The organism is Luteibacter sp., from assembly GCF_009912395.1.
Lineage (GTDB): Bacteria > Pseudomonadota > Gammaproteobacteria > Xanthomonadales > Rhodanobacteraceae > Luteibacter.
Window position 1 is genome coordinate 1 of record NZ_WNDO01000033.1, and the last position, 47,783, is coordinate 47,783.

Annotated in this window: 84 protein-coding genes and 1 pseudogene (1 of these 85 running past the window's edge); 46 read left to right on the forward strand and 39 right to left on the reverse strand. The window is 63.9% G+C overall.

Annotated features, from left to right (window positions below):
* Nucleotides 1-177: 177 nt before the first annotated feature.
* The 3 genes from GAK28_RS21555 to GAK28_RS21565 are packed head-to-tail and all read right to left on the reverse strand — an operon-like array spanning nt 178 to nt 1,870.
* Nucleotides 178-399, reverse strand: a complete 222-nt coding sequence (locus tag GAK28_RS21555) for a hypothetical protein (protein ID WP_291784281.1) — start codon at nt 397-399, stop codon at nt 178-180.
* Nucleotides 400-410: 11 nt separating this feature from the next.
* Nucleotides 411-629, reverse strand: coding sequence for a hypothetical protein (locus GAK28_RS21560; RefSeq protein WP_291784284.1), 219 nt, complete (start codon nt 627-629; stop codon nt 411-413).
* On the reverse strand, nt 626-1,870 hold the full coding sequence (locus GAK28_RS21565; protein WP_291784286.1) for a DNA-binding protein: 1,245 nt from the start codon (nt 1,868-1,870) through the stop codon (nt 626-628). Before GAK28_RS21565 ends, GAK28_RS21560 begins: the two co-directional genes overlap by 4 nt.
* A 344-nt stretch (nt 1,871-2,214) precedes the next feature.
* Here GAK28_RS21565 and GAK28_RS21570 point away from each other — a divergent pair, with 344 nt between their 5' ends.
* The 12 genes from GAK28_RS21570 (at nt 2,215) to GAK28_RS21625 (ending at nt 9,751) form a co-directional block, all read left to right on the forward strand.
* Entirely contained in the window at nt 2,215-2,565 is a 351-nt protein-coding gene (locus GAK28_RS21570) for a hypothetical protein (RefSeq protein ID WP_291784287.1), read from the forward strand.
* A gap of 22 nt (nt 2,566-2,587) precedes the next feature.
* Nucleotides 2,588-3,262 carry a DUF6283 family protein gene (locus tag GAK28_RS21575; protein WP_291784289.1) on the forward strand — a complete coding sequence of 225 codons (675 nt, stop codon included), beginning with the start codon at nt 2,588-2,590 and terminating at the stop codon, nt 3,260-3,262.
* Between the two features lies 1 nt (nt 3,263).
* Nucleotides 3,264-3,539, forward strand: a complete 276-nt coding sequence (locus GAK28_RS21580) for a hypothetical protein (protein WP_291784291.1) — start codon at nt 3,264-3,266, stop codon at nt 3,537-3,539.
* Nucleotides 3,533-4,168, forward strand: coding sequence for a hypothetical protein (locus GAK28_RS21585; RefSeq protein ID WP_291784293.1), 636 nt, complete (start codon nt 3,533-3,535; stop codon nt 4,166-4,168). The genes GAK28_RS21580 and GAK28_RS21585 overlap by 7 nt, the downstream gene beginning before the upstream one ends.
* Nucleotides 4,165-4,584 carry a hypothetical protein gene (locus tag GAK28_RS21590; protein WP_291784295.1) on the forward strand — a complete coding sequence of 140 codons (420 nt, stop codon included), beginning with the start codon at nt 4,165-4,167 and terminating at the stop codon, nt 4,582-4,584. The genes GAK28_RS21585 and GAK28_RS21590 overlap by 4 nt, the downstream gene beginning before the upstream one ends.
* A 2-nt stretch (nt 4,585-4,586) precedes the next feature.
* Nucleotides 4,587-4,829: a hypothetical protein gene (locus GAK28_RS21595; protein WP_291784298.1), complete on the forward strand. Its 243-nt coding sequence runs from the start codon at nt 4,587-4,589 to the stop codon at nt 4,827-4,829.
* Nucleotides 4,829-5,338 carry a DUF1643 domain-containing protein gene (locus tag GAK28_RS21600; protein ID WP_291784300.1) on the forward strand — a complete coding sequence of 170 codons (510 nt, stop codon included), beginning with the start codon at nt 4,829-4,831 and terminating at the stop codon, nt 5,336-5,338. Before GAK28_RS21595 ends, GAK28_RS21600 begins: the two co-directional genes overlap by 1 nt.
* 15 nt (nt 5,339-5,353) lie before the next feature.
* Entirely contained in the window at nt 5,354-6,985 is a 1,632-nt protein-coding gene (locus tag GAK28_RS21605) for an ATP-binding protein (protein ID WP_291784302.1), read from the forward strand.
* Nucleotides 6,986-7,041: 56 nt separating this feature from the next.
* A complete protein-coding gene (locus GAK28_RS21610) occupies nt 7,042-7,383 on the forward strand; it encodes a hypothetical protein (RefSeq protein WP_291784305.1) in 342 nt (113 codons plus the stop codon).
* Nucleotides 7,376-8,500 carry a site-specific integrase gene (locus GAK28_RS21615; RefSeq protein WP_291784307.1) on the forward strand — a complete coding sequence of 375 codons (1,125 nt, stop codon included), beginning with the start codon at nt 7,376-7,378 and terminating at the stop codon, nt 8,498-8,500. The genes GAK28_RS21610 and GAK28_RS21615 overlap by 8 nt, the downstream gene beginning before the upstream one ends.
* Nucleotides 8,500-8,913, forward strand: coding sequence for a hypothetical protein (locus GAK28_RS21620; protein ID WP_291784309.1), 414 nt, complete (start codon nt 8,500-8,502; stop codon nt 8,911-8,913). The genes GAK28_RS21615 and GAK28_RS21620 overlap by 1 nt, the downstream gene beginning before the upstream one ends.
* A 121-nt stretch (nt 8,914-9,034) precedes the next feature.
* The gene (locus GAK28_RS21625) at nt 9,035-9,751 is read left to right on the forward strand and encodes a hypothetical protein (RefSeq protein ID WP_291784311.1); all 717 of its coding nucleotides are present in this window, start codon (nt 9,035-9,037) and stop codon (nt 9,749-9,751) included.
* A 60-nt stretch (nt 9,752-9,811) separates the two neighbouring features.
* Here GAK28_RS21625 and GAK28_RS21630 read toward each other — a convergent pair whose 3' ends face one another.
* The 27 genes and pseudogenes from GAK28_RS21630 to GAK28_RS21760 form a co-directional block, all read right to left on the reverse strand.
* Nucleotides 9,812-9,940 (reverse strand): hypothetical protein, encoded by a 129-nt coding sequence (locus GAK28_RS21630; RefSeq protein ID WP_291784313.1) that lies wholly within the window; start codon nt 9,938-9,940, stop codon nt 9,812-9,814.
* Nucleotides 9,941-10,111: 171 nt separating this feature from the next.
* Nucleotides 10,112-10,468 (reverse strand): hypothetical protein, encoded by a 357-nt coding sequence (locus GAK28_RS21635; RefSeq protein ID WP_291784315.1) that lies wholly within the window; start codon nt 10,466-10,468, stop codon nt 10,112-10,114.
* A gap of 15 nt (nt 10,469-10,483) precedes the next feature.
* Nucleotides 10,484-10,660: a hypothetical protein gene (locus GAK28_RS21640; protein WP_291784317.1), complete on the reverse strand. Its 177-nt coding sequence runs from the start codon at nt 10,658-10,660 to the stop codon at nt 10,484-10,486.
* 18 nt (nt 10,661-10,678) lie between these two features.
* Nucleotides 10,679-10,933, reverse strand: a complete 255-nt coding sequence (locus GAK28_RS21645; RefSeq protein ID WP_291784320.1) for a hypothetical protein — start codon at nt 10,931-10,933, stop codon at nt 10,679-10,681.
* 154 nt (nt 10,934-11,087) lie between these two features.
* Nucleotides 11,088-11,426, reverse strand: coding sequence for a hypothetical protein (locus tag GAK28_RS21650; RefSeq protein WP_291784322.1), 339 nt, complete (start codon nt 11,424-11,426; stop codon nt 11,088-11,090).
* Nucleotides 11,423-11,632, reverse strand: a complete 210-nt coding sequence (locus tag GAK28_RS21655; protein WP_291784325.1) for a hypothetical protein — start codon at nt 11,630-11,632, stop codon at nt 11,423-11,425. The genes GAK28_RS21650 and GAK28_RS21655 overlap by 4 nt, the downstream gene beginning before the upstream one ends.
* A gap of 35 nt (nt 11,633-11,667) precedes the next feature.
* Nucleotides 11,668-12,396, reverse strand: coding sequence for a hypothetical protein (locus GAK28_RS21660; RefSeq protein WP_291784327.1), 729 nt, complete (start codon nt 12,394-12,396; stop codon nt 11,668-11,670).
* A gap of 21 nt (nt 12,397-12,417) precedes the next feature.
* Nucleotides 12,418-12,753 carry a hypothetical protein gene (locus GAK28_RS21665; RefSeq protein ID WP_291784329.1) on the reverse strand — a complete coding sequence of 112 codons (336 nt, stop codon included), beginning with the start codon at nt 12,751-12,753 and terminating at the stop codon, nt 12,418-12,420.
* A 9-nt stretch (nt 12,754-12,762) separates the two neighbouring features.
* Nucleotides 12,763-13,296, reverse strand: coding sequence for a hypothetical protein (locus GAK28_RS21670; RefSeq protein WP_291784331.1), 534 nt, complete (start codon nt 13,294-13,296; stop codon nt 12,763-12,765).
* A 22-nt stretch (nt 13,297-13,318) separates the two neighbouring features.
* Nucleotides 13,319-13,798 carry a hypothetical protein gene (locus GAK28_RS21675; RefSeq protein WP_291784333.1) on the reverse strand — a complete coding sequence of 160 codons (480 nt, stop codon included), beginning with the start codon at nt 13,796-13,798 and terminating at the stop codon, nt 13,319-13,321.
* Nucleotides 13,799-13,807: 9 nt separating this feature from the next.
* A complete protein-coding gene (locus GAK28_RS21680) occupies nt 13,808-14,404 on the reverse strand; it encodes a hypothetical protein (protein ID WP_291784335.1) in 597 nt (198 codons plus the stop codon).
* Nucleotides 14,401-14,703, reverse strand: coding sequence for a hypothetical protein (locus GAK28_RS21685; protein WP_291784338.1), 303 nt, complete (start codon nt 14,701-14,703; stop codon nt 14,401-14,403). Before GAK28_RS21685 ends, GAK28_RS21680 begins: the two co-directional genes overlap by 4 nt.
* Complete coding sequence (locus GAK28_RS21690) at nt 14,700-15,050, reverse strand: hypothetical protein (protein ID WP_291784340.1); 351 nt, start codon at nt 15,048-15,050, stop codon at nt 14,700-14,702. Before GAK28_RS21690 ends, GAK28_RS21685 begins: the two co-directional genes overlap by 4 nt.
* A 13-nt stretch (nt 15,051-15,063) precedes the next feature.
* On the reverse strand, nt 15,064-15,456 hold the full coding sequence (locus GAK28_RS21695; RefSeq protein WP_291784341.1) for a hypothetical protein: 393 nt from the start codon (nt 15,454-15,456) through the stop codon (nt 15,064-15,066).
* A gap of 86 nt (nt 15,457-15,542) precedes the next feature.
* Nucleotides 15,543-16,271 (reverse strand): hypothetical protein, encoded by a 729-nt coding sequence (locus GAK28_RS21700; protein WP_291784343.1) that lies wholly within the window; start codon nt 16,269-16,271, stop codon nt 15,543-15,545.
* A 5-nt stretch (nt 16,272-16,276) separates the two neighbouring features.
* Entirely contained in the window at nt 16,277-16,564 is a 288-nt protein-coding gene (locus GAK28_RS21705; protein ID WP_291784345.1) for a hypothetical protein, read from the reverse strand.
* Entirely contained in the window at nt 16,557-17,222 is a 666-nt protein-coding gene (locus GAK28_RS21710; protein WP_291784347.1) for an AAA family ATPase, read from the reverse strand. The genes GAK28_RS21705 and GAK28_RS21710 overlap by 8 nt, the downstream gene beginning before the upstream one ends.
* Before the next feature lie 243 nt (nt 17,223-17,465).
* A pseudogene (locus GAK28_RS24895) lies at nt 17,466-17,719 on the reverse strand (hypothetical protein).
* Between the two features lie 274 nt (nt 17,720-17,993).
* Nucleotides 17,994-18,251, reverse strand: a complete 258-nt coding sequence (locus GAK28_RS21720; protein WP_291784351.1) for a hypothetical protein — start codon at nt 18,249-18,251, stop codon at nt 17,994-17,996.
* A 215-nt stretch (nt 18,252-18,466) separates the two neighbouring features.
* The gene (locus GAK28_RS21725; protein WP_291784353.1) at nt 18,467-18,991 is read right to left on the reverse strand and encodes a hypothetical protein; all 525 of its coding nucleotides are present in this window, start codon (nt 18,989-18,991) and stop codon (nt 18,467-18,469) included.
* A gap of 1 nt (nt 18,992) precedes the next feature.
* Nucleotides 18,993-19,361: a hypothetical protein gene (locus tag GAK28_RS21730; protein WP_291784355.1), complete on the reverse strand. Its 369-nt coding sequence runs from the start codon at nt 19,359-19,361 to the stop codon at nt 18,993-18,995.
* Complete coding sequence (locus tag GAK28_RS21735; RefSeq protein ID WP_291784357.1) at nt 19,339-19,668, reverse strand: hypothetical protein; 330 nt, start codon at nt 19,666-19,668, stop codon at nt 19,339-19,341. The genes GAK28_RS21730 and GAK28_RS21735 overlap by 23 nt, the downstream gene beginning before the upstream one ends.
* 68 nt (nt 19,669-19,736) lie before the next feature.
* The gene (locus tag GAK28_RS21740) at nt 19,737-19,952 is read right to left on the reverse strand and encodes a hypothetical protein (RefSeq protein WP_291784359.1); all 216 of its coding nucleotides are present in this window, start codon (nt 19,950-19,952) and stop codon (nt 19,737-19,739) included.
* Between the two features lie 94 nt (nt 19,953-20,046).
* Nucleotides 20,047-21,075 carry a S49 family peptidase gene (locus GAK28_RS21745; protein WP_291784361.1) on the reverse strand — a complete coding sequence of 343 codons (1,029 nt, stop codon included), beginning with the start codon at nt 21,073-21,075 and terminating at the stop codon, nt 20,047-20,049.
* A gap of 30 nt (nt 21,076-21,105) precedes the next feature.
* Complete coding sequence (locus GAK28_RS21750) at nt 21,106-22,014, reverse strand: hypothetical protein (RefSeq protein WP_291784363.1); 909 nt, start codon at nt 22,012-22,014, stop codon at nt 21,106-21,108.
* A 45-nt stretch (nt 22,015-22,059) separates the two neighbouring features.
* Complete coding sequence (locus GAK28_RS21755; protein WP_291784365.1) at nt 22,060-22,416, reverse strand: hypothetical protein; 357 nt, start codon at nt 22,414-22,416, stop codon at nt 22,060-22,062.
* Nucleotides 22,417-22,418: 2 nt separating this feature from the next.
* Nucleotides 22,419-23,423, reverse strand: coding sequence for a ParM/StbA family protein (locus GAK28_RS21760; RefSeq protein WP_291784367.1), 1,005 nt, complete (start codon nt 23,421-23,423; stop codon nt 22,419-22,421).
* Between the two features lie 237 nt (nt 23,424-23,660).
* Here GAK28_RS21760 and GAK28_RS21765 point away from each other — a divergent pair, with 237 nt between their 5' ends.
* From GAK28_RS21765 to GAK28_RS21780, 4 genes are all read left to right on the forward strand, one after another.
* Nucleotides 23,661-24,266 (forward strand): hypothetical protein, encoded by a 606-nt coding sequence (locus GAK28_RS21765; RefSeq protein ID WP_291784369.1) that lies wholly within the window; start codon nt 23,661-23,663, stop codon nt 24,264-24,266.
* Nucleotides 24,267-25,106: 840 nt separating this feature from the next.
* The gene (locus tag GAK28_RS21770; RefSeq protein ID WP_291784371.1) at nt 25,107-25,514 is read left to right on the forward strand and encodes a hypothetical protein; all 408 of its coding nucleotides are present in this window, start codon (nt 25,107-25,109) and stop codon (nt 25,512-25,514) included.
* A gap of 47 nt (nt 25,515-25,561) precedes the next feature.
* On the forward strand, nt 25,562-25,858 hold the full coding sequence (locus GAK28_RS21775; RefSeq protein WP_291784373.1) for a hypothetical protein: 297 nt from the start codon (nt 25,562-25,564) through the stop codon (nt 25,856-25,858).
* A 180-nt stretch (nt 25,859-26,038) separates the two neighbouring features.
* Nucleotides 26,039-26,272 carry a hypothetical protein gene (locus GAK28_RS21780; RefSeq protein ID WP_291784374.1) on the forward strand — a complete coding sequence of 78 codons (234 nt, stop codon included), beginning with the start codon at nt 26,039-26,041 and terminating at the stop codon, nt 26,270-26,272.
* Nucleotides 26,273-26,334: 62 nt separating this feature from the next.
* Here the strand turns inward: GAK28_RS21780 and GAK28_RS21785 are convergent, their stop codons facing one another.
* Both GAK28_RS21785 and GAK28_RS21790 read right to left on the reverse strand, forming a co-directional pair.
* A complete protein-coding gene (locus tag GAK28_RS21785; RefSeq protein ID WP_291784376.1) occupies nt 26,335-26,502 on the reverse strand; it encodes a hypothetical protein in 168 nt (55 codons plus the stop codon).
* 11 nt (nt 26,503-26,513) lie between these two features.
* Nucleotides 26,514-26,789: a hypothetical protein gene (locus GAK28_RS21790; RefSeq protein ID WP_291784378.1), complete on the reverse strand. Its 276-nt coding sequence runs from the start codon at nt 26,787-26,789 to the stop codon at nt 26,514-26,516.
* 132 nt (nt 26,790-26,921) lie between these two features.
* Between GAK28_RS21790 and GAK28_RS21795 the strand changes: the two genes are divergently transcribed.
* Nucleotides 26,922-27,554: a hypothetical protein gene (locus GAK28_RS21795; protein WP_291784379.1), complete on the forward strand. Its 633-nt coding sequence runs from the start codon at nt 26,922-26,924 to the stop codon at nt 27,552-27,554.
* Between the two features lie 24 nt (nt 27,555-27,578).
* On the opposite strand, the gene GAK28_RS21800 is transcribed toward GAK28_RS21795, so the two are convergent.
* From GAK28_RS21800 to GAK28_RS21825, 6 genes are all read right to left on the reverse strand, one after another.
* Complete coding sequence (locus tag GAK28_RS21800) at nt 27,579-27,869, reverse strand: hypothetical protein (RefSeq protein ID WP_291784381.1); 291 nt, start codon at nt 27,867-27,869, stop codon at nt 27,579-27,581.
* A gap of 14 nt (nt 27,870-27,883) precedes the next feature.
* Nucleotides 27,884-28,642, reverse strand: coding sequence for a hypothetical protein (locus GAK28_RS21805; protein ID WP_291784382.1), 759 nt, complete (start codon nt 28,640-28,642; stop codon nt 27,884-27,886).
* Nucleotides 28,643-28,815: 173 nt separating this feature from the next.
* Complete coding sequence (locus tag GAK28_RS21810; protein ID WP_291784385.1) at nt 28,816-29,076, reverse strand: hypothetical protein; 261 nt, start codon at nt 29,074-29,076, stop codon at nt 28,816-28,818.
* Between the two features lie 44 nt (nt 29,077-29,120).
* Complete coding sequence (locus GAK28_RS21815; protein WP_291784386.1) at nt 29,121-29,273, reverse strand: hypothetical protein; 153 nt, start codon at nt 29,271-29,273, stop codon at nt 29,121-29,123.
* Complete coding sequence (locus GAK28_RS21820; RefSeq protein WP_291784388.1) at nt 29,270-29,584, reverse strand: hypothetical protein; 315 nt, start codon at nt 29,582-29,584, stop codon at nt 29,270-29,272. The genes GAK28_RS21815 and GAK28_RS21820 overlap by 4 nt, the downstream gene beginning before the upstream one ends.
* Before the next feature lie 16 nt (nt 29,585-29,600).
* Nucleotides 29,601-30,035 carry a hypothetical protein gene (locus GAK28_RS21825; RefSeq protein WP_291784390.1) on the reverse strand — a complete coding sequence of 145 codons (435 nt, stop codon included), beginning with the start codon at nt 30,033-30,035 and terminating at the stop codon, nt 29,601-29,603.
* A 278-nt stretch (nt 30,036-30,313) separates the two neighbouring features.
* Between GAK28_RS21825 and GAK28_RS21830 the strand changes: the two genes are divergently transcribed.
* The 19 genes from GAK28_RS21830 to GAK28_RS21920 all read left to right on the forward strand — a co-directional run bounded on the left by GAK28_RS21830 (nt 30,314) and on the right by GAK28_RS21920 (nt 40,119).
* Nucleotides 30,314-30,448 (forward strand): hypothetical protein, encoded by a 135-nt coding sequence (locus GAK28_RS21830; protein ID WP_291784392.1) that lies wholly within the window; start codon nt 30,314-30,316, stop codon nt 30,446-30,448.
* Between the two features lie 193 nt (nt 30,449-30,641).
* Nucleotides 30,642-30,992: a hypothetical protein gene (locus GAK28_RS21835; RefSeq protein WP_291784394.1), complete on the forward strand. Its 351-nt coding sequence runs from the start codon at nt 30,642-30,644 to the stop codon at nt 30,990-30,992.
* 185 nt (nt 30,993-31,177) lie between these two features.
* The gene (locus tag GAK28_RS21840) at nt 31,178-33,130 is read left to right on the forward strand and encodes a hypothetical protein (protein WP_291784396.1); all 1,953 of its coding nucleotides are present in this window, start codon (nt 31,178-31,180) and stop codon (nt 33,128-33,130) included.
* Between the two features lie 96 nt (nt 33,131-33,226).
* Entirely contained in the window at nt 33,227-34,012 is a 786-nt protein-coding gene (locus GAK28_RS21845; protein WP_291784398.1) for a PspA/IM30 family protein, read from the forward strand.
* Nucleotides 34,002-35,249: a hypothetical protein gene (locus GAK28_RS21850; RefSeq protein ID WP_291784400.1), complete on the forward strand. Its 1,248-nt coding sequence runs from the start codon at nt 34,002-34,004 to the stop codon at nt 35,247-35,249. Before GAK28_RS21845 ends, GAK28_RS21850 begins: the two co-directional genes overlap by 11 nt.
* 7 nt (nt 35,250-35,256) lie before the next feature.
* On the forward strand, nt 35,257-35,502 hold the full coding sequence (locus GAK28_RS21855) for a hypothetical protein (RefSeq protein ID WP_291784402.1): 246 nt from the start codon (nt 35,257-35,259) through the stop codon (nt 35,500-35,502).
* The gene (locus GAK28_RS21860) at nt 35,489-35,923 is read left to right on the forward strand and encodes a hypothetical protein (protein ID WP_291784403.1); all 435 of its coding nucleotides are present in this window, start codon (nt 35,489-35,491) and stop codon (nt 35,921-35,923) included. Before GAK28_RS21855 ends, GAK28_RS21860 begins: the two co-directional genes overlap by 14 nt.
* Entirely contained in the window at nt 35,923-36,624 is a 702-nt protein-coding gene (locus GAK28_RS21865) for a hypothetical protein (protein WP_291784404.1), read from the forward strand. The genes GAK28_RS21860 and GAK28_RS21865 overlap by 1 nt, the downstream gene beginning before the upstream one ends.
* Nucleotides 36,625-36,974: 350 nt before the next feature.
* Nucleotides 36,975-37,127, forward strand: a complete 153-nt coding sequence (locus GAK28_RS21870; protein ID WP_291784406.1) for a hypothetical protein — start codon at nt 36,975-36,977, stop codon at nt 37,125-37,127.
* A 16-nt stretch (nt 37,128-37,143) separates the two neighbouring features.
* Nucleotides 37,144-37,395: a hypothetical protein gene (locus tag GAK28_RS21875; protein WP_291784407.1), complete on the forward strand. Its 252-nt coding sequence runs from the start codon at nt 37,144-37,146 to the stop codon at nt 37,393-37,395.
* A 21-nt stretch (nt 37,396-37,416) separates the two neighbouring features.
* On the forward strand, nt 37,417-37,614 hold the full coding sequence (locus GAK28_RS21880) for a hypothetical protein (RefSeq protein ID WP_291784409.1): 198 nt from the start codon (nt 37,417-37,419) through the stop codon (nt 37,612-37,614).
* A 51-nt stretch (nt 37,615-37,665) separates the two neighbouring features.
* Nucleotides 37,666-37,902, forward strand: a complete 237-nt coding sequence (locus GAK28_RS21885; protein ID WP_291784411.1) for a hypothetical protein — start codon at nt 37,666-37,668, stop codon at nt 37,900-37,902.
* A gap of 78 nt (nt 37,903-37,980) precedes the next feature.
* Nucleotides 37,981-38,316 (forward strand): hypothetical protein, encoded by a 336-nt coding sequence (locus GAK28_RS21890; protein ID WP_291784417.1) that lies wholly within the window; start codon nt 37,981-37,983, stop codon nt 38,314-38,316.
* A gap of 29 nt (nt 38,317-38,345) precedes the next feature.
* The gene (locus tag GAK28_RS21895; protein WP_291784418.1) at nt 38,346-38,591 is read left to right on the forward strand and encodes a hypothetical protein; all 246 of its coding nucleotides are present in this window, start codon (nt 38,346-38,348) and stop codon (nt 38,589-38,591) included.
* Between the two features lie 21 nt (nt 38,592-38,612).
* Entirely contained in the window at nt 38,613-38,864 is a 252-nt protein-coding gene (locus GAK28_RS21900; RefSeq protein ID WP_291784419.1) for a hypothetical protein, read from the forward strand.
* Nucleotides 38,861-39,076 carry a hypothetical protein gene (locus GAK28_RS21905; RefSeq protein WP_291784420.1) on the forward strand — a complete coding sequence of 72 codons (216 nt, stop codon included), beginning with the start codon at nt 38,861-38,863 and terminating at the stop codon, nt 39,074-39,076. The genes GAK28_RS21900 and GAK28_RS21905 overlap by 4 nt, the downstream gene beginning before the upstream one ends.
* A gap of 21 nt (nt 39,077-39,097) precedes the next feature.
* The gene (locus tag GAK28_RS21910; RefSeq protein WP_291784421.1) at nt 39,098-39,454 is read left to right on the forward strand and encodes a hypothetical protein; all 357 of its coding nucleotides are present in this window, start codon (nt 39,098-39,100) and stop codon (nt 39,452-39,454) included.
* A gap of 26 nt (nt 39,455-39,480) precedes the next feature.
* Nucleotides 39,481-39,783: a hypothetical protein gene (locus tag GAK28_RS21915; RefSeq protein ID WP_291784422.1), complete on the forward strand. Its 303-nt coding sequence runs from the start codon at nt 39,481-39,483 to the stop codon at nt 39,781-39,783.
* A gap of 18 nt (nt 39,784-39,801) precedes the next feature.
* Nucleotides 39,802-40,119, forward strand: a complete 318-nt coding sequence (locus GAK28_RS21920; RefSeq protein WP_291784423.1) for a hypothetical protein — start codon at nt 39,802-39,804, stop codon at nt 40,117-40,119.
* Between the two features lie 14 nt (nt 40,120-40,133).
* Here GAK28_RS21920 and GAK28_RS21925 read toward each other — a convergent pair whose 3' ends face one another.
* The gene (locus tag GAK28_RS21925) at nt 40,134-40,874 is read right to left on the reverse strand and encodes a M48 family metalloprotease (protein ID WP_291784424.1); all 741 of its coding nucleotides are present in this window, start codon (nt 40,872-40,874) and stop codon (nt 40,134-40,136) included.
* Nucleotides 40,875-41,144: 270 nt separating this feature from the next.
* Between GAK28_RS21925 and GAK28_RS21930 the strand changes: the two genes are divergently transcribed.
* The 10 genes from GAK28_RS21930 to GAK28_RS21975 form a co-directional block, all read left to right on the forward strand.
* Nucleotides 41,145-41,798 carry a hypothetical protein gene (locus GAK28_RS21930; RefSeq protein WP_291784425.1) on the forward strand — a complete coding sequence of 218 codons (654 nt, stop codon included), beginning with the start codon at nt 41,145-41,147 and terminating at the stop codon, nt 41,796-41,798.
* A gap of 134 nt (nt 41,799-41,932) precedes the next feature.
* Nucleotides 41,933-42,544 (forward strand): hypothetical protein, encoded by a 612-nt coding sequence (locus GAK28_RS21935; protein WP_291784426.1) that lies wholly within the window; start codon nt 41,933-41,935, stop codon nt 42,542-42,544.
* Entirely contained in the window at nt 42,534-43,181 is a 648-nt protein-coding gene (locus GAK28_RS21940; protein ID WP_291784427.1) for a hypothetical protein, read from the forward strand. Before GAK28_RS21935 ends, GAK28_RS21940 begins: the two co-directional genes overlap by 11 nt.
* Before the next feature lie 132 nt (nt 43,182-43,313).
* Nucleotides 43,314-44,396 (forward strand): phosphoadenosine phosphosulfate reductase family protein, encoded by a 1,083-nt coding sequence (locus tag GAK28_RS21945; RefSeq protein ID WP_291784428.1) that lies wholly within the window; start codon nt 43,314-43,316, stop codon nt 44,394-44,396.
* A gap of 111 nt (nt 44,397-44,507) precedes the next feature.
* Nucleotides 44,508-44,852: an H-NS histone family protein gene (locus GAK28_RS21950; RefSeq protein WP_291784429.1), complete on the forward strand. Its 345-nt coding sequence runs from the start codon at nt 44,508-44,510 to the stop codon at nt 44,850-44,852.
* A 98-nt stretch (nt 44,853-44,950) separates the two neighbouring features.
* Nucleotides 44,951-45,328, forward strand: a complete 378-nt coding sequence (locus tag GAK28_RS21955) for a hypothetical protein (protein WP_291784430.1) — start codon at nt 44,951-44,953, stop codon at nt 45,326-45,328.
* Nucleotides 45,329-45,460: 132 nt separating this feature from the next.
* Nucleotides 45,461-45,904: a hypothetical protein gene (locus GAK28_RS21960; RefSeq protein WP_291784439.1), complete on the forward strand. Its 444-nt coding sequence runs from the start codon at nt 45,461-45,463 to the stop codon at nt 45,902-45,904.
* Between the two features lie 150 nt (nt 45,905-46,054).
* Nucleotides 46,055-46,573: a hypothetical protein gene (locus tag GAK28_RS21965; protein WP_291784440.1), complete on the forward strand. Its 519-nt coding sequence runs from the start codon at nt 46,055-46,057 to the stop codon at nt 46,571-46,573.
* Between the two features lie 375 nt (nt 46,574-46,948).
* The gene (locus GAK28_RS21970; RefSeq protein ID WP_291784441.1) at nt 46,949-47,296 is read left to right on the forward strand and encodes a hypothetical protein; all 348 of its coding nucleotides are present in this window, start codon (nt 46,949-46,951) and stop codon (nt 47,294-47,296) included.
* A protein-coding gene (locus GAK28_RS21975; RefSeq protein ID WP_291784442.1) for a DUF2786 domain-containing protein crosses the window boundary here: on the forward strand, nt 47,254-47,783 show its 5' portion. It continues 238 nt past the right edge of the window; the window shows 530 of its 768 coding nt (coding positions 1-530); it begins with the start codon at nt 47,254-47,256; the stop codon falls past the right edge of the window. Before GAK28_RS21970 ends, GAK28_RS21975 begins: the two co-directional genes overlap by 43 nt.

Here is a 47,783-nt window from a genome sequence, read left to right on the forward strand (position 1 = left end):
TGACCGACATCGCCAGCGGTGCAGACGACCGGCACTGCTTCTCAGAGAGCGATGCGCGCATGGAGGGCACTGACCGTCACTGGTGAGGGCTTAACTGACTTCCCTGTTCCATTGCTCCCCGAACCCCTAAACCGGGCCGATGGGGCGGTCAATACGCCACGCAACAACCGTTTTGTGTCAGACCTCGCTGTATCCGTTCCTGCGCCGCTCAGCCTCGACGCGCTTGAGTCCTTCGTTGACGTTCTTCTCACCGACCGCCGTCGTGCGGCTCCCGCCGAGGCGGCTGAACTTGCCGCCCCAGCGCGTGACCAGCACGCGGTCTCCAAACAGGTCCGTCATCACGATCGTCTCGTAGTAACGGGCCTCGGTCTCCCATCGCCGGTGAATGACATGGGACACCTGGTGTTGCTCTAGCTCGGGGCCTGTTGGCCCGTCCACGTCTGGACCGCCTCGATGCACTCGGGGCGCACCTGGTCGGCGCGGAGTTCATCGCACCGCTGGCAAGCCATGATCCCGAGCAGCTCGACCAGAGGGCCACTTTCCTTGGGAAGCACCTGATCGACGATCGGATGCTTGGCGATGCAGGCCGTCAGCGCCTGCTGCACTTGGTGCCAGGTCACGCTCGTCATGTCTTCTTCTCCCAGAACCAGGTTTCGGGAAGGCCGCCATCAGCCACATCGAGCCCCTCATACCGCTCCTGGTGCTGGGCGCAGAACGCCTCCAGCTCCTCCAGCGTGCGGAATGAGGGGGTGATGGGGCGGCTGCCGGTCGGCGAGGGGACGCCCAGGTACAGCAGCTCCGGCTCGTCGTCGCCGCCAGAGCCGTCGAATGACAGTGCCACTTCAAGCAGCTCGACCAGCTCGAAGGCCGCCGGCTTGGTCACGAGCTGGGCGCGAAGCCCTTCGCGAACCTGAGCCTTCAGCCGGCTGCTTCTGGCTGCCGAGTTCTGCTCTAGGCGGGCGAGCAACTCGTCCACGCGCCGAGTGAGGCGGTCGCGCTCGTCGGTGAGGGCCGCGTTGCGTCCGCGCAGCTCGCCAACCTCCAGCCGCAGTCCGCCCAGCTCTTCCGTCTGGGTGTTGAGCTGTCGCTTGAGCTGGGCCTCCATCAGGCTTCGATCCGACTCGACTGCGGTCAGCCGTTCCTTGATGACGCGGCCCAGCTCGCGAGCTTCTTCGATCTGCATCTTGGCGAAACGAACCTCGCCGGCCAGGCGCTCCTCCGATTGAGCGCGGGCCTGACGCTCCGCCTCCAGATCAGCGGAGAACCGCTCCTCGGCCTGCCGGCGAGCCTCGACCTCGGCAGCCGTCTGGCCTTCGGCGTCGGCTGCTCGCTGGAGTGCCGCCAGCTTCTCGGTGCGCTCGATCGCAAGCAGGCGCTCGGCCTCTTCGCGCTGGGCGTGCGCCGCCGTCGCTTCCGCCCTGGCTCGCTCCGCATCGGCAATGGCCTGCTCCATGCGCTGCTCAGCCTGTTCGGCGGCCAGCCGAGCGTGCTCGACCCTGGCTTGGGCCTCCTCACGCTGGCCGTCCAGCGACTCGTTCGCCTTCTGCATTGCCAGAGCCCAGAGGCTGCCCAGGACCTCGCCCGTCTTCGTCAGCACATCCTCGGGCAGATCGACTCCCTCGATCCGAACGCGAGCTTTGTCCCGGATGCTGCGCCAGAACTCGTCCAGGTCCTTGCTGATGTCTGTGAGGCTGCCCTTGCGGGTGTAGCTGTAGACGAGCTGCACGCTGGGATAGAGGCCGTAGCGGAAGAACAGCATCGCGGCTGTCTCCCTCGACAGGTCCTTCCGCGCATCGAACCGGTTGGCCAAGCCCGCGACTTCGGCGCGAATCTTGGCGTCGATCTCGGGCTCAACTTTTCCAGCTTTCATGTGGCGTCGTCCGTGGGTGTCGTGGGCTCGGAGCCGCTCGCGGCCCCCTCTACAGAAGTCAGTTCCGATGCTACGCACGATCGTTCGTTACGTCAAGTAATACGGCGTACAACGTTATGAATATAACTTTCTCTTGCAGTCTTGTTTGATTACTGCCATAATCACAACAAACGTGGGGACGGCCCTGCGTTGAGGCTCGGGACGCCGTGAAACATCAGCGCGGAATCGCCCCGAAATCTTGAAATCGCAAGTCAAATCAACGACTTGGACGGCGCACCCTCGGTGGCGTGAAACATTCCGCCGAAGTGGTCGCTCCGCCGCCCTCGCGGGCTCGGGAGACGGAAATGAGTGGTCAAGAGGAAGTCGGTTCGGGCCTGGCGGCGGCGACGATCGCCAACGCCGGGCCGTGTGCGTGTGGTGGGTGCGAGGGCTTCTCATGCCCTGACGCCGGCGGCGGCGTTCGAGGCTGCGTGTGCGGCGACAAGGAGCGCTACGTGCGCAACGTCGCCTCCGGGTACTGGAGCACCTTCCATGTGCCTGCCCATCGTGTCGAGCTGACCGACGAGTTGCGCGGTGGCTCGATGGGCGAATACAGCCAGGTCTACGAGCCGCTGGAGGCGCTGAGCGACAAGGAGTTCGCCGCCGCCGTGCTGGCGTGCTGGAACGACTACGCGCGTGGGGAAGGTTATGTCTGAGGCCGCTAACGGCGCAGTGACCGTGCGTGTCCGCATCAGCGCCGCCATCGACAACGAGTATGCGAACCGTGCTCCGGACTTCCTGCCGCTCGACAAGTTGGACATCGGGGTTTGTGAGCTGACCCTCGCCGAGGCTCGGGAAGTGCTGGCCGACGCCGAGTTCAACGCCGACATCAAGGGCGGCCCCGAAGAGATGCCGGGCGGCACCCGCAGGGCCTATGCCGCGCTCGTGAAGCAGCTCTGCAAGGCGATCGCGGCGGCGGAAGTCAAGGCCAGTTCAAAGGAAAAGCCAACCGTCACGCAGGTCCGGGCTGCCGGTCCAGACCACCAGGTCGTGACGGTGGTCGGTGGCCGGGGCACTTATCGTCGGCAGCCGTGTAGCGATTGCCCGTGGCGGGTGGATGCTGTGGACGAGTTCCCGGCTGAAGCCTTTCGACACTCGGCGGGCGTGGCCTATGACATGAGCCAGCACACCTTCGCCTGCCACCAGTCGGGCCAGAAGCGACCGGCGGTGTGCGCGGGCTTCCTGCTGCGTGGCGGTGCCCACAACCTCGCTGTTCGGCTCGGCTACCGGTCTGGCCGCTTTGGTGACGACGTGACGGACGGCGGCGTCGAGCTGCACGAGTCCTATCGAGCGATGGCGATCGCCAACGGCGTCGATCCCAGCGATCCTGTGCTCGCCCCCTGCCGAGACTGACATGAACACCAACGACGCCATCAAGGTCGAGATCGAAGAGTCCCTGGAGGGCCAGCGCCGCCGTATCACCGTGACGGTGGTACTGAGCAACGGCCACGCCACGACCGTCGATGGCCTGGTCGAGCGGACGATCATCACGCGCAACGAAGTGCGCCACGGCGTCACCTGGCCGTCGCTCGGGCGCATGACGCCGCAGGACGCACGGCTGGTGGCCCGCGCGATCGAGGTCTGCGCCGGTGAGGTCGATCGCCTGCGAGAGGAGTTCGCATCGTGCTGACCCACCAGCTCGAAGGGCCGCCCTTCCTCGACCCGTTCTGGTTCAACCGCATGCGCCAGGGCCAGCATGCCGCCGTGGTCTCGCCTGGTGGCGTGGTCAGCGTCGAGGGCGTGCCACTGCGTCTGAGAGGCGACGCTCCGGCACCAGGCCAGGCCGTTCGCGTCTGGATCACGTCCTCGGGCTACTTCGTGTGCGCGACGCTCGACGAGATCGAGCGCGTTGCCCAGGCCCAGCGCGAAGCGCAGGAATTGGAAGCGCAGCGCCGGCGTCAGCAACTCAACGCCTTGCGTGCCGACACGGAAGCGTTCAACGCCCAGATCGCGCTGCCAGTGCGCTGGGATGTGGGCATCAAGGACGTGCTCTCGGGCCTCGGTGAGAACTCCTGGGGTGATGGGCGTAGCAAGGCGACCGTCGAGCACATCTATCTGCTGGAGCCACTGCTTGCTGGTCGGCTGTCGCGGCTGGCTGGTGACTTCCTCTGCACGGCTGCTGCCGGGACCAACGGGAAGCGCTGGTCCACCAAGGTGGTCGAGCGCTCTCACGATGGCGAGGGCACGCCGTATCAGCCCAAAGTGACTTGCAAGGCGTGCCTTGCGCTGGCCCAACGATGGATCAAGGAGTCGTCATGAAACGAGCACAGCAAGCCCGCAACGCAGCGCGGGCCTACGCGGAAGGCAATGCCCTCTCCAGCATCAACGCGGCTCGCCGGGTCGCTGCTGGTCTGGACGTGCTTCGGGCCACAGATGCCGACAAGGCGCTGTTGACTCCGCACTACGCGAAGCTGCCTCTCTCCACGCTGCGCGACTACCAGGAAAACAACGAGACGGCGGGAGCGCTGATCGACCAGGGGCGCGAGCCCTTCCTGGTCAACCGTGAAGCTCTCGCGTTCGACATGCACCCGTTCATCGAAGTCTGGGATGTCGAAGCGCTGCCGTTCATGAGCGGGCACTCCCGCCACTTCAAGAAGCCTGGCACCCAGGTCATGACATCGACGCAGCGTGGCGATGCCTTGCTTCCTCTGGACGCCCTGCTCGTCTGGCGCTGACCATGAATGCCCCGGCGCTGGTCCCGAAGTTCCAGAAGCTCTACCTGTGTCGGTACGGCTTCAATGGCGCGACGCAGGTGTGCCTGTTCCTGGGCTACCAGGAGAGCGACGGCTACATGGTGCGCAAGTGGCGAGCGAACTCTGGCCGGTGGACGAAGCCGGTGGCAATCGCTCCGCGAGACCTGCTCCGTGCAGCGTCGAAGGCGGACTGCCAGAAGTACGCCGTGGACGTTGGGAGGCTGTGATGGAAGACCTTCTTGGCCGCTCCAGCGGCGCGAAATTCAGCTCGTGCGGCAGCTACCGCTATCGCCTCTGGCGCAGGTGGGACGCTTCGCGCCCTACCCTCGCCTTCCTGATGCTCAACCCGTCCGTCGCCGGCGAGACCGACGACGATGCCACCGTCACCCGGTGCATCGCCAGGGCCGCCAAGGGCGGCTACGGGGCCTTGGAGGTGGTCAACCTGTTCGCGCTGGTCTCGACCGACCCCCAGGCCCTCTACGCGCCTGGGATCGACCCGATCGGGCCTGAGAACGACCAAGCCATCACCGAGGTGGCCCGTTCCTGCGAAACGCTCGTGTGTGCCTGGAGCCCCCACGCCCGCCACCTGGGCCGCGAGGCCCACGTTCTTGGCCTGCTCGACCAGCTCGGCGTGGTCCCGCATGTGCTGGTCATCAACAAGGACGGCACGCCCCGACATCCGCTGTACGTCGGCTACTCCGTCACGCCGGTGCCCTGGGCTCACCAGGCCGCCTGAACGAAAGGATTTCCCATGTCACTGACCGTCTCCACCGATCTCGTCGAAGCGACGGGCACCGACCAGCTCAAGAGCTATCGCGACTACGCCGAGGGCATGCGTGGCGATCGCGAGCTGGAAATCGACACGGCCAAGCTCGATGTCGATGGATTGAACGACCTGCTGGCCGCAGCGAAGGCTGTTGGGGACACCAAGACCGCCCGCGCGGTGGAGTCCATCCTCTTCGCGCGGTCCGGTCGCTTTGACAAGCCGGTGGCGAACTTCAAGGCGTTCAAGGGTGTTCTGGAAGCCTTCCTGAAGGCCGACATGATCGACGGCTGGATTTACGTCACGGGTGACGATGGAAAGCTGTACCCGCAGCTCGTGACTGCCGTCACCTACGACGACGGCATGAGCTACGGTCGTGGCAAGTCGAATCCCACTGTTCGCATTCACACCATCAGCTATGGCTTTGCGCTCGATGGCAACTACAAGCCGCACTTCGGCGTGAACGAGAAGGCCCACGGCTTTTACCCGCAGATCGTCGCCAACCGGCGGGCGGCTGACATCCTGGCTGCCGAGGGCATCTACAAGGAGACGGCAGCCTTGCGTGAGGCTCACCTCAAGTCGCTGGAGCGCCACCGTGAGGTGACGCAAGACGCCTTTGCCAAGCAGTTTCGCGTGACCGGCGCGGTGTACCACTATGAGGAGGAGAACTACCAGAGGCGAGGCCAGGAGCTGTCGGCTCGCAAGGTGATCCATGACCTCGACTCGAAGGACTATGCGCCGGCGCAGCGCAACGCTGAGTCGTATCTGTTCGCCGAAGGCGACGGGCTTGGGCTGCTTCCGGAGCATCCGGTGGTAAAGGTTTTCGACCTGCGCACGCACGAGTTCTTCTGGGTGCATGGGGACAACATGGAGCCGCACCGCTACGACAAGTCCCTGCGCGAAAAGCTGATCCTGCCGCCGACACACCGCGACCTCCTGGACGTTCTTACCACGGACCTCGGTGCGTTCGTCAACGACTTCGTGGAAGGCAAGAGCGCCGGCAACGTGATCCTCTGCAAGGGCATCCCCGGTGTCGGCAAGACCTTGACCGCCGAGGTCTACGCGGAGCTGATCGAGCGCCCGCTCTACTCGATCCACTCGGGTGCCCTGGGCACCACAGCCGAGGCCATCGAAGAGAACCTGAAGGTGATCTTCCAGCGTGGAAGCCGCTGGAACTGCGTTCTCCTCCTCGACGAGGCGGACGTGTTCGTTGTCCAGCGGGGCAACAACATCGAGCAGAACGCCATCGTGGCCGAGTTCCTGCGGACGCTGGAATATTTCGACGGTCTGCTGTTCATGACGACGAACCGCCCTGACGACATCGACGAGGCCATCATCTCACGGTGCGCGGCCATCATCGACTACGCCCCGCCGACAGCCGCTGACGCCGCCGCTATCTGGCGGGTGATGGCAACACAGTTCCAGGCCGAGCTGGGCGACGAGCTGATCGCGGAGTTGGTCGCTCTCTTCCCAGAGATCGCCCCGCGCGACATCAAGATGCTGTTCCGCCTGGCTCTCCGCGTCGCGACGGCGAAGAAGGAGCCGCTCACGGTGAAGACGTTCCGGCGCTGCGCGATGTTCCGGGCCATCAAGATGCACGCCGAGGACGTTGCTCCGTGACGGGGATCGGCGCATGGCTTGATGCTCTCGACCCCGCCCCACTGGAGTGCGACGGGATGACCCGCGTGCTCTCGACGCTCATGCAGAGCGATCTACTGGAGCATCGGGTGTTCGTTGGCCGCCTTGATGTCGAGGGCTGTGGGGCGATCCCGACCCATTGGTGGATCGAGCTGCCCGATGGGCGAATCTGCGACCTCCGCGCTCGCATGTGGCTGGGCGGAAGCGCTCTCGCCCCGCACGGCCTCTTCTTCGCCGGCGGCGGCCAGCGGTACTCCGCCAGGGAGGAACTTGCGCCCTCCTCCATCTGCCTGCCCCACGTCGTCTTCGAGCTGCTCGCCGGGCAGGCTCTGGAGGCGTTCCCATCGGTCGCCGAGTCGGAGGTCCTCGCACATGCCTGACCAGACTCCAGACGTGCCAGCTACGACCCAGGTCCTTGAGCTGGCTCGCCCTGATCGCGCAGACCTCGTGGTCGCGGCCACGGACCGCAACGCCATTGAGACCTGGCTGGCCTCGTACAAGACGCGCTCCGCGCACACGTCCAGGAACTTCCGAAGGGAGGCTGAGCGCTTCCTGATGTGGCTGGACGCCACCAAAGGCCCGTCAGACCGCCTGTTGCCGGCGGCGACGGCTGACGATGCCAACCGCTACCTCGACTTCCTTGGAGCGCCCAGGCCCTTCAAGGCCGAACTGCTGGTCCGCTACAACCGCACCGAACAGCCGTTTCGCGGGCCTCTGGCGCGTGCCAGCATGCGCCAGGCCATCGTGATCCTGCACGGGATGTTCGAGGCGCTGCGCAACGTTCCTGACGAGGACGGGGGCAGCTACATCCGCATGAATCCCTGGGTCCTGGTCCGTGATGCGGCGACGGGCGAGGAAGACGACGAGATCGAGGAGGCGCTCACCTTCGAGGAGTGGGATGCCGTCCAGCAGACCATCGAAGGCTTGCCGCGCGAGACGGCGCGAGATCGCGCTCACTACGCCCGCACCAGGTGGATTTTCCAGCTCCTCTATCGGGCCTTCCTGCGCCGCGAGGAGGCGTCTGTGCTGCTCATGGGCAGCTTTGAGAACGGCCCTGACGGGTGGCGCATCAAGCTGCTGGGCAAGGGCCGAAAGATCGCCAGGATCGTCGCCTCACGCAAGCTCATGGCAGAGCTGACGGTGTATCGCCAGTTCCTTGGGCTACCTCCCCTGCCCGCACCGGGCGAGGACCGCCCTGCGATCTTGGCCGTGATCGGCAAGGAGAAGCCGATCAGCGACCAGGCGATCTACGCGATCTGCACGACCATCTTCCGCATGGCCGCCGACCGTCTCGGCGAAACGGACGCTGCGGCTGCGGCCAGGCTCCGGTGCGCCACGCCGCACTGGATGCGGCATACGGGCATCTCGCACGCGATGGAGCGGGGTGTGGACCCCCGCTACGTGCAGGCCCAGGCGAGGCACTCCAGCCTGAAGGTGACGGCGCGGTACGACCACAAGGAAAAGCGCCGGTGGCGCGATCAGTTGGAGAAGATGTGATGACCGAGGTAGAGCAGGCAGTCGAGGAGAAGGTGCGTGCGGCGATGCAGTCGTCGCCGGCACCCCTGGCGGTCGCCAAGGCCGGCGAGCCGCTGGCCGTCGAGGAGCGAGAGCGCATCCTGCGCGTGTCGTTCGCCGAGATCGTCAAGGGCGTCGGTATCGAGCACTTCCGCGCGTGTCCACCGGAGCTGCTGGAGGAGTTCTCGGTGCTGGCTCTGGCGTCAAACCACAACGTCAAGGGCATCTTGGTCTCGGTGATCCGGTCGTTCATGGCGGCCTACGCCACCCCGGAGACCCACGAGTCGGCCTACGTGTGGCTGTGCCAACTGGAGGCCCTGGTCCAGGCCGCCAGGACCTCGCGCTTCGCCGCTGCGGGCACAACAGGCACCACGGCCACCAGCGTGCTGCATTGATGGCATGAATTCATGTCATGTCACATGAGGGTGTTGGCGTGGCCTGACTGACCACGCAACGGATGAATCCAGTGCAACTCGACCGCTCCGACCGGAGCTTTTTTCACTGGAGGACATCCCCATGACCGCTACCACCATCGACCAAGCCATCGAAATCCTGGGCAAGACCCGCGATGGCTCCGATCTCGCCCCGCACCACATGACCCTCATCGAGGCCGTCGTGAGCGCGGGCCGGTTCGATCTGACCGAGCAGCAGGAAATCGCCCTGAGCGAGCTGCACTCTGCCGTGTCGAAAGGACGGTACTCGGGCAACGCCATCTGGTTGCACGGTATCGAACACCTGACGAAGAACGATCGGGGCTACGTGTACTGGAAGGGCATCGAGGTGGAGCACTACAGCTTCACCGATCCCGTCGCCGAGAAGAGTGCCGCCCTGGCCCTCGCTCAGCGTTGCCTGACGATCGAGTCCAAGGGCTTCCCCGTGAACTGCCGGTCGGTTCTCGACCAGAAGTTCCTCGACGCCCCCGCAGGCACGCCGTGGCTCCCGCTGCTGCTGCGCCTGTACTCGATCTGCCTGGCTGACGGAAAGGCCCGCTGGCTGATCCTGTCCAAGCCTGGTGAGCATGCCGTCGCGATCACCAAGACCGACGCCGGCACGCTGGAGACCCGCCACTACGGCCCGGAGACCGATGGCTCTGGCTGCTACACGGCGTTCCACGCCCTCGAACGTGAAGGCTCTGCCCCCGGCAGCATCTTCACGAGCACCTACGAGTCGCTGATCGCCGCTGTCCAGGCTGGTGGGTTCACGCCCGCTGACATCGAGCAGGCCCTCGCCTGATCCTTGACCCACCCAACCCGTCCCTCATCTGAGAGACGGGTTTTTTCTTGGCCGGCTGGCCTACTTCTGCACCCACACGCCGCCGGTCTTCACCGGGGACTGGCTCACCACGACCTTGGTGCAAGTCCACTTGCCGAACTTCGTGTCTGTGGTGGAGCCAATCGGGTAGGCACCCGAAACGCCGTCCACGGCGGCTGTTTCCTGTAGGAGGCAGAGCCCGTCGAGAGCGGGGTAGCTCCACGGCATAGGCGTCGGGGACATCGCCACTGCTGCCGCCGACATCGTGACGACGATACCCAACGCTGCGAGCCTTCTGCGGTTCAGCATGCTTGTCACCTCACACAGTTGGAAGACGTGTGGTCAGGAGGCGTCCGGCCACTTGATGCCCCATGCCTCGCACAGCCGCAGGATGCGGTCGTGGCCGTCTGGAATGAGCTTCCAGAGGTCGGCCTGACCCCACCGCAGCGCGTCGAGGCAGACCAGCATGTCGTCGCTGATCTCGACATCGACCGTGCGCAGCTCGAACAGATCGAATGGGAAGCTCGCACCGTCGAAAGTGGAAGCGACGAACTGCGCGACACGCTTGATCTGGCCGGATTCGCTTCGCTCGGCCAGCGTCACCAGCCGCTCGTAGGCTTGTGCGGCAGCCGCCTGCGCCTTGTTGGCCCGCTCCGCCCAATCGCGCTCGCGGCGCTCGACTTCTTCGTGAAAGCTCATAGCCGCTCCAGTGGCTTAGTTGGGGTCGATACCGAACTCGCGCAGCAGCTCCGCGATGCGGCTGCTCGTGGTGGCGTAGTTCGGCAGGTAGATGCGCGAGCCGGTGGCGTCGCGGAGCTGCTTGCGGGCCTCCAGGAGCAGCTTGGTCAGCTCCTCGGCCTGGTGGGGCGTCAAGGTGGTGGGGATCGTCATATCCGCTCTCCAGTTTTCTCAGAAGATGACCTGCCAAGACTGCGCCCTGAACCGCTTCGAGTCCAGGTCAATCGGCTCCAGTCCTTCAAGGCGCATACCGGCTGCTCCGATCCACACGACTCGTGCGCCGACCAGCTCGGCAAGCAGTGTCTTGCCGTCGTTACCCCACGCATGAGCTTTGCCGTCCCGTGCGTCGAAGGAGACAGACCCAGCCACTGGCTCTGGCTGGGTGATCTGCTCGCCTAAATCGCTCATCAGCTTGCAGAACTTCATCGAGTATTCCTTGCGAAAAAAAAGCCCCAGCAAGGGAGGAATGCTGGGGCTCTCAACTGCGGGGTCACTGCTGTCATCAACGGTGCCCGCCCTGCTCAGGGAGGAATAGCAGGTGCGTGCGAATGTAGCAGCGTTTTCCAAAAGATAACTTTGCTCAGGCGTGAACGTTGTGCCCGCGCTGCGAGTAGCTCGTCAGCTCGGCGGCCAGGGCCGCCCTCCCCTCGGCGATCAGCGTCTGGATCGGCTTGCCGGTCAGACGCTCGCAGGTCTCAGCGGACACGGCCTTGTCGTCCACGATGTCGTGATTCGCATCCAGCCGGTCGGCCATGAAGCTCGACTCGCCGGCGAAGGTCGGGACGTTGGCCCAGGCCGCATCGTCATCTGCCTTCGTCAGGAAACCCGCCCCGCCGAGCTTCACGGTCTCCCCTGTGGTGTCGTCGAAGAACACGAGCTGGATGTAGCCCGCGCAGCTCTGGGATTCGGTGGTGGTCATGCGTCACCTCCGGTCGAGTCGTCGTCGCTCTGGCGGCCCATGTCCCGCGTCTTGCCGAAGAGGAGGGTATGGCCGTTGTCCTTCGGATCGAAGTTGATCTGGATGGACGTGGTGGTGTTGCCGAGAACCGCCTCCCCGAAAGCAGGCGGGGCTGCCTCCAAGTCGGTCAGATCGGTCGTGGCACGGAACTCAGTCTTGGTGGTCATCTCATGTTCCTCGGTCTGTGGTTTCTCGTCGGTGCTCAAAGGCACCAAGGGGTTGAGTCGTTGGCCTTCAGCACCTGCTCGATGCTGGGCTTGAGTGCTTGGTCACGGGGCATGCCGCAGGCGTCTGCGTCCCGTACCACGCGCACGACGAAGGATCGGGCAAGCGAAGGTGCCAGGGCGTTCAATGCGGACAGGAATGCGGGGCTGGAGCACTCGGCTGCTACTCCTCCTGTTCCGCACAAGGCCAGTGTCTGCTGCATGAAGCCATCGAGCTTCCCAAGCTGATCGGCTGTAGTGGCTGTTGACGCGACCTTCGCGAAGGCGGTCAGGAGAACTTCCCAATCGCCTACCCTGGCCGCCGGCGCAAGTGCGGCGCTCGCGTCATCCAGAGACGGGAGTTCCGTCGAGATGTAGGCCACGAACTCTCTTGCCGCTGCCGTGTCTGGCCCCTGCGTCTTGCGCCAACTGGACCAGGCCGAGTACAGGCTGGACCAGTCGCCCTTCACCATGCCCCAGGACCAGGCCGGGGGTGCCCGCAGGGCCGTCGTTGGCGGGCTGTGGGCCGCTCCAGCGCCGGTCTGGCGACCCGCCGCAGTCGGAGCCGTCGCCTTCAAGGTAGCCGGAGCCGCGTCCACGCTCGTGTCGAACGGCTTCTCGACAGGCTGCGTGGACGCCGGCAGAGCGGGCTGATGCTGGTTGGCGACCGCGATCAGCAGTCCACCTGCCAGCGCAGCCAATGCAATCCGAGCGGTGGTGGTGCTCATGGCTTCGCTACGCGCCGTCCGTCAGCCCCGGCGGATGTCGCCAGACATCGTGGACACGGAGCCGCCGACTCGACCGCAGGACACGTCGCCGGACATGCATTGCACCGAGCCGGTTACATCGCCGCACCGCACGTCGCCCGAGGTGGTCTTGACGTGCCCGACAGAGCCGGTGACTTGGATGCGATCGCAGGCGTCCGCCTCAATCGCCTGGAGATCACCGTGAACCTCGATGGTGATCTGCTTGGCGTCGGGGGTCACATCCTTGCCATCGACGACGACGCGCCCGTTGGAGATCACGACGTTGCCGCGACCGGAGGAGATGATCGTCTTGCCGTTGATGTTGATGCGAGTGGTCATCTGCTCACCTTAGACGCGCTGCTTCAAGAACTTGCTCTCGGACGGCATCCGCCAGCCTGCGGCTGCTTGGATAGCGTCGGCCTCGATGTCGGTCCACATGGACACCAGTTCGAGGTCGAAAATGCCCCGCTCCTCGATCTTGTGTTGCAGCGTGCGGAGCGCCTCCTTGTCCACGGGATCGTATGCAGCCAGCAGCAGGTCAACGTGCTCCGCATGGGTTCGCGGAGCCGTGCTGTACATGCTGATGTAGCGGTAGACCGCCAGGCCGCCGAGGAGCGCCAGCCCGAGTGAAATCAGGCTGTGGATGTGGAGGCCCAGCCGATTCAGCCCCTCGGCGATGCCGAGCACCGCGAAGCAGGCGATGGTGCCCAGGCCAATCGCGTTGCCGATTCGCGTGGGCATCGTGCCCTTGCGCCAACCTGTGATGACCGCGCGTATCTGCTGGAGGCGTCGCCACTTGGCCTTGAACTGGGTGTCGCCGTCCGGCTGGCCGTGTTGCCCGCCGTCGCCTCCACCGCCCTGAATCACTTGCAGCTTGCTCATGAACGTGACTCCTGGGCGTGGTTCAGTTGAAGGTCCGGTAGTTGCTCTGCTGGAGCATGCCGAGCATCTCGGTGGCCGTGGGCGAGCCGTGCTCTGCTGCGTACTGGAGCAGCAGCGTGGCGCGGTCGCCGCTCGAAGCCACTTCCGGCGTCGTCATGCCACCGGGAACCCGCGTTGCCGCGATCACGCCGATCGCGAGCATGCGGCCAGCCTGGTCGGCCCACTGGGACAGCGAGTTCTTCGCCTGGATGGCGCACGCCGCCACATTGGCAGACATCACCTTGCCCTGGGCCGCCGCAGTGAAGAAGTCTTGACGTGCGAGGGTGCCGCCGAGCTGCTTCTCCTGCTGCGCGATGAAGGGTTGGTCGCACTTGGGATGGATGCTCAGCACCGTGCTTTGCACCTGGAGAGCGGCCCAGGCATCCGCGTCTGCCACGCCGGCAGACGCGGTGCTGGCGGCCAGGGTCAGGAGCGAGGAAATGAAGAGGGTTTTGATGTTCATGACGTACTTTCAGACCTTGCAGGTTGCGTTGTGAATGGACCGTGCCACGGTGACGGCGGCGTCCGAGGCCTCGACCTTGTTGAGGTCCCACACGGGCGCGTCGGAGAGCGACTGGACGATCGCGGCACGAAGCTCATCGGGCAGGTCCTCGACGAACCTGTTCAGCGCGGTGTCGGCTGTTTCGCGCTGGGTTGGCGTGCCCACGGCGCTGTGAAGCACGGGGCCGCCGAAGAAAACCAGGCCGAGGCTGTGAAGGCGCATGCGCCGGAGCATGTCACCCAGGGACGGTTGCGTGGCCTGGGGCGGAACCGTGGGGCCGCCGGCGTCCTTGGTGTGGGCGACTTCCACCAGGCGCATCAGCTTGAACGCAGCATCCTCGGCTTTACCCTTGTCATGGTCCGACGAGTGCAGGTACTGGGTTCCCTTGATGGTGAAAAGGACTCGCCATCTCGCTTCGCCGCCCTGGGCTTCCTGCGCAGCGAAGTCGAACGTCTGCTCAACGTCGATTCGCTCGATGTCGGTCAAGCGAAGCCAGGTCGTGTTCGTGCTCTCGCTGGCCTGCGCCGGCTTTGCGGTGATCCAGCGATCGCGGTTCGTTGTACTCATGAATGCGTATCTCCCTTGGTGGTTGCGGTGATTCTGTCGCCGAAGATGCAGTTGAGCTTCTCGGCGAGGTAGGTGATCTCGAACGACTCCATCGGCAGCTCGTGGCCGGCGTGCTGGTTGCACTCGGTGAAGTCGATGCCGGCCTCGTGCGCTCGCTGGCAGGACTTCAGGTAGGCCGCCATCACGCCGGCGAACTCGATGAAGGGATGGTTCCCGATCTGGATGGCCGAGCTGTAGAAGCGCCGGATGGTCTCGTCCATCCTGGCGAGAGCGCTGGCTCGCTCCTGTTCGGTCATCATGAAGGGGCTCCTTTCTGGCGGTTCTGCCCAGATTGTGCGGAAGGCTCTCGCCGGCGACTGCCACGCCGGTCGTCGATGTCCTCGCGCACGGTGAGCTGCTGGAACTGCAACAGCATGGCCTTCACCCGTCGTGGAACCTTCGGATCGGACATGGCCGCCTTGCAGAGCTGGCCTTGCACGAACACCATCTGCCGCTTGAGCGCCTCCATGTTGGGCTGTTCGAGCCCTCGGTTGAGGTTGGACACGATCATCATCGTGTCGCGTCGCAGACGGTAGACGTAGGCGTCCGAGAGGGGGTCTGCCGCACGCTCGGCGGCGTCGCGTTTGGAGGGGGTGGTGTCGAACATGGCACCCTCCCCTTCATGCGGTCGCGCGGTACAGCTTCAGGCGACTGGTCATCTTGCCGTTGACGGTCTTGAAGACGACAACGCCCTTGCCGTTCTCCAGCTCGACGTACCGCTCGTTCGGTTCGACCAGCTTGGTGACGAAGATGACGGAGGGGGATGGTGCCGCCGCAGCGAGATCGACGCTGGGCATCACGGGCATGCCCATGAGACCGATCGTCAGCAGGCCGGTGGCCGCGATCGCCGCCGCCGGCGGGGCGACGAAGAAGACTCCGGCCAGGGCCAGCATTGCGATCCGTCGCACCGTGACGGGCGACGCGATGCGGGCATAGCCGACGCTGAAGGCCAAGCCGAGGGCCAGCACGGCAACAGTGCCGAGGACCAGGAAGGTAAAATCGAAAGTAGCCATTGCGCTCTCCTGTAGTGCAATTGGTCAGGCGGACAACGGCGGGCCAACGCCTTTGTTCCGCCGCCTAGATGACGGTGGGTTTCGGTTCAGTACATGCCGTAGGCTCGCTCGAAGTAGTCGTGAGCCATGTGGCGCTCATCGCTTCCGTTGGAGCTGTAGCCGTCCTCTCGCGGCTCGTCGAGATAGTTCTGGAGCCCGCAGAGGTCGGCGATGAAGCCTCGCAGGACCTGCTCGACGCTGATGCCTTTCGTGGAGCACAGGTCCACGAATTCGGGTGGCAGGTCGAGCACGATCGGCCAGGACTGGTCCTCGATCAGCGCACCCCCTGTGCCGGGGATCACGCCGACCTTGGCGAGCACGATGTCGCCGTCGATGCGCCAGGCCCACTTGCCGTCCTGGTCGCCCTCTTGGTGCCGACGAAGGTCCTGGTCCGGATAGGTCTGGAAGCCGTAGCCGTCAGCGCTGGCGTCCTCATCGCGCACGCGCAGGATGCCGATCGTCCCCTCCTCCCAGCCGCCCCACTTCAGCGGGAAGGTCCGCGTGGTGTGGTCGGCCAGCTCGAAGGTGATCGTCTTGGCTTCGGCGTCGCGGCTCTTGACCTTGGTGTCGAAGAGCGGCGTCGCCTCTTGCTCCAGGTCCTCGCGGTCCTGCTGCTCATCCGTCGCGCCGAGACGGGCGGCTTGTCGCAGGGAGGAGAGGCAACCGCCCCATCCGGCCTGGTGAGCGGCCTCCAGGCGCTTCGCGTCGTCCACTGGCATGAGCCGGATCGCGTTGATCTCGTCCTGCGACAGCGGGAAGTAGTGCTGGTCCAGCATGGCGACTACCCCTTCTGCTGCGTCAGCTCGGCGATCTTCGCGGCGATCGCCGGCGTCAGCACGCGGATGCAGAACTCGTGCATCGAGTGCGGCGTGTTCTCGGAGATGAACTTCAGCTTCTGCAACTCGGCATCGGTGAAGCGCATGTTGAAGCCGCTGCGGCGCTTCTTGTCGTCCTGGCCGATCCAAGGATAGGACTCGGTGGCCGGCAAGTTGTTGGCCGCCGCGATGAAGTCATCGGCGGACCGAGCGTCTTGACCCTTGCCGCCAGGAGCCTTGCTGAACTTACTCATCGCCGAAGACCTCCTTGTAGAGCTGCTGTACCTCTTGGGTGGCCTTGTCGTTCGGCTCGGCGAACTCGATCACGCCCTGGCCCAGGCCGGCGGCACGCCGGTAGATCGTGCGATCGCGGATGACCGACTTCGCCAGGGTGAACGTGTCGTAGTCGCCCACCAGCTCGGCGGCGTCTTTGGCGTCTGTCACCTGGTGGTGAGTCGGGCCACGCGAAATCACGAGCAGCGTGCGCAGCTCGGGATTGAAGCCCTGGGCCTGGCGGACCAGCTCGTCCAGGGCCTTCAGCGTCCACAGGTCGAACTGGCTGGCCTGGACGGGCGACACCAGGACCTCGGCCTTCGTCATCGCCGCACGCAGCTCGACCGAATCGCGCCCGCCGGCATCGACGATGATGTCCTGGTAGCGCAGGGAGAGGTCCTCCAGCTCGCGAGCGAGGCCCTTGCCGAACTTCTGCACGCTCGCGATGCGCGGCGTGATGCCCGCCTCGTCTCGCGTCAAACACCAGCCGCTCGCGCTGCCCTGCGGGTCGGTGTCGATGAGCACCACGTCGCGACCCGTCGTGGCACGCAGTGCCGCCAGGTTCGTGGCGATGGTGGTTTTGCCGGTGCCGCCTTTCTCGCCGCCGACTAGGATGATCCTGCCTTTGCTTGCAGCCATCGTGTGTCCTCCAAGGTTGGGTTGAAATGACATAGTGCGATCTGACATCGCATCATGTCATGTCATTCTAGTGCGCGCGGTGCGCCTGTCAACAGGAATTCGCTTCGGACTTCTGTGTGGCCCGAGATGCCCATGAAAAAACCCCAGGCTCACGAGGAGACGCTGGGGTTTGTGGGGTAGCTGTTGAGGCGTGGTCGTGCGGGATTGGCTGTACGGCCAAGCGCATGCCCATCGCTTCAACGTTCAGGGGTAGGGCTTCTGGGTCCAGTCGCCGCTCTCCAGGGCCTTGTCCGCGAGGGTCTTCGTCGGGAAATACTCGACGGATTCGCGCGAGCAAGGGCCTTCTTCATCGAACGTGCCGATGTAGAAACCGGCGTTCGACTTGAGCACTGCCAGGGGCAGGCGCTTGTTGCAGAACTCGCGTGCGAGCTGGCCGAAGCGAAGCCACTTGCCGTCCTTGAAGTCGAGCTTCCCGGCTTGAACCAGACGGCCCTGATCCTCGGACAACGGTGCTCCGGTGCAGGTCGAGGTCAGCGTGGCCTCGGCTCCCTTGCAGACTGTGCAGAGCGCAAGGCCGCCGTCACAGAACTGGCAATGGGCCTTCTGGCAGTCAACGCACTTGTACAGGGTGTGATTCATGATGGTGGTCCTCCAAAGGTGAAGTGCTCCGGGGTGGAGCGGTCAATTTGCAGGGAGAACATCCATTGCGGCGCAGCCTATAGAAATGACATGAGGTCATGTCATGTCGCTTCTGCACCGCCGGCGCTGGGCCTACCCCAAGTCAGGGCACGGCTCGCCTCGCTCTTGCCGGTCGATGGCACCACGGGCCATCTGCGGGTGAAGCGTCTTGGCCGCACGGATCAGCGCAGCCACCTCGCGGGGAACTTGGTGCTCGTAGTTCGGCGGGACAGCGGCGAGCTGTGCGCTGATGCTCCAAGAGCGCATGTGGTCCAAGTCGTCCTCGGACAGTTCGGGCTCGCGGCTGCGGAGCAAGCGACCAGCGAAGCGGCTCCAGAGCCTCTTCAGCATTGCCCGTCCTGTTCCTACATTTCCTGGGCTGAGGATGTCAGTCCGTGCTGAAGGCGCAGCAGGCTGCGTGCCAGCATCTTGATCTTCTTGCGGGTGCGGCGGTTCGGTGAACGGGCGGCTCGGCGAAGGCTCTTCGTGATGCGCTTTCTCATGCACCAACTTTAGCGAGAGAGCGAAGCGGGACCAGAGCCTCTTTAACATTGCACGGCCTCCCCTTACGTCGCCTGGGTTGAGGAGGTCAGCTCACGCTGGAGCATGGTCATCAGAGGCGTCAGCGCCGCGTCGTCGCCGGCGACGAACTCACGTTGGCCTTTGTCCGTCAGGGCCAGGTGCAGCTCTTGGGCGACGGCCACGCCAGGTGGCTTCGACACCACGATCCAGCCCAGGCGGCGGCACCGTTCCGCAGCAACGCACGCGAGCATCTGCACCGCGATCCTCGGATAGCTCTCTGGGTCCAGCTTGGCACCAGGCTCGCGCAGCTCGGCCTGGATGCCGATCAGCGTCACCGCGTGCAGGTCCTCAAGGTCCTCGGCCCGAACCCCCTCGGCTTTGCCGCTGGCGACGGCCAAGGCAGCTTCGCCCAGAGCCTTGAGCACGCTGTCGGGCTGAGTGCGCAGCCACCGTGAGACGGTGAACTTCGGCACGCGGGGGCTGAGCCTGGCTACGTGGGCGAGGTCCTCGGCGAGCCGCACGCGGCGGCCCGATTCCGTCTTGATCTCGCGGATGTCGTTGGTCTTCATGTCAGGTGGCCTCGAAAGCCGTGAAGGTGACGCGCCCCTTGCCCCCTGCGAGGTGCCCGTCACCGTGTGCCTGGTGCCTGGCGGCTCGGTTGGCCTCGGCCTTGGTCTTGGCTGTGATGCCTCGATACCAGATGCCCTCACGCTCGTCCCAGGCCGGGTACTCGAAGCTCAGCCGGACATCAAAGTCCCGGTAGGGGCGAGCAGCCGCAGGACCCTCTTGGCGACGCAGGCCGAGTGCTTGCTCGACCTGGTGCAGGGTCCCCTCGAAGTGCGGCTGGTCGTAGCCGTTCACGAAGGCGTAGAAGCGCCCCGAGTTCAGAACGCCGATCCTTGGATCGGAGAGCTGGTCAGTCGCGCGGTTTGCAGGCATCGCCGAGCCTCGCGCATGCAGCCTGGAGGTCTAGCGCCGTCCCGATAGACGTAAACGGGACGACTCCGATGAACGGAGCGGCTGGACGGACCTCGTAGCTTCCATCGGTCCGCCTTGCGAACCAGATGCGCTTGAACCAGGGGCCGGACACGTCGATAACGCCCAGCTTTGCGGCTGCTTCGGCACTCATGACGCCACTGGTCCTGCGCATGAAGTAGTGGTTGTCCACCATTCCCCCAGCAATGAGCAGCAGCGTCAGCAGTACGAAGCCGACCTTCAGTGCAGATGACGTTCTCGAACTATCCATTGCATGATCTCCAAAAGCCTGATGACGAAGCCGACCGAGTATTCAGTTCTGGTGGCTCATGGCATGAGCTATGGCATTGCCGCCCGTTGTTGCTGAGCCATGATCCGCTCGCGCGCCTCCTTGACATGGCGCTTCCGGATGACTTCGCCAGATGGCACCACTTTGCCGAGCATCTGCCGTACATCATTGGGCAGCGTCCGAAGCTCCGCCGGTGTCAGTGGGTCGTTGGACCTTGACTCCATGAGTCCCGAGATTCCGAGACCGAGCATGATTAGATCGAACATTGTTCAAGTCCTGGGTTCGTTGCCGGGCTGATCTGGCGCGGGATGCGGATGTTGAGGGCGCTGCATCGGTGTCCTACCAGTGCAGCGCGAGACATCATCGAATCGTCGTCTCCGGCGTCACCGCGTTACGGATCGCGCCGGCCATGACCGACTGCGCCCAGTCGCCGACCGATGCCGAGAACAGGCCGGAGCCGCCGTTGCGGGGGCCGAACTCGTACACCTTGGCGTCGGGGTACTTGCTTGCGACGGCTTCGATGGTGCCCAGATCGTCGATCAGGCCCAGCTTCTTCGCGCCCTCCCCGTCCCAGATTTCCCCGGTGTCGTACTTCACGTCGCCCTGGAGCAGCTTGCCGCGACGGTCGTGCAGTTCGTTGGCGAAGCGATGGCCCATCAAGTTCACGATGCTCTGCGCCTTGTCCTCAGCGGCCTGGGTGGACGGAATGAAGGGGTTGAGCATGGCCTTCAGCTCGCCGCTCGCGTAGACCTTCTGGTACACGTCGAGCTTGGCGAGGGCCTTGTGGACATCCCAGGTGGACATCACCGCCCCGATCGAGCCGACCATGCTGTAGCGCCCCGCGTAAATCTTGTCCGCGTGCAGCGCGATCATGTACGCCGCGCTCGCGCCGACGTTCTGGATCACGGCGTAGACCGGCTTCTTGTGCTTGGCCTTCATCTCGTCGATGACGAAGTTGATGCGCTCGGCCTCGACCGGTGCGCCGCCAGGCGAGTCGATCGCCAGGACGATGGCCTTCACGTTGTCCGCCTCGAAGGCCCGCTTCAGCGCCGGAACGACCTTCTCCGCCGATGCGATCGAGGTGTTCATGATGCTGCCTTCGATGCGGATCACGACGACCAGGGGATCGTCGGGGACCACACGCCAGCCGTTGATCGAGAGCTGGAAAGCGACGTAGTAGATGAAGCCCAGGCCGAACATGGCCGCGAACGCAGTTCGCTTGAGGAAGGCCCAGGTGCGGTCGTGCCGTCGTTCCTTGATGATGTCGGCCAGCACGGTGTTCGCCAGCGCGACCTGGACCTCGCGGTCCTCGGGCAGCGCCTCGATGGCGGCCAGATCGTCCTTGCCCTTGAAGAGTCGGGCCATCCAGCCCTTGAAGCGATTCCACATGGTGTTGCTTTTCCTTCCTGGTGGTTGAACTCAGTCGGCGGTGCCAGTGGCGTCCGCTTCCTGTTGCTGCTGCTGCTCCAGCGAGTCCAGCTCGGCCAACAGGGCGTCGAGCTTGTCCCGCAGGTCCTGGGAGATGTGCTGGTAGCCGGGATCGGCCTTGACCTCGCGCATCGTGTTGAACAAGACGGGGGCCGCCTTGCTCACCTGTTTCTTGAAGGCCACCTCGGGCATGTGCTTGCGCGTGACGCGCTCGCCGCCGGCGGCCTGGGCGGCACGCAGCCCCTGCTGGAGCTTCTCGAATGCCTTCGATCCGTACTTGCGCAACGCCTCGATGGCCGTCGAGGCTGCGACCTCGCCCTTGATGACCATTTCGCGAACGTCCTTGTCGGAGCCGATCAGGAGCAGGAGGCCCTCGACGTACTTGCCGGACAGGCCCAGCCGGGAGGCGATGTCCGCCTGCTCCCAGCCGAACCGGGTCAGCCGCTTGCAGGCCACGGCCAGCTCGTAGGGCTCCAGGGGTTTGCCGGAGTTCGAGCGGACCAGGCCGACCGTCAAGTCCTCGATCGACGTGCCCTGCGGTGCGGGGACCACGGGAATCCGCTCGATCTCGGCACCCTCGCTGATCGCGAGCTGCACCGCCTCGAACCGGCAGTGGCCGTCCGTGATGTAGATGACCAGGGTGTCGCCTTCCTTGGCGACGTAGCCGGCCATCGGCTTGTCCTGGTAGTAGCCCTCGGACTTCATGGAGTCCGCGAGCGACCGGATGTGCGCCTTGTACGCGGCGTCCTTGATGCGGACGTTGAAGTTGGGGATGACGCGCAGGTCCCCCACCTGGACCTGCCACAGGTCTCGGGAGGACGCTCCGATGTCCTTCATGGCGGCCTTGACGCTGCCGGCGACCAAGGTGGTCTCGAAGTTCTCGAACGAAGCCTGTCTCATGGTTTCTCCAGGGGGTACTTGGCGTGTCTGGGTGCTCTGGCCCGGTTAGGAGCTGCCCTTCTGATCGCCCATCTCAAACATACGGGTTGCTGACTTGCTGAAGCCGGCGCCGTTGCCGGACGACGGCACTGGTGCCGGGGGGGGCGGGGATGCCGATTGCGCCGGCTGGGCCGCCGGCGCTGGGCGAGCTGTCTGCTCGCCGCCTGCGCCCCCCAACTGAGCCAGCATGGTCTTCGCGCCAACCCGGAGGCATTCCAACAGCGTCTTGTTGCCGTGGCCGTAGGGGATGCGTTCCAGCAGTTGCTCCAGCGCAGCGTTCTTGGCGTCCCCGGTCTCGTAGATCAGGACGATGCGGCGCTTCTCGGGTCGCTCGGCCTTCCCTCTGATCCAGTTGGTCGCCATGCTCAACCCTCCGTGCCGGTCTTGCCTTGGCTGCGGCGGTAGTTGTTGAACGCCAGCGCGTAGCGGCAGAAGCCCTCGGACACGCTGAAGCGGGAGTTGTCCGTGAGCTTGGCGTGCGGCCAGGTCTTCCGGAGCGCCGGCAGGACCAGCGGCGCACCACCGCCCGCGACCAGGATGCCGTCCAGCGACCGTGCCGAACGACCGATCAACTGGTTGGCCTTGTCGATGATGGTGGCCGCCAGGGGCTCCACCGCCAGTGCGACCTCCTCGCTCACGTCGATCCGCTCGCCGAAGTTGCGCAGCGTCTTGGTGCGAAGCAGGTCCGTGGCCTCGACCAGCGAGACCGAGAAGTCACGCTTGCGCAGACCGCGCTGGAGGTGCTCGGCGGCGATTCGCATGCCGTCGCAGCTCCCGAAGGCGTTCTCGATGGTGTGGCCTTGCAGCAGCAGGGCGTAGTCCGTCGTGTACTGGCCGACCTCGATGACCGCCCAACTGTCGTCGTCGGAACGCACTTCCGCGCTTTCCTGGCCGTCCTTGGTGAACATCATCTGGTGGTACGGACCCAGCGACTGCGGCATGACGCGCAGCTCGGCGCGAGGGGCCAGCTTGACGAGTTCCTGGCTGAGCCCGGACTTCTGCGACGCGAACAGGGCGGCAGGCAGGCCCATGATGATGAGGGCCGTGTCCACGTTCGGCACGTTGGCCGCCTTCAGCTTCTTGAGGCCACCCAGGAACAGCGCCGCGTGCTGCTCCGTGTAGACCCAATCGTCACGCATGCCGCCGGCCAGGTCGTCTTGGCCCTGGAGCATGGCGGTCTCGCCGAAAAAGAACTCGCGACCGTTGACCAGGACCGTCTCGGCCTGGACCCGTTCGGCCTCGCGGTCGTCGGTGATCTTGAACGCGGGAACGACCGAGGACGGATAGAGGACCTCGGCCCGCTGGTCGGCCCAGGCCGCCACGATCTTGACCGAACTTCTCCCGATGTCGAACCCGATGCAGGTCTGCATAGCTCACTCCTTCTTGGCTGTTTGAACAATGAACATGGCACAAGTGTAATAGGACAATGTGCAACGAACAAGGATAAATTTACTGTGTGATAACTGAATTGTACGGCAGCGCAACGGAGCATGTTAAGATGGCCTGAATGCGAAACATAGTAGGCAAGGACAGATATGCCGACGTGGCCCGATAAATCGGGGTCGATGAGGTACAGACCGGAACAATTGACAAGGGACCAAGAACAATTGCAAAGCAACATTGGTACTTGTTATTCCGAGCTGCTGCGGCTCGATGAGGTGATCGAGCGCTACGCCTACGCCCTGGAGATCATTCAGCCCTCAGCCCCTGGGAAGATGGCGATCAGGTTCCTGAAGAGGCCGTGGGGCGGGGTGGAGGGGCGGCATCCGCAGATCGTCCAGTGGTACCGCTCGCGCAACGGGCGCTGGCTCTACAACCGGCTCAAGACGAACGAGGTCCTGCGCAAGGTGAAGGGATACCCCGTCTTCGCTCCGGTGAAGGAAGACGTGAAGACCATCCTCCGAGAGGCGATCGCGATGATCGACCACCGTGAGGCGTTGCTCGCGGCCATCAACAACTTCAAGCGGCAGTTGGGCTCCATGTTCGCGCGCCACAACACCTACATGGCCGAGAAGCTCGACCAGATTCAGGTGTGGCTGCCTGCCCTGCGCGACCGCCGCGAAGAGCTGCTCGCCCTGTGGCGGGAGAGCGTTGAGGCGGCGGAAGAAGGGCTGCCGGAAGACGCCGTGGCGAACCCTCGCAAGAAGCCGCGAGTCGATCCGACCGGGGGCACTCGCGGCGTCGTCCACGAGACCCGCAGGCGTGGCTCGTAGCCCCATGTCATGTCACATGAGGTGGCGTGGGGTCGGATGGCATGGAGTGAACTGACGCGAGTTCAGACCAGTTGAGATGAGCTGGGATAGGGTCAAGTGAGGTGACGCCAGACCGCCGCCCGCGTCTCGCCTGCGGCTCGGGCGGGCGGCTCCCTCCCCTCCCCCTGGCCGGTCGCCCTGCCTCGGCTGGGCCTCGGCCAACCCGTCCGGTCCCCTGGTCCAGTTCCCTTGTCGATGTCCCCCGGTTCGGTGCCCTGGCCTGGTCCCCCCACCTGGTCAGCCCGCCTGGTGCCCCTGCCACCGTGCCCCGGCAACGGTGGCCCTCCCCCCTTCGCGCCGGCGGCCTGGCCTTCGGCCTCGGCCTGCCGGCGCTCCAACCCGCCGGGGAACCGGTCCTGTTGCAGCCGCTGGAACTTTGCTTGGCCTGGGGGTGCCCGATGGATGTCAGGGTGGCCTTGGTGTGAGCTGGGGTGGCCTGAGATACCTCAAGCCCATCTCATGTCATGTCATGTCATGCGCTGGGGTCTGGTGTGCCTGAGCATCTGAGGTGGCGTAGCCGCTCCAGGCGTCCTTGCGTCCTCCGGGTGGCCTGAAGCTCCCTGGGCGTGACCTGTAGCCGGGCAGCTTGGCGCATCTGGCTTGACCGAGGGCGAAGTGAAAACGGACGCTGTGGGGCGTTCCCCAGCAAGCGTCCGCCGATCGGGCATTCCCGGTCCCGAGGTGATTCTAGATCGAATCATGTCACATGACATGACGTTGCATGGGTGGGCATGCAATGGATGTTCCTCGCGCAACTTCGTTCACCCGCAAGGGTTCACTTCACCACTGGAGGACATCATCATGGCGATTCATCAGCAGACCACGGCCCCGGCACCGCGCAGCGCTCCAGCTCCGCGTGTCGAGGTCGCTGCTAACTGGGAGAGCCTTTTCCCTGGTCGATCGGCAGACGAGTTCGTCGCTACCGGTTCGACCTTGACGGCGACTCGCGTCGGGCACGATCGGTTCGAGCTGCGCAACAGCACGGTGAACAGATCCGATGGCCGTTGCTTCGGAACGGGGCACCTGGCTCCAGCCGAGGTCAAGCTGTCGCCGACCGCTCCGGACATGCTCGGCCAGTTCGAGGACCCGAAGGAGTTCGACGGGCATCAGCCCACGCGCTACCGGGTTGCAGCTTGGTGGAAGCCGATCAGGACGGGCAACCGTGCTGGCCGGATGTACCTCCGGGTTGCTCTCACCCCGCTGCCCTGACGCATTTCGTGCAAACTCAGGCCCAACGGGCCTTCTTGGAGGACATCATGAGCTTGAACATGAACCACGGCCAGCCGGCCAGGACCTTCGCCGAGGTGATCGCGTTCGGTCAGGTCGCTTCGCAGTACCAGCGCCTGCGGCACGAGCATCCGCGCATCCGGGCGCTGACGATTCACCGCTACATCCGTGACGACCACGGGCTCTCGCTCCCGCAGTTCGAGTGTGAGACCGAGAAGGGCCATTCCTGGAGCTACACCGGTTCTGCCTATGGCGGAGACGATGACAGCTTCCACGGTGAAGGGCGTGCGTACTGCTGCCACTGTGGAGCAGACGGCGACGCCTGAAATTGCAGTCTGCGACTGCACTTCCCACCAACCCCAGCACTCATTGAGTCCTGGGGTTTTTCATTGCATGCGATGTGACATGACATGAGGTGACATTACCTCATGCCGTGCGCAACGGATGCCCTTCAGGCACATCGACCGCTCCTTGTGGAGCAGCTCATCAACCTGGAGGACCTCACCATGAGCACATCTACTTCCGGCGACCTGAACTGGCCGGCGATCGTTCGACGGCTTGCTCGACTGCGAGCTGGCCGCCGCAAGATCGGCTGGTTCGACTTCGCGAGCGACTCGTGGGACATGCGAACGACCACGGAGCGTGCCGCTCGCATCTGGGCGCGTATCTGCGGAAGGCGACAGCCGCTCTTGAACCCGGAGTCCCAGCGCCCCGTGCCCTGGAATTCCTTCCACCACTGACCCCACCCCAACCCCAGCACTCGAAAGAGTCTGGGGTTTCTTGCTCTGGGCCTGGGCGTCCGTCAGGAGGATCGGATCAGCCGCCAGCCGCCGGCGGGGTTCATCAGCAACTGGTTCGCGTAGGCGCAGGCCGCCGGGGTATTGAGCTTGAGCCGAAGCGTCGCCGGCGTTGGCTGTCGCACCGTGGTTTCGATGCAGTCCCCAAGGCGAGCCATCTTGTCGAGTTCCATGATGCGACCTTTCAGGGGTGGCGACCGCACGGGCAGCAGTTCACGTCGATGCCGGTCAGGCTGCACTCATCCGGACCGGCCTCGTAGGGGGTGAACTCCGGATCGAAGCCTCGCGCTCGGAGGGCGGCCTCGGCAGCGGGCCGGTCGGCCTCGGGCGTTTGCGCCAGGATGGAGCTGTACGCCGCCTGGACTCGTGACTCGTAGCGGACATCGGACTGGCCGCAGCCGTGAGCCGCCTGCTGCTCGGCCTGCCGGATTCGCTCGGGAAGGGTGGCGAGTGTGCTCATCCGAACTCCTACCATGTGAGGTAATGTGACATGACATTATGTCATGTGGCATTGCCCAGAATCTGCCGCAACGGATGTTCTTCAGGCAAATCGACCGCTCCCCTCGGGAGCATCTTCAACCTGGAGGACATCATGCAAGAGCGTTTTACCGTTGTGCGTCAGGAGATCGGTCTCTTCGGAGCCGTGATTCGCTGGCTGCTGAAGGCGATCGTCGCCGGCGTCCGCGCCCTGGACCGTTCGTGGTTCCCGGTCTCCGAATGGAAATGGGTCGGCTCGGGCGGTGTGCTGTACCGGCGCGTCACCGAGCAACGTGGCTTCAGCTTCATCGGCGAGCTGGTCGTTGATCGTCAGACGGTCGGGGCCTACCTTGGCACCTTCGGCGACGCTTTCCGTGAGGACGCGGTGCCGGTTGGTGACGGGCGCTTCTTCTACCCGGCCTCCAGCGAGTCGAGCCGCGTCAGCGAGCTGGTCCGAGCTGGTTGCCCGCTGAGCGACGCCCGCAGCCTCGCCCGTCGAGCTGTGATCGACGACATGAACCGTGCCGCGTCCTACGGCGAGACCTGGTTCATCTACGGCCTGGTCGTCTCGGCCAAGCGTGGAAGTCGTGTGCTGGCTGAAGTGTCTCTGTGGGGCATTGACGCCGTGCCGCATGTGGACCGCATGGACCCGCGCGTCGAGTCGCTCTACCAGGAGATCATCCCGGAGGCTGAACGAGAGGCGCTGGACGAGCTGAAGAACCTCAGCTCGTATGCCATGCGTGCCTGATTGACCCACCCCAAACCCCAGCGCTCATTGAGCCTGGGGTTTTTCTTCTGGGGACGTTGTGGACTGCACCAGGTGCTTCAGCAGCATCTTGAGGATGGCATTGCGCGACACCCCCAGCTCGGACGCCAGGGTGTCGTAGAAGGTCAGCGTGAGCCGGTTCATCCGGATGCTGGTCGGGCCGTCCACGGCATCCGGGTCTTCCACCTTGGAGGCGGCGGCAGCAGCTCGCTGCAAGGCCGTTGCCGTCAGCGCGTTGAGGGCGTCGTCGAGGCGAATCGTGCGGATGCCTCGCACCAGCCGGTCGGTCGTTCGCATCATCGGCTCCGGCGTCAGATGCGATCGAGCTGGACGAGGCTCCGGCGGACGGCGGAGCCTGACTCGATGTCGAGGTGGGGCTTGGGGCCGTTGGGCAGGATGCGGTCCATGCTCAGAAGCACAGCAGAACCACCTGTCGCCAAGTGAGCCTCGACCAGGTGCTTCGGGGCGTCTGGTGCGCCCAGCACACGAGGCATCTGCCAGAGTTCATCCACCACCAGAAGAGCCGTGGGGGCGATCTCATTCACCGGCACGCTCGTGCGGGCGTCCTCCGGTTGGCCAACCAGGTCCTCCAGCTCGAATACGACCAGCGGGGTGTTGCCGTGGCGCTCATCGGAGCGGCTTCCGTCACGCGCGAACGTGCTGTACGTGCCGCCCACGGTCCGACACAGGTGCCAGTAGCTGCGCCCGATGTCGAGAACGTGGACCGGCTTGCCTTGCCTGAGCGCGTTCAAGGCGTAGTCGATCGCGCGAAAGGTCTTGCCGTAGCCTGAAGGGCCAACGATCAGGATCAGCTCCTGGTCCTTGGGTTTGCCGAACCGTGGGTCGGTGCATTCAGCAGCCGTCACCTTCGCCAGGGGCGAGCTGGTGGCCTGGGCTGCCGATGTCGTCTCGGCGCACGTCGTGACGTGCTTCCAGTGGAGATAGCCGGCCTCTTTGGCGACGCGATCGAGCGCTTCGGCGTGCTGGAGGAGGGTGTCGCCCCGAGCGAGCAGCTTGGCCGCCTTCTTGAGCTTGGAGACGGCCTCGGGCGAGGTGTGGATGTGGTGCATTGAAGTCCTTCTCGCGAATGAACCTGGTGCCTACCTGCCAGAACTCCGCAAGGATGGAATTCAGATGCGTGTGGAAGTGTGGAGGTCGTCCCTTCGGGTGTGCCAAGGTAGGCAGCAGGCTTCGACCCAGCCCGTGCCCGAGATGATACGCAGCGCGAGCGCGTATAACTTGGTCAGCTCGCGGCGTGCCCCGCCGCTCGGCGCGAGGCGATGGCGGCCTGGCGTGCGAGCCAGAGTCGGGGGAGTTGGGATTGCACCAGGCAGGGAGATTCGCCGATCGCGATCAGCGCGGCATCGACGCCCTCGTGATCGCGCAAGGCCCGACGCAGGTTGCTCTCTGCTGCGATCGCCGAGACGCGATCCTTGGAGAACAGCGCTGTGTGCAGCCAGCCGTCGCACTGGAGGTGGTAGAGCTGAGCGGAGTCAGCCGACATGATGTTCACTCATTGCATGCCACATGATGTGACATGAAATCATGTCAAAGCAGCGAAGCCAGAACCAGGGCCGCGATCCAGATCGTGCGATCGGCCCATTGCGGCAGTTCGAGGAGGGTGGTCGCTGCGATCGCGCCGCCCAAGGTGATGGCGGCGTAGTACGGCTGGAACCGGCTGGTGTAGACGCGAGTGCTCATGAGTTGAGGGTGCGGATTCTGACCCAAAAGTCCGGGAGCAGGTATCCGGCCTCGATAGGGGTTATCGAGCCGGAGGTGTCGAGCCGGCAGACCTGTTGCTGGAGCAGTTCGCTCACGGCAGAAGTTAGCTCGATGTCGTCGAGGCTGTAGCGCCTGGCGATGCGTCTCACAGTGGCCCAGTCGAGCCGCGATGTGCAGTAGCCCTCTTCCAGGATCACCAGCCAGAGCGACAGGGCCGTCTTCGAGCAACGGGGTACACCGTGGTGCGCGAGGAATGCGGCCTGGCTGAAGTGAAACGGAAGAGGGTTCATGGTCAGGATGTGAGGGTCAGTACGCGCGGTGGACGCGCGTCTCGTAGGTCCGTGCCCCCGGCGGCGGCATTGCGATGCCGAACACCGACTGGAGCTGCATCACAGCGTGCTTCACCGTGCGCGGCGTGCTGCGCACGGCGATCGCGTCCGCCGGAAGGGGAGGGCGCGTGGTGCTGGTCGCGGCCTTGCGGCTGCGGCGCTCGCCGCTCTTCTCCTCCTCCGTCATCAGGAAGAACTGCTGGTGCCGGCGCTTGACGCCGTAGTCCTCGGCTCTCACGCGCTCCTGGTTCTCCAGGCTCGCGATGAAGCCGTTCACGCTGCGGTAGGGAATCCCCGTGTAGTTGGCGATCTCCCGCAGCGTGGTGCAGTTGTTCTGAATGGCTTCGATCACCTGCTGTGTCGAGGCCCCCCATTTGCGGTGATTTCCGCTTGTTTCCTCTTTGTGCAACATGCCATCTCTCCGTACTACCGCCCTTCGGCGGCGTCAACCGGCGCACCAGTCGGGGTGCCGGATTTCGTCTCTCCTCCTTCGGAGGCGTCTCTGGTTCCGCAATTCGGCACTGCGGACGGTTGAGCTTTTACCGGAGCCGTGTGGGCGTGTCAAGCTGTCACGCAACAGTAAATAAAACCGAGTTCTAAGCTAATGCGCAATCGCTCTCCGCGCAACGGATGCCCTCCAGGCAAATCGACCGCCCTCTTCGGGCATTTCCTGTACTGGAGGACTCCCCCATGAAGCGACTCATCGTTCTCGGCTTGGTTGCCCTGGTTGCCTATTACGGTTTCCAGGCGAAGGCTGCCCTTAGCGCGGCCACGCACTTCACGTCCATCGTCAAGATGCACGCGAGCCAGCTCGACCCGCAGTGATGCGTTTGCCTCGGCCTGCTTGTCAGACCCTGGCTTGAGGCACGTTGTGCCAGTCACCCCACAAACCCCGATCCGCCACGCGTTTCGGGGTTTTTCTGTTTAGGCCGCCGCGCAACAGATGTCCTGCTCGCAAGTCGAAGCCACTCATCCTGAGTGGGTCCCTGAATAACTAGAAAGACAGAAGAGGTGAACCATGCAACTGGAGCTGTACAAGGCACTCGTCGCGGCTAATATTCCCGATGAAGTCGCCACCAAACTGGTAGACGCTATGAACACACACATTGACAACCGAGTGAACGCCGCCGTGAAACCCCTGTTCGAGCGGATGGAGTCGATGCAGACCTCGCTGTCTGCGAAGCTCGACGGCGCGACCGCTGGCCTTGGCACAAAGATCGACGCCATTGCCCAGCTTCGTCGTGAATCCCAGGCTGATGGCGAGCTTCGTCGTTCGCGTGTTCGCTGGGTTGTCGGCACTGCGTTGACCGCGATCGGGATTGCTGTCCCTGCGACCATCGCCGTGCTCAAGGCGATGAACATCATCTGACCTACCACCCCCAACAAACCCCGGAACATCGTTCTGGGGTTTTTTTTCACGTCCGCAAAATGATATGAAATCACATGACATGATGTGATGCGGTGTCATGTTCTCCAGTGGTCGCCCTCGCAACGGATGCCCCAGGTGCAAACCGAATCGCCTCACTGAGGCACAACCCATCTGGAGGACAACCCATGAAAGAGACTCGCGCCCTGGCGCTGTTGGCCCGCATCATTGGCCGACGACACGGTGTGGAGGTGGAATTCAGTCCGTTTGCGGACACGGCTTCCACCGATGGCAAGAAGATCACGCTGCCCGTCGTGTCGAACCTCGGCACCGACGATCACGCGATCCTGATCGAGGGGCTGCTGGACCACGAAGCGATGCACTGCCGGTTCACCGACTTCGAGGTGGCCTTGGGCAAGCTGGAGCCACTCGTGGCCTCGCTGACCAACCTGATCGAAGACGTGTGGGGTGAGCGCGAGCAGGGGAAGATTTACCCTGGCTGCGCACGCAACATCCGTCGCTCGATGGACGTGATGATTCGCCTGGGCTGGTATCGCGGTCCCAGCGCTGGATCGCAGGAGCCGCCGCCGACCATGATGACGAACTTCCTCATCAACGGTCTGCTCGCGCGGCTGTATCGGTCCGAGGTCCTCGATCGCTTCGCAAGGCAGTATCGGAAGATGCTCGCCGGCGTTCTCGGTGAGGACCTTGTGCGGCGCATCTGGGAAACCGCCTGCAAAGTGGATCGTGTGAGCAGTACCTCGCAGGCGTTGGCTCTGGCGAAGGAGATCGTCGCGCTGCTTCGGCAAGCGATGCCTCCGGAGTCTCCGCAACCGAGCGCAGCACAAGCTGGGCAAGGGAGCGAAGGCCAATCCACGTCGGGGTCCGGCCAAGGCAGTTCCGGCGAGGCTGGCGGATCGGGGCAACCTGGTGCGCCCAGCGCAGACGGAAGCCAGCCTGGTCAGGACGGATCGTCACCGGGCAACGGGTCGCAACCTTCGGCTGGATCACCTGGTGATGAATCGAGCGCACGGAAGCCTGGTGGTACGGCAACTGGCGCGGGTGCAGGTGCTGGTGGAGGTGCTGGTGGCCCACAAGGTCAGACGCACGGCTCTTCTGGTTCCGACGACGCGCAGCGCAAGGGAGATGCCATCCGGCAAATCCTGGGCGCATCGGCTGACCAGCTCGCCAGCGGCGACATGGGCGATCGACTGCTCGCCGCGCTCAACGGGCAAGGCAAAGCAGGCAAGAGCGCTGACGATGCGAGCCACGCGGGCCTCAATTGTGGTCGCCGGCAGATGTCGAACGCCGCCGGAGGTCCAGATGCCGGGTATCCGCTTGCTGCACCACAGCAGGCAGAGTCCGATGCGTTCCGCTACAGGCTCTACAACCAGGCCGCCGTCGCGATGTCCAGGGGGATCGAGGTCAAGCTCGGCACCAAGCTGGAGTCGCTGCTCGAAGCTCGCACGGATTCGTTCGTGCTGCACAAGCGAGCAGGCCGGCGTCTTGAGGCTCGTCGAGCCCCGAGGCTCTCGCTGGGGAAACTCGATGTCTTCCGGACGGTGGAGGAGGGAACAGAGGTTGACACCTCGGTCCACTTCCTCATCGACTGCTCGGCTTCGATGCTCAACAACTTCGCCGGCTCTGGCAGGGTTGCTGGCGACATTCCCCTCGACGAGACGCGGGTCGTGGCTGCTGCTGCTGTCGCTTACGCGGCTGCGCAGGTCCTCGACAAGCACGACGTGCCCTTCGCGATGGCCTGCTTCGGCTCTCGCCACCTGGCGCTGAAGTCGTTCGACGCACGGTGGCCCGTTGCTAGGAAACTGGCGCTGACGGACTCGCTGGGCGGAACGGCAACGGACTGCGCGGTGATGAGAATCGCCGACGAGCTGGTGCTTCGACAAGAGGCCAGGCAGCTCGTGGTCCTCGTGACCGATGGCGAGCCTCACGACGAGCCCGCAACGGTCGCCGTGATGAACGAAGTCCGCAGGCTTGGAATCGAGTTCGCTGTGCTCTTCATCGGAGCGCAGGGGTACAAGTTCCAGCGACTGCTTCAGGCTGATGGCTACACCGTAGCGCGTGCGCTGACTCGGGAGAGTCTGGCTACCTCGTTCTTCGAGGCAGTCCAAAGCGCATTCTGATTCCACCCACAAGCCCTGCGTCCAACCTGGACCGGGGCTTCTCTTTTGTGGGATGCAAAAAGGATGCAAAACAGACTTGCGACGGATGCATTTCGGATGCATACTGAATGCAATCCGCAACCGATGGTGTGTGGCGGCTACTTGGAGGACAAAGCGATGTTTGGTTTCTTGCGCAAGGTGTGGGTTCAGCTCAGCGGCTTCCTGCACGACACCGTGGACAACTTGAGCGATGCGGGTCGTACTGCCAGACAGGCGATCCGAGAGCTGGACGGCCAGATTCGGGAGGCGGAGGAGAGTGTCACCGATGTGTCTGCCGAGCTGCGGCTGATGCAGCACGAGCACGAGAAGGCGACCGAGGCGGCCTCCAAATGGGGCCGCGTGGCGAAGACCGCTGCTGACTCCGGCGATCGCACGTCGGCGGTGGAAGCGGTGCAGCAGCAGGTGCAAGCTGAGGAACTCGCTTCCTCGTACAAGGCGAACGTGACGCGGCTCGCACCGATGCTGGAGCAGTTGAAGGCACGTCTTTCGGACCTTCGGCAGAAGAAGCTCGAAATGCAGCACAAGACCAGCGTGCTGGATGCTCGTAGCAAGGTCGCCAAGGCTGAATCTCGGGCGGCCCGTTACCTCGGCAATGTTGGCGAGAAGCCCGGCGTCGATTTCGACGAGCTGGAGCGCAGGGTGGACCGCCAAGAGGCCAAGGCCGCTGCCTTGGCGGACATGGCGCAGGACAAGGCAGCGCTCGATGTCAACAAGCGCCGGCAAGACTACTCGCGCAAGGATGCCATCTCGGAGAAGCTGCAAGCTCTCGGCCTCATGCCGGTCGGCGATAGCCAACCTGTCCAGATTCCTCTGGGCGTTGGGGAGAAGAAGCATGCGGGCTAAGTGGGCAGCTCTGCTCGCCGTGTTGCCGCTTGCGGCGGCGGCCGGTCCGATGGAGCCAGCCTTCGACACCCTGGCAAGCAACCTCCTCGCGCTGATGGGGACCATGCTTCCTATCATGGCTGTCATAGGGATTCTGCTTGTGGGCATCAAGGTCTTCACGGGCGGCGACGACCTGGCGGACGCCCTCATCAAGCTCGGTGTACCGCTGTTCGTCGTGATCGGTGGTTTTGCGGTGATGCGGACGTTCCTTGGCGCGATGGGCGTGCAAGCTCCTGACGGACCGAAGGACAGCGGGCCAGGCTTTTTCGCGATGGCATGGTCATGGTTGATCGGCCATCTGCTTCCTTTGGGACTCACTATCGGTGCGGTCGGTGGAGTGTCCTGGTTCGCTGTGCGTTCTCTCCGCAAGCGCCGCGACTCTCGTCAGGTGAAGCTCGACGTGCGTGCCGTGATCGAGACTGTGGAGCGGGCCGATGCGTTGCGTCTCTATTGGGAGTTCATAGCGTTGCCACAGGCCAATGCCGGCGACGGCATGTTCCGACCAAACTATGTGCAGGACGCTCTCTCGACCATCAAGAGGATGCAGTCTGAGTTGATGCCAATGTTGGAGCGCGCGCACGGTGGGACGCCTCTGGATCGCGATCAGCGCAAGCGCCTTGAATTCATCCGGCAGGAGTTCAACCGCTACATGAAGACGCCCACTGGGAAGACGCTTGACATTGCTGCCGAGTTGTCGCAACTGGCGGCCACTCCGGTCAATGCTACGCAAGGGCAGGCACCCTCGGTGCGCGCACCTGAATGGCGACAAGCAACTGCCGGTGTTGCTGCGGCTGCCCCGGTGAGTCCTGTGCAGACGGCGACCGCAGGCCCGCTTGACCTGTTGAATCCCTTCAATCTGACGAACCTGGTCAACCCGCTGAGCCCGTTGAGCCCGCTCAGCCCGTGGTCAGCCTGGCGATCGGGCGAGCGGCATCACGATGCGCCGTCGCCGTCCCCGAGTGACAGCAGCGAATGGGTGGGCCGAAGGTTCTCATCGGAGCCGGCGTCATCGCTCTTTGATGCGTCTAGTTCTGCTGGTGGAGCAGACACCTATGAGCCGGCTCGGTCCTTCGAGTGCAGTCGATCGGATGCTGGGCCTTCCTACGACTCATCACCGTCTTGGTCTTCGAGCGACAGCAGCTCGTCATGTGACAGTGGCAGCAGCTCGTCCGACTCCAGCAGTTCCAGCAGCGATTGAGGTTCAGATGACGAAACAAGAGAGTGAACTGACAGGTGCGCTTCGAGCCCTGACGGAAGACGCAACCGCCAGGTCGGACACGGCGCGGTTGCGGGATGTCATGGATGAGGTCGAAGCCGCCCTGAAAGCCGGGGTGAGGCGCGAGGCTGTGCTGGCGAAGCTGCACGAGAATGGATTCACGATGACGCTCGCCAGCTTCAAGTCCGCACTGCAACGAATCAGGAAGGAGCGCCGTGAGCATGAGCAGGCATGAAGAGGTCGAGACGCCGGAGGTCTTGCAAGGGCTCGGTCTCAGCGAAGACCAGTTCCTGCAAGTCCGCAGGTACATCGGTGCCCGCGTTGTTCTTGCCAAAGAGCAGCGGATGGTCGTTCTCGCGATCTTGATGGTGTTGGCCGGGAGCTTGTTGAGTGCGTCGTTGCGCAAGGACGTGGGCGACTTGCCGTTTCGTTCGCTGGTCGATGTCGCGCTGGAATGGCTCCCTGTTGTGACGGTCGCCGTTGGCGTGCTCGCGCTGCTGATGAAGCAACTTCGGATCAACCTGCTCAACGCCCAACTGGGGCGACTCGGCCTGTCCGAGCGGGCTCTGGAGCGCGTGCGATCACTGGCCGGTACCGTGATCCTCGTCGCGATGCTGGGACGCTTTGCGGATCGGATCATGGGGAGGGCAGCCTGATGGTCTTCCTCTTGAGTCTGGTGATCCTGCAATGGGTGGTCGCGGTGCAGTGCTTCCGCACGCTAGGGTTCATTCGCGAGGGCGCGGTGAAGCGATCGGAGGGCATGCTCACGGTGTTCGGCATGATGGCCGCCGCAGCGTTGGTCAGCTTTCCGCTGCTACTGGAGTTCGTCACCGTGGCCGCCTTCTCCCAGGGCAAACCGGTGTCTCCGCGAGGGGACTACGTGCCGCTCTGGTTTCTGGGCGCAGGTGGGCTGCTGGCCGTCCTCGTCTTCGGGCTGCGCCTACATCGACAGCGCCTGAACGCGAACGCGGGGTTCTTCGCGATCGGCGCGAACGCCTCGGGGATCATGATCGGCCTCTACATGGTCTTCGTTGTGGCCGACCAGGTGCTCTTCTTCATGCCGTCGCGTGAAGACGCCGGCATGCTCAACTGGGGGATATTCCGACAGGAGGGAGCAGTCCGCGACATCCAGTGCCAGTCAGACATGCTGGTCGTCAGAGGCATGGCAAGTGACGTTGCGACCTACCGGTGTCCTCTCGACGGCATCGCCGTGATGGGGCGCTTTACCGGTACGCCCATCGTGCCGTGGCCGACCTACACAGAAGGAACCAGTCACCAGCTCGCCGTCGAGGTCCGCAAGATGCAGCGGAGCGCCATCAAGCTGGAAGACGATCAAGTGCAGGGCATTTCAAAATGAGCCATGCGATCGAGACGGACGCCGTGTTCCCAGACGACTGCGGCCTTGATTTGGTCGAAGAGCGGCGCAGAGCCGAGCAGGTCGAGGCTGCTGCTCAGGCTTGGCGCAGGGCTTGGTCCCGGCATTGCGCAGCTTGCGGTGGGTGGGGCGGCTCCAGCTTCACGGAGATGCATGGTTTCCGGGGTGGGTCGGGCGAGCAGATGTTCGACCCTTGTGGTGCGTTCCCGAACGCGGCGACCTGTCACCGTTGCGGGCAAGATGGCCTGGGCGAAGATGGTGATGGCCCCTGCAAGCACTGCGGGTGGGACTACGACGACGAAATGCCTGAGTGATTGCCCAAGGAACCAGCAATGCCAAAGCAGACCAAGGACGAACGCGATCTAGCGTTTCTGCGCGAAATGAAGGAGCGGCTGGAGAAGGGGCGCAACGGCGATCCCACCCAGCTTGACTACGTGGCGCAGATGATCGACGACTGGATGGCCGAGTTAGGCCACCGCTCGTGACTAGAGGAAAGATGAAATGGACCAAGATTCCAACAATCGAATGATTCTGGGGCACACGTTCTTGGCTTGGGCCGCCGTGGGTTTGTTTGTGACGATTGCTGATGCGATGTCGGCAGCGCATGCGCCCTTCGGGATTTTCGTAGGCTGGCCGTTTCTGTTCGCCCTCCTGTCCGCAAGCGTGATCGCAGCCCGTAAGAAGGCATCTTGGGCAATCACCGGGGTTCTCTCGGTCCTGGGCTGCGTCGGGTGGCTCTTGATGCCAAATTGATCGAGTAATCAGGAGGACCGCATGAACATGCGCGAAGGACGGTACGGGCCAGTGCCGATCGAAGAGATCAACCGGGTGCTGCCGGACAAGCCGCCACTCCAAGAAGAGCGCCGGTACGAAGCACAGGCATGGTGGGCAGACGGGAATCTCTTGGGTCTTGTGGGTCAGGCGTTGATGAGGGTGCTTCGTGGATTGGCTCACCTTCTTCACCTGGGCTAAATAGCCTAGACAGAGTCACGAGAGTCCTGTCTGACCTTTAAGATGGTGTACATGAGCACCAAAGAAAAGACCAACAACGAGCGTCTACGCGAGTTGATCCAGGCGTCCGGTCTCACCCAGCCGGTAGCGCTGACTGTGTTCAACAGGGGCCTGGGCGCGAGACCCTATAGTGAGTCGGCCTGGAAGTCGTTCCTGTCGAGGCCGGATTCATCCCGGTTCCGTGCGCTGAGCGACGAGATGTTGGCGCACGCAGAACGGCAGTTTGCAAAGGTGAAAAAGACCGCTTGACATGGTGTACAAGTACACCAAAAATTGAAGCGTCAACAAAGCAATTTGCTTCATCTCCTCAACCTCGAAGGATTTCCTATGTCGCTGCTCATCGACCTCTTCTTGTTCCTGCTGGTCGTCGTGTTCTTCCCGTACATCGTTGTCGGTCTTGTCATCGGCAAGGTCCTCGTCAGCCTCGCTGAGGTGTTCCACCTGCCGGCTCTGTTCGCGGCGCTGAGTGCTGGCGGGCTCGCGATCTTGACGTGGCTCAACAGCGTCCCGAACGACTCCCGCCCGTTCGCCTCCATCGTGGAAGTGTTCTCCCAGGCGCATCTCCTCGGAGTTGCGACGCCGGTCTGGTGCGTGGTGCTGGCAGTGACCCTCTTCGTTGCGGCGGCCTCGAAGGGGTTCCGGCGCGTCTCTCGGGCGCATTGATGCGGCGCGAGGCTCCTAGGGAAGAGACCATGACCATCAACATCAAGTTCGTGAAGGCTCACGACAACCCCAACGGCACGGTAAGCGGCCGACTCGAAGTCTCTGACGCCGGCTGGACCAGCCAGCCGTTCCTGGCGGAATTGAACGACGTGCACCCCGGGTTCGCCGACCACATCGTGAAGGCAGTGAACACGCATGCGGCGCTCACGAAGGTGCTTGAAGCCGAAGGCGCTGATGGACCCGTGCGTGCTGCGCTGGCTGGGTCGCTCGGTTGACTAAGGAATCGGAAGCCGAACATGGACAGTTCGCACATGGAGTTTGCAGAGCTTGAGCATCAGCTCCTTGTCGGCAATCAGACCGATCGCGACTGGTCGCTCTGGTATCGCCAAGCCGAGGTACTGGTCGGCGGCGATCTCGACGGGGATGGCGACGAGAACGGCTACAGCATCGACGAAGCCTACGACTTCTTCCGTGCCAGAAAGACGCCCGCCGAATACGTCTCCGTGGTGCGGGCACGGCCCAACTTCGTTGTTCGTGCTCACACATGATTGCACCTGCCCCCGACGATCTGCGGTTCGCTGCCGAGTGGCTGCGCGCCTATGACGACGAGCACGACGGCGGCGAACAGAGCGCGGTGGCCGCAAAGGTCGCCGAATGGCTCGATGCCCAGGCTGATGCCAAGGAACTGCGTGCCGTCGCTCTTGAGCATGGTGTCCCCGTCGCCGGCCTGCGCGAGCGCCTCGCTAAGGCCACGAACTGACGAGGCTGGAGGAAGCAAGAGATGAATGCACGCGAACAACTTGCCGCCGTTGCTGACTGGCTCGGCTGGCAGCACGAGAACCTGTCGTTTGGGCTCCGCAGCAGCATGGACGCTTTGCGTCTGTACGACTACGCCCAGGCACACCCTGATCTGCCCGAGATGGCCGACGAATGGAAGTCACGCAGCCGCATCGCTGCGCTGGGCTACGATCCACTGGCGGTGCCCGAGGCTGTCGAGGGCCGTGATGTTGCTGAGACCGGTGCTGCTCGCGCAGCGCAGGCGTTGCGTCAAGCTCGCGATCTGCTGGACTCCGTGGCCTTCGTATCGCGACCGGGGGATACGGCGAAGGTGATCGCCGCGTTGGATGCCGCGCTCTAAGAGACAGACTGAGGGCCAAAACGAACATGCACAGCATCAACCTCGCCGGCTTAGAGCCGGAGACCCCATCGTCCGCCGCCCAGCGGCATCTCGCGAAGATTCACGAAGCCGACGCGGCAGGGCCTGCCCAGGTTCGTTGCTCGACGACGGAGGCCATCATGGTGGCCCTGGCCCTCTGCAATCGCGCCTACCTGCCCGAGGGACTCGGCAAGGTGCATGCAGGCCATCTGTGGTGGCGGCTGGATGATGGTCAGCGTTCGGCGGTCGCGCAGTACGCGGCAGAGGCTGGGCGCGGTGGTGACATCGCGTCGGCTGGCCGCGCAGCCTAAATCGGTCGAGGAGAGATGATGTCGAAATCCGTCTACAAGCCAGAGTCGGAGTGCAGCCAGGCCGAGCTGATTGCATGGCGGGGCACACGAGTCGCCCTGGCTGCTCTTGGGGGCGGCGCTGCCGGTGCCGCAGTCCTGGTCGTTCTCGGCCTGGTGGCGCAGTTCCCCTCGGCGCTGGTGTTCGGCCTGGTCTGCTGCATCTGTGCCGCCGTGCGTGGGTTGGCTGCGCGACTTCTCATCCACGTCCCGTCGCAGGAGCTGCTGGCGGCCATGCGTGAGATTCGAGCCGCCGGCGGATCGCCGTCCGGTGAGCGCTTGATCGAGACCTGGGAATAGGGCGAGGCGGGCGTCTACGCCTTCGCGAGCTGGGCCTCGGGAGAGGTGGCAGCGATGCGGCGGTGGAAGCTCGGATGCGTGCTCAGCAGGTCCACCAGGACGCTGGGGCGCTTCACTTCCTTCACCATCCGCGCCAGGGCGGCGAGCCCGTGGCGGGTGGTCGAGCAGTTGGTCAGCCGGCTGGCTCCGCAGTCGGCTGCGAACTCGCACTGGCGCATGAAGGCCAGGTAGCCGAGCAGGATGAAGGGGGCCAGCAGCGGCGGCAAGCCGAGCAGGGCCTTCCCGAGGTACAGGCCAGCGAAGACGATCGCCTGGAAGAGGCTGTGCTTCAGACTGATGTGGGATACCTCGTGGGCAATCACGAAGTCCAGGGTGCGGGCGTCCACCGCCTTGCACATGCCGGTGGTCACGAAGACGGTGGCTGCGCCAGGCATGCCGATGCCGAAGGCGACCGGGCTGGCGTGCTCGACGAACACGAGCTTCGGCGTGCTGATGCCAGCAGCGGCGGCATCCCGTTTCAGGGCGACGGCCAGGAGCTTGCGGGTCTCAGCGTGGCCGGTCGTGGACGGCACGGCCAGGAACTCGTGCAGCCACGGCGCGATCCAGGCGTAGGCCAGCAGCAGCAGGCCGGTCAACCAGGCTGACGCCGCCTGTTGCTGCTCAGCGCCCGAAGAGACGAGGCCCGCGATGGTGTCGATGGCAGCCACCACGCCAACCAGCACTGGGAAGGCGAGGAGAAGACGGGAGCTGCGCATCGGAACCATGAGGGCATTGTCTTTCTGAAGGGGTTCTGCAACCCCTTAGATCGGCGCTTTGCCGAGGCTTATTAACGGTTTGCCCGTGTTGGGGTAACTGTCCGAGAAATCGTTCTCGAAATCTGCCGGCGTTCGCTCATCGCACCGTAGGAAGCCGCCGACCTGCGCATGCCCTTCGGACACCGCCAGCCTGCACGACGTGGCAACGGATGTGCCTTCCGCACTTCGATCGCCCGCAAGGGCTCATCCCTTTTTCTTAGGAGGACATCTATGGGAACCAGAAGCGTCATTCAGGTCGTCGGCAACACCGACACGCTCCCTGACCAGGCCGGGGCCTACTCGGGCTCTGTCAGGCTCTATCGTCACAACGATGGCAACCCCGGTGACTGCCTTCCCGCGATTGCTCGCTCCATCGAGATGATGGAGCGGCTGGTGCAAACCAGTCTGAGCTGGAGACGGGAACAAGTACGCCATATCGCTGTGGAGCCGATGGCTCACGCCATCATCGCCAACATGATGAGCAACTACGCCCTCGCGGCGCAGGTGGAGAAGCTCTACACGGGTGCGCCGCGCCTGCTGCACCTGGGCGATCAGTCCGACCTGGAGTGGCTGTACGTGGTGGACTGCAAGAACTTGCTGGTGAACGTCTACACGTCCAAGCAGGGGAATGCAGCCGGCCAGACCCTCTACAGCGCCACGCCAGGCGAACACCTGGAGGCCGGCTTCTTCAAGGACGCTGAGCGGGTGTTCCGTGAGGACTACCAGCCGGATGCCGTGGAAGCTGCGCTCACTGACTTCGCCGATGGCGTGAAGGCGATCGCGGCAACTGGCTGGCGGTTCAACGAATGGGAGGACCCGTACCTGCGTCTTGTTCAGCGAGCTGCAAGGAAGAACGCTCAAGTCGCGTCTGCGTTCTGCATCTGACCCCGAGGCCCTGAGCCCAACCCACTACCCCGCGTCCAGCCTGGACCGAGGTTTTTCTTTGGCCGCGCAACGGATGGCCCTCGTTGCAAAGCGACGGCTCTCCACCCTGGAGAGCGGCACACCTGGAGATGATGATGAAGTACGAGGCATTGGTGGCGCGGGACTTCCCCGGCTACAAGACGGTCGCGATCGAAGCGGCTGACGATCAAGACGCGCTGCGCCTTGCGAAGGAGAAGTTCAGCTCGGGAGAGCTGATGGACGGAGGCGCTGCGTTCGATCCGCAGTGGGACCTGCCCGATGCCGACCGGATCGTGTCGCTGACGCGAGCTGATGGTGTCGTGCTGCTGGAAGGTTGGTATGGCAGCTCGGACGGCAGCCAGGTGATCCACGGGCCTGTCGTCGAGAGCTTGGCTCGCGAACTGCGGGAAGGAGCGGTGGCCGACATCTGGTACGACGCGAAGGACTTCGGTGATTCGAGCGTCGAGGAACAGATCGAGACCACTCAGCTCAGCATGGAGTTGGCCGCAAGCCTGCTGGAGCGTCAGAACGAAGTTCTGCTGCTGATGCTGGCCTTGCTGGAGCCCGCGTGCGCCCCAGGCGGCATCGGGCCTCACGAGTTCTCGCGACCTGGTGGCTGGCGTGAACGTGCAGACAAGCTCGTGGTGCAGGCCCGGCATCTCGCACAAGTGCGGCAACAGCCTGATCGCAAGGCTGTGGCTGGCAAGGAGGTGAAGCATGTCGGCTAAGCAGACCTTCGAGGCGATGCGTGGCGTGATCGAGAGTCCGGCCTATCCGTACTTGAAGCACTACCGGCAGGACTTCTACGAGCACGACCGCCGGTTCATCGAGCGGAACCACTCGACCGATGCGAGCTACCTGTGGATCGTTCGGGAGAGCGGCACCCACCTCATCGCACTGGGCGTCCACCCGAAGATGTGCGAGGAGGGGTTCGCCGCGATGGAGCTGTCCAGCGCTTGCGACCTGTACCTCGTGAAGCGAGAGCGGGTCAAGCGTGTCGGGCGTGGAGAAGCTGAACGGCTTCTGCGCGAGTTCCGCTACCGGGTCGAGGGCGCTTCCGTGGTTGACGCCCAAGGCGTGCTGGCCGGCTTCACCGTGTCGATGTCGCCGTGGCATGCCGGACCGGTCAAAGGGACGGTGCGCTATGCCACTGGTGCCAGCAACCGACGCCTGTCGTTCGGGGACCTGATCGCCCTGGCGCAGATTGCGGAGTGCGAAGTCATTCGCTCCACGCAGTCGCTGTTCACTCCCACCGAGCTGATTTTGCTCGACGGTGTGGACCTGCGCGATCTCATCGAGCAGCGGCGTCAAGACGCACCGGCTGCGCCTCGTGCGTGTGTCGGTGATCCTGCGCTGACCTGGTGACGGATTCGACCGTCGCCTGATCCTCCCACCCCAAGCCCTGCGTCCGACCTGGACCGGGGCTTTTTCTTTGGCTGCGCAACGGATGGCCCTCGTTGCAAAGCGACGGCTCTCCATCCCGGAGGGCGGCAAGTCTTGGAGGACAAGGAAATGGATCGAACGGAGATCGTGCCGGCGATGCTGGCTGTGTCGGAAGAGGAGGGGGCCTACGTGCCGTCCATTCAGGAGCACTTGCTGCCCCGCCTGGACGACTACGACCGGTACCTCGTGTTTTTCAGCGGTGGCAAGGACAGCATCGCGTGCGTGCTCAGCTTGCTGGAGCAGGGCGTGCCTCGGGACCGCATCGAGCTGCACCATCACCTCGTGGACGGGAACGAAGGTTCCACGCTCATGGACTGGCCGGTGACGAAATCCTACTGCGAGGCATTCGCACGGGCTTTCGGACTGGACATCTCGATGTCGTGGCGTGAGGGCGGGATCGAGCGCGAGATGCTTCGGCAAGACGCACCGACCGCGCCGTCATGGGTGCCGGTGTCCTGGCCGGGCTCCGCACCTGGTCAGACGCATGTGTCGGTTGGTGGTGCTGGCCCGAAGAACACTCGGCGCAAGTTCCCCCAGGTGTCTGCTGACCTGCGGGTCCGGTGGTGCAGTGCCTACGCCAAGATCGGCGTTGGCGATGCCTACATCACCAACGACCCGAAGTTCCGCCTCGGCAAGACCTGCGTCGTGACCGGCGAGCGAGCGGAGGAGAGTCCTTCGCGTGCCCGCTACAACGTCTTCGAGGCGCATCGTGCGGACAACCGAGACGGCAGGCGTGTCGCCCGCTGGGTCGATCACCTCCGCCCTGTCCACGCCATGAAGACCGGCGAGGTATGGGACATGCTCAAGCGCTGGAGGGTGGCACCGCACCCCGCATACAGGCTGGGTTGGGGCCGCACGAGCTGCATGAAGTGCATCTTCGGTTCGCCAGCGCAGTGGGCAACCATCAAGCTGATCGACCCGAGTGGATTTCGTGTGATCGGCGACTACGAGCGCGAGTTCGGTGTCACGATCCACCGCTCGCTCAGCGTGGACCAGCAGGCGGCGATCGGCGTGCCCTACGCAGTTCGTCCCGAAGATGTGGCCGCCGCGATGGCGACCGAGTACCTGGAACCGATCCTGGTTGATGACTGGCAATTGCCACTGGGGGCTTTCGGCGAGAGCTGCGGCCCCTCCTGATACCCCACACCACCCAAGCCCTGCGTCCACCTGGACCAGGGCTTTTCTTTGATATCTTTGCGCGGCACCCCGGCGCTGATGCCGGCACACAGACGATCCTGGAGATAGTGGATGGCAAAGACGTTGCAGACGCTGCTGAAGCAGATCGCACAACTACAGAAGCAAGCAGATGGTCTCCGCAACAAGGAGAAGGCTGGAGTCGTGGCACGCATCAAGGAGGCGATCTCCTACTACAGCATCACCCCCCAAGACCTCTTCGACGACGCGCCGACCAGCCGTCGCAAAAGGCGGGAGCCGGCAGCCGTGCCTGCGGCGAAGTCCAAGGTCAAGCCCGCGCGACCGCCCAAGTACACCGATGGAGCTGGGCGCACATGGTCCGGCATGGGCAAGAGACCAGCCTGGTTCACCGAGGCACTGGCTGCCGGCAAGCAGCCGGAGGAGCTGCTGATCCGCTGATCTGCTGGCCGGCACCTCCGCGCCCTCGCAACAGATGCCCCCGTTGCAAAGCGACGGCTCTCCATCCCGGAGAGCGGCATCTGTGAAGAGGTGATCCGATGAACTCAGTTCCAGTGCAAGAGCAAGAGCCCGGCGGCCAGGCAGGTACTGCTGCACCGCCGTTCAATTTCCGGTGGCAATGTGGCCCCGTGTCGCGTCTCCTGGACGTGTGCGTCAAGCTGCTCCCAGGTCTTCCGACCGACTCAGCCGGAAAGCTCGAAGAGGTCCTGCGTGACTTCGAGCAGTTCGGTGTTCCGACAGCCTGGTCGGTCGCCGACGTGGACATGGATGACGAGCACGGCCTGAGCGACGAGCAGAAGCGTGCCGTCATCGACCGCTTTGCCAAGCGCAGCGCCGATGCCAGCGACTCCGACTGGAGCATGCTGTCCATGATCGTCGATGAGGTGGTCGAGGAAGACGCCCAGTCACCTGCCTGACCCTGCCCTGGTCCCATCCCCCAAGCCCTGCGTCCAACCTGGACCAGGGCTTTTTTTCGCCCGCGCAACGGATGGCCCCCGTTGCAAAGCGACGGCTCTCCACTTCGGAGAGCGGCACACCTGGAGATGATGATGCGGTACACACGCAATGAAGACTTGACCGGCTGTAGGGCGGGTGCGGCAAAATCTGGCGACAAGCTGGATGCGCCGCCGCATAGCAACCGGAGAAAGCCGATGGACCGGAAGGAATTTAGAAGTCTGACCACATACGAGCAGCAGAAGGTCAGAGTTGCCACCCGTGACGGGCGCACCAATCTTCAATGCCTGAAAGACATATTCGGCGAGAAGGCTGTGCCGCACTTGGCTACGGATTTTCACTGCGGCGACGGCGGAGCTACCTTCCTGGACACCAGCTCGCGCAACCCTGATTGGTACAAGCCGTTGGCGGAGATACCGCTGACCCCCGAGCTGGCTCACCAACTCGACTTGGTTGGCATGCTCGGCACCCTTGGCTGGGCGCTTCGAGAAGGCGGCGGTATGGGGACCATCATTCGCCGAGCTAGCGCGCTGGCATGAAGTTCAGGCGATGGCACCCGCCATTCGCCATCCCACCAAGCCCTGCGTCCAACCTGGACCGGGGCTTTTTCTTTGGCCGTGCAACGGATGACCCAGGTTGCAAAGCGACGGCACTCCATCTTGGAGGGCGGCACACCTGGAGGACATCTGATGATCGCAACCACGACGGCGACGGCAGCGAGCGACAAGCCCGCGAACACCGCCATTCAACCGGTCCCTGTGGACCGCCTGCCGGCTGAACGCCAGGCATTCGTGCTCGGCATGGTGCAGTGGAACCTGTTTCCGACCGGCTTTGTCCTGAAGCGGCATCCCTGGTTCGGCAAGACACGCAAGGGCTTCGATTGCCTGAGTGGTGCCGGATACAGCCGCTTGCAGGAGCTGATCGCGCAGGGCCACCAGGGTGCTGCCGAGCGGGGTCTTGCCGTCGCGCGGGACCACTGGAGCGACTGGGCCAAGCGTGCCGTGTCCGAGCTGCTCGCGCCGCTGACCGATGTGCGGTTGGAGGAGGCGATCCAGACGGCCTACCGGTCATCCGACGAGACGGGACTGCCGCAGACGGTCTACCGAGACGGCGACAGCGGCGGTTGGAGTCACACCAACGCCTTCGCCAACCGCCTCGCGAGGGCCGAGCTGGCGGTGACTGCGCTGCCGACGCGCTACTTCACCTGAACCACCCCACCAGACCCCAACTCATCGAGTTCGGGGTCTTTTTCATGGCCCGAAAACAGCAAAGGCCCGCGAAGCGAGCCTTTGGTCCCTTTTCTACCTTGCGGCGTCGTGAACTCCTGGGAAGGAGGCAAATCGAGGAATCACGCTTTCCCACCTGAGAAGAGTCTTGGAGGACATCACTCAGTTGCTGCGAAGGTTATGGCGACGCAAGCTGGCTGTCAAGCGTCTTCGTTGCGTTGCGTGCCGTCTTAGACTCTTTACTGTGGGAAAATTATACTTTGACGGTGCCCATAAGCGGCACTACCATGAGCCACGGTCGAAAGGCCGAGTTGTCTCCTTGATCCGGGTTCGGACGCTGTAGATGGTCTACACCGGATGCCACCAGGCATCGAAGCGTCTTCCGTAGGGCGTAAGCGGTTTTTTTCAATGAAGCGAAGCGGTCGAGTGGATGTGCTGTTGCGAGTGCTCGCCTACATCGAGGTCTCGGGCGTCGCGAGGATTCGCGACCTGATGGACCTCACGGGCTACTCGCGCACCGCGATGTTCCGGCTGCTTCGCATGGCGAAGGACGAACTGGATGTCAGCGTGGAAGCGGTCCGGGGTCGTGGCTATGTCATCCGCGATTGGGGAGTGCTGAGCGGCAAGGCTGTGGTGAGCCGCCACGAGTCAGAGGTGAAGACATGGACCGAAAAAAAGTCCTCGCGAAAATCCAGAAGTGCCTAGCGCTCGCGGCTTCGAGCAACCCGCATGAGGCCGCTGCCGCAATGCGCCAGGCGCAGGCGCTCATGCGCGAGTACGGGGTCGAAGAGGGCGAGGTCCTGGCAGCGCAGGTGTCCGAGGCTGATGCCCGCACGCCGGCGTCGAAGCGGCCTGCCGTGTGGGAGAGCTACCTCGCGAACATGGTCGGCTCCGCCTTCGGCACGCAGGTGTTCTTCGGGCCTGGCCTGAAGTTCCGGAAGGGTCGCAAGACTGGGCGCATGTCCGGGGCTTGGAAGTTCGTTGGCACGAGCGCAAGGCCCGAGGTGGCTCGCTACACGTTCGAGGTTCTGCTGCGCCGCGTGCGCAGCGCTCGAACCAACTACATCGAGAACGAGCTGGTCGGCTGGCCCCGAGCTGAGCGGACCCGCAAAGGCGATCTGTTCGCACGGGCCTGGGTGTCCGAGGTGAAGAGGCAGGTCAACGACTTCGCTGCTGACCTGGGCGAAGAGAA

Bases quoted from the DNA above. Each gene is read 5' to 3' on its own strand.
- GAK28_RS21955 (WP_291784430.1), top strand. From the start codon at position 44,951: ATGAACTCAGTTCCAGTGCAAGAGCAAGAGCCCGGCGGCCAGGCAGGT.
- GAK28_RS21735 (WP_291784357.1), bottom strand. From the start codon at position 19,668: ATGGATAGTTCGAGAACGTCATCTGCACTGAAGGTCGGCTTCGTACTG.
- GAK28_RS21885 (WP_291784411.1), top strand. From the start codon at position 37,666: ATGAGCACCAAAGAAAAGACCAACAACGAGCGTCTACGCGAGTTGATC.
- GAK28_RS21910 (WP_291784421.1), top strand. From the start codon at position 39,098: ATGAATGCACGCGAACAACTTGCCGCCGTTGCTGACTGGCTCGGCTGG.
- GAK28_RS21950 (WP_291784429.1), top strand. From the start codon at position 44,508: ATGGCAAAGACGTTGCAGACGCTGCTGAAGCAGATCGCACAACTACAG.
- GAK28_RS21620 (WP_291784309.1), top strand. From the start codon at position 8,500: ATGACCGAGGTAGAGCAGGCAGTCGAGGAGAAGGTGCGTGCGGCGATG.
- GAK28_RS21780 (WP_291784374.1), top strand. From the start codon at position 26,039: ATGAGCACATCTACTTCCGGCGACCTGAACTGGCCGGCGATCGTTCGA.
- GAK28_RS21970 (WP_291784441.1), top strand. From the start codon at position 46,949: ATGCCACCAGGCATCGAAGCGTCTTCCGTAGGGCGTAAGCGGTTTTTT.
- GAK28_RS21800 (WP_291784381.1), bottom strand. From the start codon at position 27,869: ATGCGAACGACCGACCGGCTGGTGCGAGGCATCCGCACGATTCGCCTC.
- GAK28_RS21750 (WP_291784363.1), bottom strand. From the start codon at position 22,014: ATGAGACAGGCTTCGTTCGAGAACTTCGAGACCACCTTGGTCGCCGGC.
- GAK28_RS21895 (WP_291784418.1), top strand. From the start codon at position 38,346: ATGACCATCAACATCAAGTTCGTGAAGGCTCACGACAACCCCAACGGC.
- GAK28_RS21745 (WP_291784361.1), bottom strand. From the start codon at position 21,075: ATGTGGAATCGCTTCAAGGGCTGGATGGCCCGACTCTTCAAGGGCAAG.
- GAK28_RS21770 (WP_291784371.1), top strand. From the start codon at position 25,107: ATGGCGATTCATCAGCAGACCACGGCCCCGGCACCGCGCAGCGCTCCA.
- GAK28_RS21560 (WP_291784284.1), bottom strand. From the start codon at position 629: ATGACGAGCGTGACCTGGCACCAAGTGCAGCAGGCGCTGACGGCCTGC.
- GAK28_RS21635 (WP_291784315.1), bottom strand. From the start codon at position 10,468: ATGAGCTTTCACGAAGAAGTCGAGCGCCGCGAGCGCGATTGGGCGGAG.
- GAK28_RS21580 (WP_291784291.1), top strand. From the start codon at position 3,264: ATGAACACCAACGACGCCATCAAGGTCGAGATCGAAGAGTCCCTGGAG.
- GAK28_RS21660 (WP_291784327.1), bottom strand. From the start codon at position 12,396: ATGAGCACCACCACCGCTCGGATTGCATTGGCTGCGCTGGCAGGTGGA.
- GAK28_RS21725 (WP_291784353.1), bottom strand. From the start codon at position 18,991: ATGAAGACCAACGACATCCGCGAGATCAAGACGGAATCGGGCCGCCGC.
- GAK28_RS21870 (WP_291784406.1), top strand. From the start codon at position 36,975: ATGCCAAAGCAGACCAAGGACGAACGCGATCTAGCGTTTCTGCGCGAA.
- GAK28_RS21665 (WP_291784329.1), bottom strand. From the start codon at position 12,753: ATGACCACTCGCATCAACATCAACGGCAAGACGATCATCTCCTCCGGT.
- GAK28_RS21940 (WP_291784427.1), top strand. From the start codon at position 42,534: ATGTCGGCTAAGCAGACCTTCGAGGCGATGCGTGGCGTGATCGAGAGT.
- GAK28_RS21605 (WP_291784302.1), top strand. From the start codon at position 5,354: ATGTCACTGACCGTCTCCACCGATCTCGTCGAAGCGACGGGCACCGAC.
- GAK28_RS21595 (WP_291784298.1), top strand. From the start codon at position 4,587: ATGAATGCCCCGGCGCTGGTCCCGAAGTTCCAGAAGCTCTACCTGTGT.
- GAK28_RS21845 (WP_291784398.1), top strand. From the start codon at position 33,227: ATGCATACTGAATGCAATCCGCAACCGATGGTGTGTGGCGGCTACTTG.
- GAK28_RS21925 (WP_291784424.1), bottom strand. From the start codon at position 40,874: ATGCGCAGCTCCCGTCTTCTCCTCGCCTTCCCAGTGCTGGTTGGCGTG.
- GAK28_RS21825 (WP_291784390.1), bottom strand. From the start codon at position 30,035: ATGTTGCACAAAGAGGAAACAAGCGGAAATCACCGCAAATGGGGGGCC.
- GAK28_RS21700 (WP_291784343.1), bottom strand. From the start codon at position 16,271: ATGCTGGACCAGCACTACTTCCCGCTGTCGCAGGACGAGATCAACGCG.
- GAK28_RS21570 (WP_291784287.1), top strand. From the start codon at position 2,215: ATGAGTGGTCAAGAGGAAGTCGGTTCGGGCCTGGCGGCGGCGACGATC.
- GAK28_RS21805 (WP_291784382.1), bottom strand. From the start codon at position 28,642: ATGCACCACATCCACACCTCGCCCGAGGCCGTCTCCAAGCTCAAGAAG.
- GAK28_RS21810 (WP_291784385.1), bottom strand. From the start codon at position 29,076: ATGTCGGCTGACTCCGCTCAGCTCTACCACCTCCAGTGCGACGGCTGG.
- GAK28_RS21860 (WP_291784403.1), top strand. From the start codon at position 35,489: ATGAGCAGGCATGAAGAGGTCGAGACGCCGGAGGTCTTGCAAGGGCTC.
- GAK28_RS21930 (WP_291784425.1), top strand. From the start codon at position 41,145: ATGGGAACCAGAAGCGTCATTCAGGTCGTCGGCAACACCGACACGCTC.
- GAK28_RS21655 (WP_291784325.1), bottom strand. From the start codon at position 11,632: ATGACCACCAAGACTGAGTTCCGTGCCACGACCGATCTGACCGACTTG.
- GAK28_RS21730 (WP_291784355.1), bottom strand. From the start codon at position 19,361: ATGCCTGCAAACCGCGCGACTGACCAGCTCTCCGATCCAAGGATCGGC.
- GAK28_RS21875 (WP_291784407.1), top strand. From the start codon at position 37,144: ATGGACCAAGATTCCAACAATCGAATGATTCTGGGGCACACGTTCTTG.
- GAK28_RS21905 (WP_291784420.1), top strand. From the start codon at position 38,861: ATGATTGCACCTGCCCCCGACGATCTGCGGTTCGCTGCCGAGTGGCTG.
- GAK28_RS21855 (WP_291784402.1), top strand. From the start codon at position 35,257: ATGACGAAACAAGAGAGTGAACTGACAGGTGCGCTTCGAGCCCTGACG.
- GAK28_RS21650 (WP_291784322.1), bottom strand. From the start codon at position 11,426: ATGACCACCACCGAATCCCAGAGCTGCGCGGGCTACATCCAGCTCGTG.
- GAK28_RS21615 (WP_291784307.1), top strand. From the start codon at position 7,376: ATGCCTGACCAGACTCCAGACGTGCCAGCTACGACCCAGGTCCTTGAG.
- GAK28_RS21915 (WP_291784422.1), top strand. From the start codon at position 39,481: ATGCACAGCATCAACCTCGCCGGCTTAGAGCCGGAGACCCCATCGTCC.
- GAK28_RS21565 (WP_291784286.1), bottom strand. From the start codon at position 1,870: ATGAAAGCTGGAAAAGTTGAGCCCGAGATCGACGCCAAGATTCGCGCC.
- GAK28_RS21640 (WP_291784317.1), bottom strand. From the start codon at position 10,660: ATGACGATCCCCACCACCTTGACGCCCCACCAGGCCGAGGAGCTGACC.
- GAK28_RS21645 (WP_291784320.1), bottom strand. From the start codon at position 10,933: ATGAAGTTCTGCAAGCTGATGAGCGATTTAGGCGAGCAGATCACCCAG.
- GAK28_RS21670 (WP_291784331.1), bottom strand. From the start codon at position 13,296: ATGAGCAAGCTGCAAGTGATTCAGGGCGGTGGAGGCGACGGCGGGCAA.
- GAK28_RS21785 (WP_291784376.1), bottom strand. From the start codon at position 26,502: ATGGAACTCGACAAGATGGCTCGCCTTGGGGACTGCATCGAAACCACG.
- GAK28_RS21960 (WP_291784439.1), top strand. From the start codon at position 45,461: ATGCGGTACACACGCAATGAAGACTTGACCGGCTGTAGGGCGGGTGCG.
- GAK28_RS21625 (WP_291784311.1), top strand. From the start codon at position 9,035: ATGACCGCTACCACCATCGACCAAGCCATCGAAATCCTGGGCAAGACC.
- GAK28_RS21880 (WP_291784409.1), top strand. From the start codon at position 37,417: ATGAACATGCGCGAAGGACGGTACGGGCCAGTGCCGATCGAAGAGATC.
- GAK28_RS21865 (WP_291784404.1), top strand. From the start codon at position 35,923: ATGGTCTTCCTCTTGAGTCTGGTGATCCTGCAATGGGTGGTCGCGGTG.
- GAK28_RS21740 (WP_291784359.1), bottom strand. From the start codon at position 19,952: ATGTTCGATCTAATCATGCTCGGTCTCGGAATCTCGGGACTCATGGAG.
- GAK28_RS21820 (WP_291784388.1), bottom strand. From the start codon at position 29,584: ATGAACCCTCTTCCGTTTCACTTCAGCCAGGCCGCATTCCTCGCGCAC.
- GAK28_RS21935 (WP_291784426.1), top strand. From the start codon at position 41,933: ATGAAGTACGAGGCATTGGTGGCGCGGGACTTCCCCGGCTACAAGACG.
- GAK28_RS21850 (WP_291784400.1), top strand. From the start codon at position 34,002: ATGCGGGCTAAGTGGGCAGCTCTGCTCGCCGTGTTGCCGCTTGCGGCG.
- GAK28_RS21705 (WP_291784345.1), bottom strand. From the start codon at position 16,564: ATGAGTAAGTTCAGCAAGGCTCCTGGCGGCAAGGGTCAAGACGCTCGG.
- GAK28_RS21920 (WP_291784423.1), top strand. From the start codon at position 39,802: ATGTCGAAATCCGTCTACAAGCCAGAGTCGGAGTGCAGCCAGGCCGAG.
- GAK28_RS21835 (WP_291784394.1), top strand. From the start codon at position 30,642: ATGCAACTGGAGCTGTACAAGGCACTCGTCGCGGCTAATATTCCCGAT.
- GAK28_RS21675 (WP_291784333.1), bottom strand. From the start codon at position 13,798: ATGAACATCAAAACCCTCTTCATTTCCTCGCTCCTGACCCTGGCCGCC.
- GAK28_RS21900 (WP_291784419.1), top strand. From the start codon at position 38,613: ATGGACAGTTCGCACATGGAGTTTGCAGAGCTTGAGCATCAGCTCCTT.
- GAK28_RS21590 (WP_291784295.1), top strand. From the start codon at position 4,165: ATGAAACGAGCACAGCAAGCCCGCAACGCAGCGCGGGCCTACGCGGAA.
- GAK28_RS21680 (WP_291784335.1), bottom strand. From the start codon at position 14,404: ATGAGTACAACGAACCGCGATCGCTGGATCACCGCAAAGCCGGCGCAG.
- GAK28_RS21760 (WP_291784367.1), bottom strand. From the start codon at position 23,423: ATGCAGACCTGCATCGGGTTCGACATCGGGAGAAGTTCGGTCAAGATC.
- GAK28_RS21720 (WP_291784351.1), bottom strand. From the start codon at position 18,251: ATGCTGAAGAGGCTCTGGAGCCGCTTCGCTGGTCGCTTGCTCCGCAGC.
- GAK28_RS21695 (WP_291784341.1), bottom strand. From the start codon at position 15,456: ATGGCTACTTTCGATTTTACCTTCCTGGTCCTCGGCACTGTTGCCGTG.
- GAK28_RS21965 (WP_291784440.1), top strand. From the start codon at position 46,055: ATGATCGCAACCACGACGGCGACGGCAGCGAGCGACAAGCCCGCGAAC.
- GAK28_RS21685 (WP_291784338.1), bottom strand. From the start codon at position 14,703: ATGATGACCGAACAGGAGCGAGCCAGCGCTCTCGCCAGGATGGACGAG.
- GAK28_RS21790 (WP_291784378.1), bottom strand. From the start codon at position 26,789: ATGAGCACACTCGCCACCCTTCCCGAGCGAATCCGGCAGGCCGAGCAG.
- GAK28_RS21710 (WP_291784347.1), bottom strand. From the start codon at position 17,222: ATGGCTGCAAGCAAAGGCAGGATCATCCTAGTCGGCGGCGAGAAAGGC.
- GAK28_RS21795 (WP_291784379.1), top strand. From the start codon at position 26,922: ATGCAAGAGCGTTTTACCGTTGTGCGTCAGGAGATCGGTCTCTTCGGA.
- GAK28_RS21775 (WP_291784373.1), top strand. From the start codon at position 25,562: ATGAGCTTGAACATGAACCACGGCCAGCCGGCCAGGACCTTCGCCGAG.
- GAK28_RS21755 (WP_291784365.1), bottom strand. From the start codon at position 22,416: ATGGCGACCAACTGGATCAGAGGGAAGGCCGAGCGACCCGAGAAGCGC.
- GAK28_RS21690 (WP_291784340.1), bottom strand. From the start codon at position 15,050: ATGTTCGACACCACCCCCTCCAAACGCGACGCCGCCGAGCGTGCGGCA.
- GAK28_RS21840 (WP_291784396.1), top strand. From the start codon at position 31,178: ATGAAAGAGACTCGCGCCCTGGCGCTGTTGGCCCGCATCATTGGCCGA.
- GAK28_RS21610 (WP_291784305.1), top strand. From the start codon at position 7,042: ATGACCCGCGTGCTCTCGACGCTCATGCAGAGCGATCTACTGGAGCAT.
- GAK28_RS21890 (WP_291784417.1), top strand. From the start codon at position 37,981: ATGTCGCTGCTCATCGACCTCTTCTTGTTCCTGCTGGTCGTCGTGTTC.
- GAK28_RS21600 (WP_291784300.1), top strand. From the start codon at position 4,829: ATGGAAGACCTTCTTGGCCGCTCCAGCGGCGCGAAATTCAGCTCGTGC.
- GAK28_RS21830 (WP_291784392.1), top strand. From the start codon at position 30,314: ATGAAGCGACTCATCGTTCTCGGCTTGGTTGCCCTGGTTGCCTATTAC.
- GAK28_RS21815 (WP_291784386.1), bottom strand. From the start codon at position 29,273: ATGAGCACTCGCGTCTACACCAGCCGGTTCCAGCCGTACTACGCCGCC.